At 70.3% G+C, this 41,969-nt stretch carries 42 protein-coding genes (1 of these 42 cut by a window edge); 21 read left to right on the forward strand and 21 right to left on the reverse strand.

Translation table 11 applies throughout. The annotated features are described in order from the left end of the window. On the reverse strand, positions 1-233 hold the start of the coding sequence (locus INE98_RS07930) for an alpha/beta hydrolase (RefSeq protein WP_293537996.1). It extends 583 nt beyond the left edge of the window; the window shows 233 of its 816 coding nt (coding positions 1-233); its start codon is at positions 231-233; its stop codon lies beyond the left edge, outside the window. Between the two features lie 313 nt (positions 234-546). On the opposite strand from INE98_RS07930, the gene INE98_RS07935 reads away from it, so the two are divergent. The 4 genes from INE98_RS07935 (at position 547) to INE98_RS07950 (ending at position 3,794) form a co-directional block, all read left to right on the forward strand. After that, complete coding sequence (locus tag INE98_RS07935; RefSeq protein WP_293537998.1) at positions 547-1,107, forward strand: TetR/AcrR family transcriptional regulator; 561 nt, start codon at positions 547-549, stop codon at positions 1,105-1,107. A 43-nt stretch (positions 1,108-1,150) separates the two neighbouring features. Beyond that, entirely contained in the window at positions 1,151-2,290 is a 1,140-nt protein-coding gene (locus tag INE98_RS07940) for a DNA cytosine methyltransferase (protein WP_293537999.1), read from the forward strand. A gap of 87 nt (positions 2,291-2,377) precedes the next feature. Beyond that, positions 2,378-3,358: a cysteine synthase A gene (cysK, locus tag INE98_RS07945; RefSeq protein ID WP_293538000.1), complete on the forward strand. Its 981-nt coding sequence runs from the start codon at positions 2,378-2,380 to the stop codon at positions 3,356-3,358. Positions 3,359-3,362: 4 nt separating this feature from the next. Further along, the gene (locus tag INE98_RS07950; protein ID WP_293538002.1) at positions 3,363-3,794 is read left to right on the forward strand and encodes a very short patch repair endonuclease; all 432 of its coding nucleotides are present in this window, start codon (positions 3,363-3,365) and stop codon (positions 3,792-3,794) included. On the opposite strand, the gene INE98_RS07955 is transcribed toward INE98_RS07950, so the two are convergent. From INE98_RS07955 to INE98_RS07985, 7 genes are all read right to left on the reverse strand, one after another. Next, entirely contained in the window at positions 3,757-4,233 is a 477-nt protein-coding gene (locus tag INE98_RS07955) for an OsmC family protein (RefSeq protein ID WP_293538003.1), read from the reverse strand. The two genes, INE98_RS07950 and INE98_RS07955, sit on opposite strands and share 38 nt — an antisense overlap. A gap of 16 nt (positions 4,234-4,249) precedes the next feature. Continuing rightward, positions 4,250-6,037 carry an acyl-CoA dehydrogenase C-terminal domain-containing protein gene (locus INE98_RS07960; RefSeq protein WP_293538005.1) on the reverse strand — a complete coding sequence of 596 codons (1,788 nt, stop codon included), beginning with the start codon at positions 6,035-6,037 and terminating at the stop codon, positions 4,250-4,252. A gap of 40 nt (positions 6,038-6,077) precedes the next feature. Beyond that, positions 6,078-6,551 carry a MerR family DNA-binding transcriptional regulator gene (locus INE98_RS07965; protein ID WP_293538007.1) on the reverse strand — a complete coding sequence of 158 codons (474 nt, stop codon included), beginning with the start codon at positions 6,549-6,551 and terminating at the stop codon, positions 6,078-6,080. A 62-nt stretch (positions 6,552-6,613) separates the two neighbouring features. Continuing rightward, entirely contained in the window at positions 6,614-8,134 is a 1,521-nt protein-coding gene (locus tag INE98_RS07970) for a HAMP domain-containing sensor histidine kinase (RefSeq protein ID WP_293538009.1), read from the reverse strand. Positions 8,135-8,184: 50 nt separating this feature from the next. Continuing rightward, complete coding sequence (locus tag INE98_RS07975; protein WP_293538011.1) at positions 8,185-9,231, reverse strand: quinone-dependent dihydroorotate dehydrogenase; 1,047 nt, start codon at positions 9,229-9,231, stop codon at positions 8,185-8,187. Further along, the gene (locus tag INE98_RS07980; protein WP_293538013.1) at positions 9,228-9,569 is read right to left on the reverse strand and encodes a DUF952 domain-containing protein; all 342 of its coding nucleotides are present in this window, start codon (positions 9,567-9,569) and stop codon (positions 9,228-9,230) included. The genes INE98_RS07975 and INE98_RS07980 overlap by 4 nt, the downstream gene beginning before the upstream one ends. After that, the gene (locus tag INE98_RS07985; RefSeq protein WP_293538014.1) at positions 9,566-10,060 is read right to left on the reverse strand and encodes a histidine phosphatase family protein; all 495 of its coding nucleotides are present in this window, start codon (positions 10,058-10,060) and stop codon (positions 9,566-9,568) included. The genes INE98_RS07980 and INE98_RS07985 overlap by 4 nt, the downstream gene beginning before the upstream one ends. A 107-nt stretch (positions 10,061-10,167) precedes the next feature. Between INE98_RS07985 and INE98_RS07990 the strand changes: the two genes are divergently transcribed. The 5 genes from INE98_RS07990 to mutS all read left to right on the forward strand — a co-directional run bounded on the left by INE98_RS07990 (position 10,168) and on the right by mutS (position 16,031). Continuing rightward, positions 10,168-11,313 (forward strand): homoserine O-acetyltransferase, encoded by a 1,146-nt coding sequence (locus INE98_RS07990; RefSeq protein WP_293538016.1) that lies wholly within the window; start codon positions 10,168-10,170, stop codon positions 11,311-11,313. Between the two features lie 8 nt (positions 11,314-11,321). Continuing rightward, on the forward strand, positions 11,322-11,921 hold the full coding sequence (metW, locus tag INE98_RS07995) for a methionine biosynthesis protein MetW (RefSeq protein WP_293538017.1): 600 nt from the start codon (positions 11,322-11,324) through the stop codon (positions 11,919-11,921). 122 nt (positions 11,922-12,043) lie between these two features. Further along, positions 12,044-12,619, forward strand: a complete 576-nt coding sequence (locus INE98_RS08000) for a hypothetical protein (protein ID WP_293538018.1) — start codon at positions 12,044-12,046, stop codon at positions 12,617-12,619. Next, on the forward strand, positions 12,616-13,302 hold the full coding sequence (locus INE98_RS08005; RefSeq protein ID WP_293538020.1) for a nucleotidyltransferase domain-containing protein: 687 nt from the start codon (positions 12,616-12,618) through the stop codon (positions 13,300-13,302). Before INE98_RS08000 ends, INE98_RS08005 begins: the two co-directional genes overlap by 4 nt. A gap of 35 nt (positions 13,303-13,337) precedes the next feature. Further along, positions 13,338-16,031, forward strand: a complete 2,694-nt coding sequence (gene mutS / locus INE98_RS08010; RefSeq protein ID WP_293538021.1) for a DNA mismatch repair protein MutS — start codon at positions 13,338-13,340, stop codon at positions 16,029-16,031. On the opposite strand, the gene INE98_RS08015 is transcribed toward mutS, so the two are convergent. Together INE98_RS08015 and INE98_RS08020 are read right to left on the reverse strand one after the other, a co-directional pair. After that, positions 16,028-16,996 (reverse strand): magnesium transporter CorA family protein, encoded by a 969-nt coding sequence (locus INE98_RS08015; RefSeq protein ID WP_293538023.1) that lies wholly within the window; start codon positions 16,994-16,996, stop codon positions 16,028-16,030. The two genes, mutS and INE98_RS08015, sit on opposite strands and share 4 nt — an antisense overlap. 37 nt (positions 16,997-17,033) lie before the next feature. Further along, positions 17,034-17,705, reverse strand: coding sequence for a CHAP domain-containing protein (locus INE98_RS08020; RefSeq protein WP_293538025.1), 672 nt, complete (start codon positions 17,703-17,705; stop codon positions 17,034-17,036). Between the two features lie 520 nt (positions 17,706-18,225). Here INE98_RS08020 and INE98_RS08025 point away from each other — a divergent pair. After that, the gene (locus INE98_RS08025) at positions 18,226-18,996 is read left to right on the forward strand and encodes a TerC family protein (protein ID WP_293538027.1); all 771 of its coding nucleotides are present in this window, start codon (positions 18,226-18,228) and stop codon (positions 18,994-18,996) included. Between the two features lie 19 nt (positions 18,997-19,015). Here the strand turns inward: INE98_RS08025 and INE98_RS08030 are convergent, their stop codons facing one another. Further along, positions 19,016-21,178, reverse strand: coding sequence for a primosomal protein N' (locus INE98_RS08030; protein ID WP_293538029.1), 2,163 nt, complete (start codon positions 21,176-21,178; stop codon positions 19,016-19,018). A 123-nt stretch (positions 21,179-21,301) separates the two neighbouring features. On the opposite strand from INE98_RS08030, the gene fsa reads away from it, so the two are divergent. The 4 genes from fsa (at position 21,302) to INE98_RS08050 (ending at position 24,395) form a co-directional block, all read left to right on the forward strand. Next, the gene (gene fsa, locus INE98_RS08035) at positions 21,302-21,955 is read left to right on the forward strand and encodes a fructose-6-phosphate aldolase (RefSeq protein ID WP_293538030.1); all 654 of its coding nucleotides are present in this window, start codon (positions 21,302-21,304) and stop codon (positions 21,953-21,955) included. Between the two features lie 18 nt (positions 21,956-21,973). After that, positions 21,974-22,648, forward strand: coding sequence for a DUF484 family protein (locus INE98_RS08040; RefSeq protein ID WP_293538032.1), 675 nt, complete (start codon positions 21,974-21,976; stop codon positions 22,646-22,648). After that, positions 22,648-23,562: a tyrosine recombinase XerC gene (locus tag INE98_RS08045; RefSeq protein WP_293538034.1), complete on the forward strand. Its 915-nt coding sequence runs from the start codon at positions 22,648-22,650 to the stop codon at positions 23,560-23,562. Before INE98_RS08040 ends, INE98_RS08045 begins: the two co-directional genes overlap by 1 nt. Before the next feature lie 68 nt (positions 23,563-23,630). Then, positions 23,631-24,395, forward strand: a complete 765-nt coding sequence (locus tag INE98_RS08050; RefSeq protein ID WP_293538036.1) for a hypothetical protein — start codon at positions 23,631-23,633, stop codon at positions 24,393-24,395. 21 nt (positions 24,396-24,416) lie between these two features. Here the strand turns inward: INE98_RS08050 and lpdA are convergent, their stop codons facing one another. The 6 genes from lpdA to INE98_RS08080 form a co-directional block, all read right to left on the reverse strand. After that, positions 24,417-25,814: a dihydrolipoyl dehydrogenase gene (lpdA, locus tag INE98_RS08055; RefSeq protein WP_293538037.1), complete on the reverse strand. Its 1,398-nt coding sequence runs from the start codon at positions 25,812-25,814 to the stop codon at positions 24,417-24,419. A 32-nt stretch (positions 25,815-25,846) separates the two neighbouring features. After that, positions 25,847-27,055, reverse strand: coding sequence for a 2-oxoglutarate dehydrogenase complex dihydrolipoyllysine-residue succinyltransferase (gene odhB, locus INE98_RS08060; RefSeq protein ID WP_293538039.1), 1,209 nt, complete (start codon positions 27,053-27,055; stop codon positions 25,847-25,849). 16 nt (positions 27,056-27,071) lie between these two features. Next, positions 27,072-30,020 carry a 2-oxoglutarate dehydrogenase E1 component gene (locus INE98_RS08065; protein ID WP_293538041.1) on the reverse strand — a complete coding sequence of 983 codons (2,949 nt, stop codon included), beginning with the start codon at positions 30,018-30,020 and terminating at the stop codon, positions 27,072-27,074. Between the two features lie 83 nt (positions 30,021-30,103). Then, entirely contained in the window at positions 30,104-30,982 is an 879-nt protein-coding gene (sucD, locus tag INE98_RS08070; RefSeq protein WP_293538043.1) for a succinate--CoA ligase subunit alpha, read from the reverse strand. Further along, the gene (gene sucC / locus INE98_RS08075; protein WP_293538044.1) at positions 30,982-32,181 is read right to left on the reverse strand and encodes an ADP-forming succinate--CoA ligase subunit beta; all 1,200 of its coding nucleotides are present in this window, start codon (positions 32,179-32,181) and stop codon (positions 30,982-30,984) included. The genes sucD and sucC overlap by 1 nt, the downstream gene beginning before the upstream one ends. Before the next feature lie 134 nt (positions 32,182-32,315). Further along, positions 32,316-32,864, reverse strand: coding sequence for a DUF2306 domain-containing protein (locus tag INE98_RS08080; RefSeq protein WP_293538046.1), 549 nt, complete (start codon positions 32,862-32,864; stop codon positions 32,316-32,318). 91 nt (positions 32,865-32,955) lie between these two features. Here INE98_RS08080 and INE98_RS08085 point away from each other — a divergent pair, with 91 nt between their 5' ends. After that, a complete protein-coding gene (locus INE98_RS08085; protein ID WP_293538048.1) occupies positions 32,956-33,750 on the forward strand; it encodes a LytTR family DNA-binding domain-containing protein in 795 nt (264 codons plus the stop codon). Positions 33,751-33,753: 3 nt separating this feature from the next. On the opposite strand, the gene INE98_RS08090 is transcribed toward INE98_RS08085, so the two are convergent. After that, a complete protein-coding gene (locus INE98_RS08090; protein ID WP_293538050.1) occupies positions 33,754-34,737 on the reverse strand; it encodes a malate dehydrogenase in 984 nt (327 codons plus the stop codon). A 121-nt stretch (positions 34,738-34,858) separates the two neighbouring features. On the opposite strand from INE98_RS08090, the gene INE98_RS08095 reads away from it, so the two are divergent. Further along, the gene (locus INE98_RS08095; protein ID WP_293538052.1) at positions 34,859-35,320 is read left to right on the forward strand and encodes an HIT domain-containing protein; all 462 of its coding nucleotides are present in this window, start codon (positions 34,859-34,861) and stop codon (positions 35,318-35,320) included. Between the two features lie 12 nt (positions 35,321-35,332). Here the strand turns inward: INE98_RS08095 and INE98_RS08100 are convergent, their stop codons facing one another. Together INE98_RS08100 and INE98_RS08105 are read right to left on the reverse strand one after the other, a co-directional pair. Continuing rightward, on the reverse strand, positions 35,333-35,962 hold the full coding sequence (locus tag INE98_RS08100; RefSeq protein WP_293538054.1) for a hypothetical protein: 630 nt from the start codon (positions 35,960-35,962) through the stop codon (positions 35,333-35,335). After that, positions 35,959-36,816, reverse strand: a complete 858-nt coding sequence (locus tag INE98_RS08105; RefSeq protein ID WP_293538056.1) for a CoA ester lyase — start codon at positions 36,814-36,816, stop codon at positions 35,959-35,961. Before INE98_RS08105 ends, INE98_RS08100 begins: the two co-directional genes overlap by 4 nt. 65 nt (positions 36,817-36,881) lie before the next feature. Here INE98_RS08105 and INE98_RS08110 point away from each other — a divergent pair, with 65 nt between their 5' ends. Beyond that, positions 36,882-37,265: a DUF2237 domain-containing protein gene (locus INE98_RS08110; protein ID WP_293538058.1), complete on the forward strand. Its 384-nt coding sequence runs from the start codon at positions 36,882-36,884 to the stop codon at positions 37,263-37,265. Here INE98_RS08110 and INE98_RS08115 read toward each other — a convergent pair. Then, positions 37,247-38,413 (reverse strand): citrate synthase, encoded by a 1,167-nt coding sequence (locus INE98_RS08115; RefSeq protein ID WP_293538060.1) that lies wholly within the window; start codon positions 38,411-38,413, stop codon positions 37,247-37,249. The genes INE98_RS08110 and INE98_RS08115 overlap by 19 nt on opposite strands. 102 nt (positions 38,414-38,515) lie before the next feature. Between INE98_RS08115 and INE98_RS08120 the strand changes: the two genes are divergently transcribed. The 4 genes from INE98_RS08120 to queG all read left to right on the forward strand — a co-directional run. Then, on the forward strand, positions 38,516-39,610 hold the full coding sequence (locus INE98_RS08120) for a citrate synthase/methylcitrate synthase (protein ID WP_293538062.1): 1,095 nt from the start codon (positions 38,516-38,518) through the stop codon (positions 39,608-39,610). Between the two features lie 36 nt (positions 39,611-39,646). Continuing rightward, a complete protein-coding gene (locus INE98_RS08125) occupies positions 39,647-40,585 on the forward strand; it encodes a cation diffusion facilitator family transporter (protein WP_293538064.1) in 939 nt (312 codons plus the stop codon). A 62-nt stretch (positions 40,586-40,647) separates the two neighbouring features. Next, the gene (locus tag INE98_RS08130; protein WP_293538065.1) at positions 40,648-41,319 is read left to right on the forward strand and encodes a glutathione S-transferase family protein; all 672 of its coding nucleotides are present in this window, start codon (positions 40,648-40,650) and stop codon (positions 41,317-41,319) included. After that, positions 41,300-41,969 (forward strand): tRNA epoxyqueuosine(34) reductase QueG (queG, locus tag INE98_RS08135; protein ID WP_293538067.1); only part of this gene is annotated, 670 nt, incomplete at its 3' end. The genes INE98_RS08130 and queG, both read left to right, overlap by 20 nt.

The raw sequence follows: 41,969 nt of genomic DNA on the forward strand, positions 1-41,969 counted from the left end.
ACCTGGTTCACCCCCAGGTACGCCACCAATTCGGCGACCAGATCGGCCTGTCGGCTGATGGTGTAGCTGGCGTCCTTGGGCTTTGCGGAGAAGCCGAAGCCCAGAAGGTCGGGGGCCACGAGCCGCGACTCACGCGTGAGGGGGCCAAGCAGCCTCCGGAAGTCCCAGGATGACGTCGGATAACCATGGATGGCGAGCGTCACAGGCCCCTCGCCCTGATCGACGTAGAACACCTCCTGGCCCTCAAATGAAAAGGACTTACCCAAACTCTTCCATTGTGTGGCGGAGGGGCTGCCTTGCGAGGGCGACGGTGCAGGCGCTTGGGCTTCGACCCCGGGGGTCGCCTCTGTCTGACCTCGGGCTTCCCGAGCGCTTACGAAGGCCATGCCGAGGGCTGCAATCACCCCCACGGTCCCGGCGAAGGCGGAGGGTCTCCCGGTGGTTCGACGCATCGAAGACACTCCTGAGGGACAAGAGCCGATCCAAGTTGTGATGCAGTTATCACTTTGGATTTGACGCCGTCAATCGAGTGCGCCACGATGAAGGATGTCTGCTGCCAACGCGCCTAGGCGCCGTCCGGAAGTCACTCGCGCCGCCCTCCTCGAAGCGGCTTGGCTTGAGTTTGAGAGTCCCGGCTACGACGCCACCAACACCAACCGGATCGCAGCGCGCGCCGGGTTTACGCCGCAGACCTTCTACCGCCACTTCCGGGACAAGCCGGCCATCTTCCTCGGGGTCTACCTGCGCTGGGCCGAATCCGAGCTCGACCTACTGGCGGGGGTGCAGGATCCCACAGAGGCTGCGAAGATGCTGATCGCCAGCCACCGCGCGTCGCTGAACTTCCGCCGCGCCCTGAGGGTCCTGTCCCTGACGGACCCGGCCATGCGCGCCGCCCGGGCGGAGAGCCGGCGTCTCCAGATCGCCCGGCTTGCCGAGCGGCTTCCGAACAACTCCGACCGCAGCCTCGATCGCCTCGCCGCCGAGCTTCTGACCCTGGAGCGTCTCGCCGACGCAAGCGCCGAGGGCGAGTTCGAAGACCTGGGGATTTCCGAAGAAGTCGCCACGGCCCGTCTGGCTGGCACGATCCTCCGGATCATCCAATCCTGACCGACCCGTCGCCACCGTCCCGCCGGGCGCCTATGCTGGGCTGATGAGTCGGGTTCAGGCGAGATCGGGGTTCCTGGAGTTTTTCGCGGGCGGCGGCATGGCGCGGCTGGGGCTTGGGCCGGGATGGTCCTGCCTGTTCGCCAATGACTTCGACCCGGTGAAGGGGGCCGCCTACCGCGCCAACTTCCCCGACGCCAAGGAGCACTTTTCCGACGCCGATGTCTGGAGCCTGACGGCGGCGGACCTGCCGGGGCCGGCGGCCCTGGCCTGGGCTTCCTCGCCCTGCCAGGACTTCAGCCTGGCCGGGGGGCGGGCGGGGCTGTCGGGGGGGCGTTCCTCGGCCTTCTTCGGTTTCTGGCGGCTGATGGAGGCCCTGGACGAGGCCGGGTGCGCCCCGCCCCTGATCGTAGTGGAGAATGTGGTGGGCCTGCTGACCTCCCGGGGCGGGGCGGACTTCGCGGCCCTCTGCGCGGCCCTGGCCGGGCGCGGATATCGGGTCGGGGCCATAGAGGCCGACGCCGCCTGCTTCACGCCCCAGTCGCGGCCGCGTCTCTTCGTCGTCGCATTCCGAGGCCAGGCGCCGGCGGCCCTTTCCACTGGCGGGCCCCTGGTCACCCCGGCTGTGGCCCGGGCCCGGGACCGGCTGGACGGCGCGGCGCGGGCGGCCTGGACCGACTGGTCGCCCCGGGCGCCGGCCGGGTGCAACATGCGGCTGGCGGACCTGCTGGAGCCGGACGATGCGGTCGCCTGGAATCCGCCGGACCTGACCCGCCGCCTGCTCGCCATGATGTCGCCGGTGCAGGCGGCCCGGCTGGCCGCCCTAAGGGCGACCGGTGGCCGTCATGTCGGCGCCTTCTTCCGTCGCACCCGGCGCGAGGCCGGGCAAAGCGTCCAGAGGGCCGAGGCCCGGTTCGACGGCCTGGCGGGATGCCTGCGCACCCCGAGGGGCGGGTCTTCCCGCCAGTCGGTCATCGTCGTCGAGGACGGCGCCGTGCGCACCCGCCTGCTGACGCCCCGCGAAGCCGCCCGGCTGATGGGCCTGCCCGAGGCCTACGCCCTGCCGAAGGGCGTCTCTGCGGCCCTGCACGTGGCCGGCGACGGGGTCTGCGTCCCGGCGGTGCGCTGGCTGGCCGACGCCCTCCTGGAGCCCCTGCTGGACGTCCTGCCGCCCGGCCGGGTTTAGAAATCCTGCTCGCCCTGCGCGAAAACCCGCCTTCCCAAAGCTGCGCGGGCGCCTAAGGTCGTCCGCTCATGTCCCGGAGACTTCGCCATGGCTGAATCCGCCTACGACGCCGCCCGCTACCGCCGCGCCGGCCGCGGGAAGGTCTATGAGTCCATCGTCGATACCATCGGCGACACCCCCCTCGTGGCCCTGCCCAACCTGACCCGGGCGCTGAAGCCCAAGGGGCGGGTGCTGGCCAAGCTGGAGTTCTTCAACCCCATCGCCTCGGTGAAGGACCGGATCGGGGTCTCGATGATCGAGAGCCTGGAGGCCCAGGGGCTGCTGAAGCCCGGCGCCACCCTGGTGGAGCCCACCAGCGGCAACACCGGCATCGCCCTCGCCTTCGTGGCCGCCGCCAAGGGCTACAAGCTCATCCTCTGCATGCCGGAGAGCATGTCCATCGAGCGCCGCAAGATGCTGGTCCTGCTGGGCGCCCAGCTGGAGCTGACCCCGGCCGAGCGCGGCATGGCCGGCGCCGTGGCCCGGGCCAAGGAGCTGGTCGAGGCGACCCCGGGCGCGGTGATGCCCCAGCAGTTCGACACCCCCGCCAACCCCCTGATCCACCGGGTCTCCACCGCAGAGGAGATCTGGAACGACACGGACGGGGCGGTGGACGCGGTGGTCTCCGGCGTCGGTACGGGCGGCACCATCACCGGCGTGGGCCAGGTGCTGAAGGCCCGCAAGCCCGGCCTGAAGATGGTGGCGGTGGAGCCGGCGGCCTCGCCGGTCCTGTCCGGCGGCGCCCCGGCCCCGCACAAGATCCAGGGCATTGGCGCGGGCTTCGTGCCCTCCATCCTGGACCGGGGCGTCATCGACGAGATCGTCCAGGTCTCCAACGAGGACAGCTTCGCCATGGCCCGGCGCGTGGCGCGGGAAGAGGGGATCCCGGTGGGCATCTCCTCCGGCGCGGCCCTGACGGCGGCCTTCAACCTGGCCGAGCGGGACGACTACGCCGGCAAGACGATCGTCGCCATCATCCCCTCCTTTGCCGAACGCTATCTTTCCACGGCCCTGTTCGACGGCCTCTGAGGCTGTGTCCGACGTCTTCGACCCGCCGGTCCGCTCTGCGGTCATGCGGCGGGTCAAGGGGCGCGACACCGGGCCCGAGATGAAGGTGCGCCGCCTCCTGACCCGGCTGGGGGCGCGCTACCGCCTGCACCGGGCCGACCTGCCGGGCCGCCCCGACATCGTCCTGCCCGGGCGGCGGCTGGCCATCCTTGTCCACGGCTGCTTCTGGCACGGCCATGACTGCCCGCGGGGAGGCCGGGTCCCGCAGGCGCGGCGGGACTACTGGACGGCCAAGGTCGCCGGCAACCGGGCGCGGGACGCGCGCAACTTCTCCGCCCTCGCTGGAGACGGCTGGCGGGTCGAGACGGTCTGGGAATGCGAGCTCAAGGCCCGGGCCCTGCCGGCCCTGGAGGCGAGGCTCACGGCGCTCCTGGCGGAGACGGCGCCTCGACCCTGACCTGGCACCGGACGGAATTGGCGATGAAGCAGGCGGCGTGGCTGGCCTCGTGCAGGGCCTCCAGAGCGTCGTCGTCGGGTGCGGCGCCGACCCAGGCGATGTCCGGCCGCAGGACCACCTCGACCAGGCCCTTGCGGCCCGGGGCGACCTCGCCCATGCGGCCGCGGGCGGCGTCGACATAGCGGTCGATGACGAAGCCGGCCCGCCGCGCCACGTCCAGGAAGGTGAGCATATGACAGCTGGAGAGGGCCGCCACCAGCATCTCCTCGGGATCGATCCCGGCGGGATCGGCCCAGCGGCCCACCACGGAGGGGGCGGCGGAGGCGAGGATTTCCGCGCCGCCGTCGAAGGCGATCCGGTGGGCGCGGCTGTAGCGGCCCTTCGGGAAGTCGGCGTCCGCGGCCAGGGTCCAGCTGACGAAGGCGTCGTGGTCGGCCATGGCGGGCCTCCTGTCCTCAGAAGGCCTCGGCCGGCAGGGCCATGACCGTCTCGGCGCCGGACTTCAGCCGCGCCAGGTGGACACCGGCCTCCGGCAGGACCCGGGCCAGGAAGAAGCGGCCGACGGCCAGCTTGGAGGTCCAGAAGGGATCGGTGTCGCCGGCGGCGATCCTGGCCTGGGCGGCCAGGGCCATCCGGGCCCACATCCAGGCCAGGGCGGTGAGGCCCACAAGGTGCAGGAAGTCATGGGAGCCGGCGGCGGCGTTGTCGGGATTGGACAGGCCGTTCTGCATGAGCCAGCCCACGCCGTCCTGGAGCTGGGCGCGGGCGCCGTCCAGGCCGTCGAGGAAGGGATCGGTGGCGGCGTCGCCCCGGGCGCCGGCGGAGAAGGCCTCCAGCTCGGCCAGCCAGGTCAGCATGGCGCGGCCGCCATTGGCCGGCAGCTTGCGGCCGACCAGGTCCAGGGCCTGAACCCCGTTGGTCCCCTCGTAGATCAGGGCGATGCGGACATCGCGCATGTACTGGCTGGCGGGGAAGTGCTCGGTGAAGCCCGAGCCGCCATGCACCTGCAGGGCGTCGGAGCAGACCTTCAGGCCCCGGTCGGTGAGGTAGGCCTTGACCACCGGGGTCATCAGGGCGGCGTAGTCCGAGGCCTTCTGGCGAACCGCCTCGTCGGGGTGGCCGTGGGCCAGGTCGCCCTGAAGGGCGGACCAGAAGAGGAAGGCGCGGCCGCCCTCGACAAGGGCCTTGCCCTCCATCAGCTGGCGGCGGACGTCGGGGTGGACGATGATCGGGTCGGCGGGGCCGGCGGGGTTCTGAGGCCCGGTCAGGGCCCGGCCCTGGAGCCGGTCGCGGGCGAAGTCGGTCGCCGCCTGGAGGGCCGCCTCGGCCTGGGCGATCCCCTGCAGGCCGACGCCGATCCGCGCCTCGTTCATCATCACGAACATGAGGGCGAGGCCGCGGTTCTCCTCGCCCACCAGCCAGCCCACCGCCTCCTCGTGCCGCATGACGCAGGTGGCCGAGCCGTGGATGCCCATCTTTTCCTCGAGGCCGTCGCACCAGACGCTGTTGCGCGCCCCGGGCTTGCCGTCGGCGTCCGGGATGAACTTGGGCACGATGAAGAGGGAGATGCCGCGCACGCCCTCGGGCGCGCCCTCGATCCGGGCGAGGACCAGGTGGACGATGTTGTCCGCCATGTCGTGCTCGCCGCCGGAAATCCAGATCTTGGTCCCGGAGATGCGGTAGGACCCGTCGGCCTGGGGGACGGCGCGGGTGCGCAGGAGTCCCAGGTCCGTGCCGCAGTGCGGCTCGGTCAGGTTCATGGTTCCGCACCATTCGCCCGAGGCCATCTTCGGCAGGTAGAGGGTCTTCTGGGCGTCGGAGCCGCCGTTCAGGATGGCCGAATAGGCCCCGTGGGTCAGGCCCGGATACATGGCGAAGGCCATGTTCGCCGAGGAGCTCATCTCGGAGAAGGACAGGTTGATGACGTGCGGCAGGCCCTGCCCGCCGAAGGCCGGGTCGGCGCCGATGGCCGGCCATCCGCCCTCGACCATCTGGCGGTAGGCGGCGGCGAAGCCCGTCGGAGTCCGCACGGAGTGATCCTGAGACCAGGCGCAGCCTTCCTTGTCACCGACCGGGTTGAGGGGCGCCAGCACCTCCGAGGTGAAACGTCCCGCCTCCTGGAGAATCTGGGCGACGACTTCCGGCCCGGCCTCCGAGAAGCCGGGCAGGTCGGAATAGGCGCCGATGTCGAGGACGTCATTCAGCAGGAAGGCGTGCTCGCGCACGGGCGGCCGGTAGGGCATAGGCGGATCTCCGGGTCTCGGGCGTGTCGATTTTGGGGGATCAGCCGGCCCGGCGCAATTCGCCGGGGCGGGCGCGGCGGGGACGGATGGCCTCCACCGGCTGTTCCAGAAGCTCGGGCCGGGTGCTGCGCAGGTGGTCCTCAAGGCGGGCGCAGGCCTCCTGGAGGACGTCCACGGCCATGTCGATGTCGCGACGCTGGGCCTCCAGGGCGCGGATTCTCTCGCGGAACTTCGCGAGGGAGATGGCGTTCTGCGTCGCTCCGCCGTCGCCGAGCTCGTAAAGGTCGAGGATCTCGCCGATCTCGGACAGGGCCAGGCCCACGCGCTTGCCGCGGAGGATGAGCTGGAGGCGCGCGCGGTCCTTGTAGGAATACACGCGGTTCATGCCGTCGCGCTCGGGGGAGAGGAGCCCCTTGTCCTCATAGAAGCGAAGGGCGCGGGGCGTGCAGCCGAACTCCTGGCAGAGCTGGCGGATGGTGAAGGATCGGGCGGGGCGGCGCAGTTCCGTGGGCATGTGAAGACACTCCCTTTCAGAGACAATGGCTGACGCGGAGGTAAGTAGAGCTTACGTGCGCGTCAAGTGCCCGACGGCGATTCCGGGCGCAACCTGCGCGGCGCCCTGGCGCCCGGCGCGGGCAGCTGGATCTCGAAGACGGCGCCGGCCGGCCCCGAGCCGGCGAGGATGAGTTCCCCGCCGTGCCCCTGGACGAGCTCCCGGGCGATGGCCAGGCCAAGGCCCGCGCCGTCGGCCCGGCCGGAGCCGGCGAAGGGCTGGAAGAGGCGTTCCCGGGCGCGCTCGGAGAGGCCGGGGCCATTGTCCGCCACGGTGATCACGTCCGTCTCGCCGTCGCGCCGCCAGCTGGCCCGGACCACGCCGGACCGAGACGGGACGGTGGCCTCTATCGCCTCGCGGGCGTTGCGCATGAGGTTCACCAGGATGCGGTGCAGCTGGTCCGGGTCGGCCAGAACCTGGACCCCGGGTTCGACCTCGCAGACGAACCGGACGCGTCGGTGATCGCTCTCCGGCCCGTCCGAGAGCCGGCCTTCCTCCGCGGCGGCCAGCAGGGCCTCGGCAAGCTCCACCGACGCCAGGGCGGGCGGGGCCTCCTGGGTCTTGCCATAGGCGAGCACCTCGGTGGCGAGCCGGACCGCGCGGTCCAGCGCCCGCTCCAGTCGGGGCAGGGCCTGGGCGACGCGGGGGTCTGGCACGGAGGCGAGACGCTCGGAGGCCATCTGGGCGCTGGTCAGCATGTTGCGCAGGTCGTGATTGATCTTGGCCACCGCCTCGCCCAGGGCCGCCAGCCTCGCGCGGGAGGCCAGGGCGGTCCGCAGGTCGGCCTGCATCCGGTCGAGCTCGATCTCGGCCCTGCCGATCTCATCCCGCCGGCCGGAGGGGACCAGGTGGGCGGTGGGATCGTCCGGATCGGCCCGGAACCGCTCCATCGCCCGCGTGATCCGCTGCATGGGCCGGACGAGGAAGAAGTTCAGGGACAGGAAGACCAGGGCCCCGGCCAGACCCGCCACGAACAGGGTGGTGAAGACCAGCTGCCAGAGATAGGCCTTGAGCTCGCCCTTCAGGGGCGCGTGGGGGGCCACCACCTCGATGAACTCGGCCTCCTCGCGGAAGCGCGGCTCGGCGATCACCCGGACCGCGCGGTCGTCGCCCGCGCTCAGAGTCTGGAACGGCGCCAGGAGCCAGGAACTGACCGCCTGCTCCCGCAGGTCGACCAGATAGGGCGCCTCGTCCCGGCGCGGTCCCTGCAGGACCAGTCGCCGGAGGCCCCGGGACTGGATGGCGACGGTCTCGACGCCGGCGCCGGCCAGAAGCTGGGCGGAAAGCTTCTCGGACACCACCCGGTCGGGCGCCACCTCCGTGGCCAGGGAGGCCAGCTCTGCGGCGCGGACGCGGTCGAGAAGCCAGTTGCGCTCGAAGGCCGCAAGGGACGGGGGCAGGATGAACACCCCCGCCAGGGCGATGAAGAGGGTGGTGAGCACGAGCAGGCGCGCAGACAGGCCGCCCGGCCAGAAGAGCCTGCGGCCGGTTCTACCCCATCCGGCCTTACCGGCGGCGGGTTCTGGCGCCTGCACCTCGGCCATGGCTCTTCCAGTAGGGGAAAGCCGCCCGCCCGGCAACGCGCAGGGCCGGATCAGCGGGCGCCGACCGCCTCGGCGAGGGTTCGGAATCCGTCGGCGCGCAACCTGGAGGCGAGTTCCCTGCCGATGCGCACGGCGAGGCCCGGCCCTTCATAGACCAGGGCCGAGTAAAGCTGGACGGCCGAGGCGCCCGCCCGGATCCGGGCATAGGCGTCAGCCCCCGAGGCGATTCCGCCCGCGCCGATCAGGGGCAGGCGACCGGCGGAAGCGGCGCTGAACCGGCCCAGGACCGACTGGGCGAGGTCGCGCAGGGGCGCACCCGACAGGCCCCCCGTCTCACCGGCCTGGGGCGAGCGCAGGTCCGGGCGGCTGATCGTGGTGTTGGCGACGATGATCCCGGAGATCCCGAAGGCCAGCACGGTCTCGACGACAGCCTCGATCTCGGCGTCGTCCAGGTCGGGGGCGACCTTCAGGAAAAGGGGAACGGCGCCGGCGGCCGGCAGGGTGTCGCGGGCCTCGGCCGCCCTGCCCAGAAGCTCCTCGAGGGCCGCGCGGGTCTGCAGGGCGCGCAGGCCGGGCGTATTGGGCGAGGAGATGTTGAGCGTGAACCAGTCGGCCAGGCCCCACAGGCGCTTCAGCCCCGTGACATAGTCGCCCATGCGGTCGGCCGAGTCCTTGTTGGCCCCGATATTGGCGCCGACCGGACCGGGGCGTCCCGGTCGGGAGAGGCGGGCGGCGAAGGCGTCGAGCCCCTCATTGTTGAAGCCCATGCGGTTGATGACAGCCCGGTCCTCCGTCAGGCGGAACAGTCGCGGCCTCGGGTTCCCGGCCTGGGGCAGGGGGGTGACCGTACCGCACTCCACGAAGCCGAAGCCCGCCGCCAGCATGGGGCCGAAGACTTCCGCGTTCTTGTCGAAGCCGGCGGCGAGACCCACGGCGCTCTGCAGGGAGAGCCCTGCGACAGTGGTGGCCAGAATGGGATCCGGCCGGGGTGCGCGGGGCCCGAGCCCGAGGGCCAGGGCGCGGATGGTGAGGCGGTGGGCGTCTTCGGGGTCGAGGGTGCGAAGCGCAGAAGCGGCCAGGTCGTGAAGACCGCTCATGACGAAAGCTCCAGCACGGGAACCCCGTCCCCGCCCAGGGGGGCGGACATCACCCGGCGCACGACCGCGGCGCGCAGGTCGCCGTAGAGGTGCGGAAAGAGGTCGCCGCCCCGGGAGGGTTCCCAGCGGAGGTCCTCGCCGAGGTCGTCGCCCTCCACCTCGAGGACCACCAGGTCCGGCTGGCCCTTGAAGTGACGGGCGGCGGTCTCACCCGCCTGGGCGGCCGTGGAGAAATGGATGAACCCGTCCGCCAGATCCACCTCCGAGCCGGTGAACCGCCCGGCCGAGAGGGCGGACTCCCACGCCGACCTGGGCAGGATCTTGTAGATCAGGGTCATCCAAGCGGATCCGGCTGGAAGAAGCCGTCGAAGGCCGGGCGGCCCTGGGCGTCGAAGGCGAAGGCGACAGCCGCTGACGTCGGAAAGCCGGCCCGGATCCTCGTCAGGGTGGAGGCGGGGCCGGCCGCCCCCGCCATCAGGGTCTCGGCGTACTCCTGCAGGCCCGGATTGTGCCCGATGAGGAGAACGACCCCCGGGCCGCCCGCCTCCCGGACGATGCGCTGCATCTCGGACTCCTCGGCCAGGTAGAGCCGATCCTCGAAGCGGACCTCGCAGCCGGGCAGGAGGCCGCTCATGGCGGCCCAGGTTTCGCGCGTGCGGACGGCGGCGGAGACCAGGGCGAGGTCCGGGATCAGGCCGACGTCGACGAGGGCCGAGGCGACGGCGGCGCTGGCCTCGCGGCCCCTGGCGGTGAGCCTGCGCCCGAAGTCGCCCCCCGTCTCCGAGCCCGCCTCGGCCTCCCCGTGCCGGAGGAGAATCAGCCTGTCCATGCCCGCTCCAAATCCCTTGCGGCCTGTTCATAGCCGCACCGTCGCCCCGTGCGAAGCGGTTGACAGCGAAACGGACAGACGGTCCAAGCGGGCCGATGAAGGCTCTCTTGTCGGCACATGACGGAATCGAGTCCGGCGGCGGCGTCTGGCGGTTCTCCGCCGACCAGCCGCTCCGGCTGGATTCGGGCGCGGCCCTGTCGCCCCTCGAGGTGGCCTACCGCACCTATGGCCGGCTCAACGCCGACCGCTCCAACGCGGTCCTGGTGATGCACGCCCTGACCGGCGACCAGTACCTGGCCTCGACGCACCCGGTGACGGGCAAGCCGGGCTGGTGGACCCGGATGGTCGGACGCGGCCTGCCCCTCGACCCCGACCGGTTTTTCATCATCTGCGCCAATGTCCTGGGCGGCTGCATGGGCACGACGGGCCCCGGCTCCAGCGATCCTGCGACCGGTGCGCCCTGGGGCCTGTCCTTCCCGGTCATCACCATCGCCGACATGGTCCGGGCCCAGGCCATGCTGGTGGAGGCCCTGGGGATCGAGACCCTGTTCGCCGTGGTGGGCGCCTCCATGGGCGGCATGCAGGCCCTGCAGTGGGCGGCGGACTATCCCGAGCGAATCTTCTCGGCGGTCTGCATCGCCGGCGCGGCCCGGCACTCGGCCCAGAACATCGCCTTCCACGAGGTGGGCCGGGCGGCGATCATGGCCGACCCCGACTGGCGCGGCGGGGCGTACGAGGCGGCGGGTGTGCGGCCGGAGAAGGGTCTGGCCGTGGCGCGCATGGCCGCCCACATCACCTACCTGTCCGAGGCGGCCCTGCAGCGGAAGTTCGGCCGCGAGCTGCAGCGCGACGGCCTGTCCTGGGGCTTCGAGACCGACTTCCAGGTGGAGAGCTACCTGCGTCATCAGGGGGCCAGCTTCGTCGACCGGTTCGACGCCAACTCCTATCTCTACATCACCCGGGCCCTGGACTATTTCGACCTCGCCGCGGCCTATGACGGCCAGCTGGCGGGGGCCTTCGCCCGGGCGCGGGACGTCAGGTTCTGCGTCCTGTCCTTCTCGTCGGACTGGCTCTACTCCACCGCCGAGAGCCGGCACGTGGTGCGGGCCCTCAACGCCGCCGGTTGCCGGGCCAGCTTCGTCGAGATCGAGACCGACAAGGGCCATGACGCCATCTTCCTGGATGAACCCGCCCTGGACTCGGCCCTGCGCGGCTTCCTGGCCTCCGCCGCCGAGAAGCGGGGCCTGTCGTGAGCGGCGGGATGCGCGAGGACTTCCGCGAGATCCTGCGCCTGACCCCCGCCGGCGCGCGGGTGCTGGACGTCGGCTGCGGCGAGGGCGACCTTCTGGACCTCCTGACCCGGGAGCGGGGGGTCGACGGCCAGGGTCTGGAGATTTCCGCCGACGGCGTATCGGCCTGCCTGGCCAGGGGCCTGGCCGTGGTTCAGGGCGACGCCGACCGCGATCTCGACAGTTTTCCCACCCGGGCCTTCGACATGGCCATCCTGTCCAAGACCCTTCAGCAGATGCGCGACCCCCGGCACGTGGTGTCGGAACTGCTGCGCATCGCCGACCGGGCGGTCGTCAGCTTTCCCAACTTTGGCCACTGGCGGGTGCGCTGGGCCCTGCTGGCCCGCGGCCGTATGCCCGAGACCCGCGCCCTGCCCAACCCCTGGTGGTCGACGCCGAACATCCACCTGTGCACCCTGCATGACTTCCTGGCCCTCACCGATGACCTGGGGCTGAGGATCGAGTCCTGCGCCGCCCTGTCCGGCGGCCGTCCCGCCCGGCCCATTGATCCGCGCTCGATGCTGGAGAACTGGCGCGCCGAGGCGGCTCTGTTCGTCCTGCGGCGGGGTTAGGGCGCCTGGCCCGCTGCGGCGGCCCGGCCGGCGGGCGCGACGTCCGGCCGGGATGCGCTGGGCCTTGATCTGGCCTAGAGTCTCCCTGACCCGGGTCGGTCCGGGGCTGGGAGGAACCCGTCATGTCCGCCGTTTCCCGGATTGCAGCCGCCTGCCTGGCTGTCGCCGCCTTCATCGCCGCGGGCCCTCCGGCCAGCGCGCTTCCGTCAGGTGACGCCGGAAGCCAGGTCCCGGGCTATCCGGACGTGATCGCCGAGTACATCCAGGTCCCCGGCGGCAAGGCCCCCGGCACGCCCGCCGCCCTCAGGACCGGAAAGGACCGGGTCGATACCGACGCCAGCGGCCTGATCGGGGCCATCGCCGCCGTGCCCGTCTATGTGGTGCGCCAGGGCTTCATCCAGGGGGTGTCCGGCAACCCCTTCCCGGGGGTGAAGGACTATGCCGAGGTCAACAAGACCGGGACCTCGCAGACGCCGGAGGCGAAAACCATCAGCCCCCTCGACCCCGCCATCAGTGCGGCGATCTGCTTCCACACTGATTTCGTGGGCGCCGATGATTCCCGGGCGGGACAGGGGCGGCCCGGCGAGCCCGGCGTCTCCGCCGTCTCGGGGACCCTCGTGGACTGGGTCCTGAAGCGGGCGAGGGGCCTCGCAGACACGCCGTCGTCGGCCAGCCTCGGGGTGAGGGCGCGGTATTGAGCGGAGCGCCGCGGCGGGCCATCGACAGGGCGGAGGCTGCGCTCGCGCGTGTGGACGCCCTGGGCCGGGGCCACGTCAGCGCCGCCATCCTGGTGGGGTCGGCTGTGCTCGGCGACTGGCGCGAGGACCGGAGCGACATCGACCTGCTTCTGGTGTCGGACTCGCCGCTCGCGCCGGCGATCCGGGGACTCTGGCGGCGGGCCGCCCGGGCGGACGTGATCATCGCCGAGACTGGCCGCCCCGCCTGGGGCGACCTTGGACTCGCCGTCGCGCTGAAGACCGCCGCCCAGACCGGCCATGTGCTGCGCGGCGCGGCCCCGCCTGCGCCGGACGACGGGGAACTCGCCACCCTGCTCGAGGCCAATCTCGGGGCGTACTGGAAACCCTGGCTGGATAGGGCGAGGGGCCGCGGGCTTGGCGGGCCGACCGCCGCCATGTTTACGCCCTTCGGCGCCGTCTGGGTCCTGGGCGGGATCGGGCGCTTCCGCTCGACGCTTGCCGACGGTCGCATCATTTCCAAGCGCGAGGCCCTCAACAGGGCCCTCGCCCGCCTTCCGGAACACCGGGCGGTACTGGACGAGGCCGTCCGGCTCCGGGACGGAGCGGCCCCCCGGATGGGGCGCCTCGAACGCCGACGGCGGGCCCTGGCCTGTGCAGACGCCCTCCTCGCCCGGCGCTGGTGACGGGGACCCGGCCGGCGGCTAGTTTACCCACCGAAATGAACGCTCCCGTCCCGCCCCAGGTCGATTCGGCCGGCGCCACGCCGGTCATGGCCCAGTTCTTCGAGGTCAAGGCGCGGCAGCCCGACGCCCTGGTCTTCTTCCGCATGGGCGATTTCTACGAACTCTTCTTCGAGGACGCCCGCCAGGCGGCGGCGGCCCTCGGCATCGCCCTCACCGCCCGGGGCCAGCACGCCGGCGAGCCCATCCCCATGTGCGGCGTGCCGGTCCACGCCGCCGAGGCCTATCTGTCCAAGCTGATCCGCGCCGGATTCAAGGTGGCCGTCTGCGAGCAGATGGAGGACCCTGCCGAGGCCAAGCGGCGGGGCTCCAAGGCCATCGTCCGGCGCGACATCGTCCGCGTCGTCACCCCCGGCACCCTGACCGAGGACGGCCTCCTGGACGCCCGGGGCGCCAACCGGCTGGCGGCTGTGGCGGTGCGGGCGGGGGCCGCGGCCATCGCCAGCGTCGAGCTGTCCACCGGCGAGGTGGAGGTCTGGGCGCCGGGCAAGGCGGCCCTGGCCTCGGCCCTCGCGGCCCTCGGTCCCTCCGAGATCCTGGTCCCGGACCGCCTGTTCGCGGACGAGGCGGTCAGCGTCGCCCTCAAGGCCGCCGGGGGCCTGGTCCAGCCCCTGCCCTCCGCCCTCGCCGAGCCGGGGGCCGCAGAGGCGCGGCTGAAGCGCCTCTACGGGGTGGAGACCCTGGACGGTTTCGGGCCCCTGTCGGGCGCGGAGGTCTCGGCCCTGGGACTGATCGCCGCCCACCTGGAGACGACCCAGGCCGGCCGCACCCCGTCCCTCGCCCCGCCCCGGCGGGCCGGCGAGGCGGACGTCATGGCCATCGACCCCGCCACCCGGGCCAGCCTTGAGATCGAGCGCAGCCTGTCGGGCGGGCGTGAAGGCTCCCTGCTGGCGGCCATCGACCGGACGGTCACGGCGCCCGGCGCCCGGCTCCTGGCGTCACGCCTCGCCCGCCCCCTGCTGGACCCGGACCGGATCAATGCGCGGCTCGACGCCATCGACTGGCTGAGGGAGCGACGGGACCTTCGCCGGCGCTTGCGCGAGGTCCTCAAGGGACAGGGCGACATGGCCCGCGCCCTGTCGCGCCTGGCCCTCGGGCGGGGCGGCCCCCGGGACCTCGGAACCCTGCGGGACGGGCTCGCAGGCGGCGCGGGCCTGATGGACCTCTTCGGCGCCGGGGCGGGGCCCCTCGAGGCGCCGCCGCCGCCGGAGCTGTCCGGGAGCCTCGCCGCCCTCGACCTGTCGCGGAATCCCGGGCTGGCCGACCTGCAGGCCAGCCTGTCGGCGGGCCTCGGGCCGGACCTGCCCCTGCAGGCCCGCGACGGGGGCTTCGTCGCCCCCGGGATCCGGCCGGAGCTGGACGAGGCGCGCCGGCTTCGCGATGACAGCCGGCGGGTCATCCTGTCCCTGGAGGCGGAGCTGGCCGCCGAGAGCGGCGTGGCCCTGAAGATCCGGCACAACGGGGTCCTGGGCTATTTCATCGAGGCGACGGCCAAGGCCGCCGAGCCCCTTCTTCGGGCGCCCCTGAACGCCACCTTCATCCACCGCCAGACCCTCGCCAGCCAGATGCGGTTCACCACCGTCGCCCTGGCCGAGCTGGACGCCCGGATCGCCCAGGCCGGCGAGCGGGCCCTGGCGATCGAGATCGCGGCCTTCGAAGCCTGGCGCGACCTGGTCTGCGCCGCCGGCGACAGCCTCCGCGAGGCCGCCGCGGCCTGCGCCCGGCTTGACGTCGCCGCCGCCCTAGCGGAATGGGCGGAGGAGGCCGACGCCGTCCGGCCGGAGCTGGACCGCGGCGTGACCCTCGAGGCGGAGGGCGCACGGCATCCGGTGGTCGAGGCGGCGGTGCGCCGGGCGGGCGGGGCCTTCACGCCCAATGATTGCCGGTTGGACGGCCAGGCGGTCTCGGCCCCCCGGCTGGCCATCGTCACGGGCCCGAACATGGCCGGCAAGTCGACCTTCCTGCGTCAGAACGCCCTGCTGGCCGTCCTCGCCCAGGCCGGTTGCCCCGTTCCCGCCCGGCGCCTGAGGCTGGGCGTCGTCGACCGGCTGTTCAGCCGGGTCGGGGCGGGGGACGATCTCGCCCGCGGCCGCTCGACCTTCATGGCCGAGATGGTCGAGACCGCCGCCATCCTGACCCAGGCGACGCCCCGTTCCCTGGTGATCCTCGACGAGATCGGCCGCGGCACGGCGACCTGGGATGGCCTGGCCATCGCGTGGGCCTGCGCCGAGGCTCTGCACGGGACCAATCGCTGCCGGGGCCTGTTCGCCACCCACTACCATGAGCTGGCCGAGCTCGAGCGCCGGCTGCCGGGCGTCGCCAACCTCTCGCTGCGCGCCCGGGAATGGAACGGCGAGCTGGTCTTCCTGCACGAGGCCGCCCCCGGCCCGGCGGACCGGTCCTACGGGGTCCAGGTGGCGCGCCTCGCCGGCGTGCCGGCCGCGGTGGTGGCGCGCGCTCATGAGGTCCTGACCCGACTGGAGCGGGAGGCGGGCGTCCCCGCGCAACTGGGGGACCTGCCCCTGTTCTCGGGGGCGTCGGCTGGAATGGGGGAGACCCTTGCGGCCTCGCCCCTGCAGGACGCGCTCTCCGACATGGACCCGGACAGCATGAGCCCGCGCGAGGCCCTTGAGGCCCTTTACCGGCTGAAGGGCCTTTCGAAGGGCGGCTAGAACCAGCCCTTGCGGCGGAACCAGAGCAGGGGCGCCACCCCGCTCACCACCATCAGGCCCAGGGCCAGGGGATAGCCCCAGGGCCAGGTCAGCTCGGGCATGATCTCGAAGTTCATGCCGTAGATGGCGCCGATGAGGGTGGGCGGCATCAGGAGGACGGTGAAGACCGAGAAGGTCTTGATGCCGATGTTCTGCTCGATGTTGATCAGGCCGAGGGCGGCGTCGAGCAGGAAGGAGATGTGGGCCGACTGGGCGGACGCGTGCTCCGTCAGGGACTGGATGTCCTGCTGGACCGAGACGAGGTGCGCCTGGGCCGAGGGCTTTCCGGCGATCTCCGGGGCGAGGGCGGCGAAGCTGGCCAGGCGGGCGAGGCTGGCCAGGCTGGTGCGGGCCAGGGCCGCCAGGGACTGCGTTCGGGCGAGGTTGGTAAGCAGGGGCTCGAAGGCCGCCCCCCGCGGCCGGTCGAAGATGGCGTTTGAGGCGGCCTGGACCCGCGCCGATCCGCGCTCAAGGACCTCGGCCAGCCGCTCGATCACCGCGTCGAGCAGGTCGAGAAAGAGGTCGGCGCCCGCCGCCTCTGCATAATCGGGCGCGCCCAGCCGCTGGGCGAACGCCGTGAAGGCCCGCAGAGGTTCATAGCGAAGGGTCAGCAGCCGGCCGTTGGCGAGGATGAAGGTGACGGGGGTGAGGACAGGATGTTCTTCCTCGCTGCGGCTCAGCAGGCTGGCGGTCATGAAGGTCGCCCCGCCTTCGATGTAGAGCCGGCTGGAGGGCTCGATCTGCGCCATTTCGCGGGAGGTGGGGAGGTTGAGGCGCAGGGCGCTCTCGACCACCGCCTCCTCATGGCGCTCAGGGCTTATCAGTTCGATCCAGACCACGTCCTCCGGCGCCTTCCAGTCGGCCGGAAGATCGAAGGCGTGCGCGGTGCGAAAGGTTCGCGCCCCGCGCGTCAGGAGATTGAGCATGCGAGGGTCCGAACGCTTTCCAGCGCCAGTCCCGGCGCTATCGCGGAGGCGGGGCGGTCACAGCCTGGATCAGGGCCGCAATCCGGTCGCCCGAATCCGCAGCCTGACCCAGGATGGACAGGGGCGAGGCGCCGGGGCGGATCGTCGACGCGACCTGGCTGGCGGCGCTCTGGGCGACGGTCAGGGCCGCGTTCTGGGCGGCGTTGAACTGGCTGGAAGCCATCTGGACGGCCTGGGCGTCCTGATGAATGAACCCATAGGTCGGATAGGACCTCGAGCCGATGTCGCGCACGGGATCGTACCAGACCTTCACCCGCGACCAGTCCCCCTGCGGAGAGACGTCAATCACGGTCACGTCGCGCTCGATCTGACCCCTTGCGCCGCCGATCCGGGACCAGTTCGCGTGGGTGATCTGGATCACACGGTCCGTCAGGACGCGGCTGACCACGGCGACATGCCCCAGGGACATGGAACCGCTGGGCTTGAAGCACAGAACGGAGCCGGCCCGCGGCGCGGTCCCGGTTTCATACCGACCGGTCGCCTGACGCCACCAGGTGTGGGCGTCGCCGAAAATCTGAATGCCGGAGATCAGGCGGGCGAAGGGCGCGCACTGCCAGTAGCGTTCCGCCAGGGCGCTGGACACGGGCGCAAGGGCCATGGCCCCCGCGACGACGAGACCCAGAACCAGGTGAGCGACGCGCCTGAACATCCCGCTGATTGCCCCTTCACGTTTCGAAACGTCACCTAACTCCTGCAGCCCGAATTGGCAAGTCCGCAGGAGAGTGCGGAGCGACGCCACAGTGCGAGCGCCAATCAAGACCGGGCGGTCTTGAAGGAATGAACCAAATACAAATCTCCGTTATCGGCAAGTTAAAGGCTGGAAAATCTGATATAATCACAACGTCATTTGGATGTATTGGGGTTCGAATTTTATATATTCATCTGTGGTATCAAATCATTATCTCGATCGGCAATTTTATTGATGGACCCAGGTAGAGTTTTCACGCTCCAATCGCCCGTTGACTGGGCAGGGTAAAGACTTCCGGGCCCGTGGCGCAGCTGACGGGTGGCATGATGAGAAAACCCGGGCCTTCCCCGCTGTCGCCCCGGGAAGAGGCGCCGGGCGCCTGGGAATCGAGCGTATGGCGCCGGTCCGGCAGGGAATTCCCGGCGTCATTTTTTGGCCCCCGGCTCTGGCGCCCTGCGAATTCAGGCCCTAGAAATGCCACATGGACGCCATAATTCCTCTCCTTACCGATCCCGCCGCCTGGGCGGCCCTGATCACCCTCATCGCGATGGAGGTGGTCCTCGGGATCGACAATCTGATCTTCATCTCCATCCTTTCGAACAAGCTGCCGGAGGCGCAGCGCCAGTTCGCCCGGCGGCTCGGCATCAGCCTGGCCCTGATCATGCGCCTGGCCCTTCTCTCGACCCTGGCCTGGCTTGTTCATCTGACGACACCGATCTTCTCTGTCGGCGGATCCGTGGCGGGGCTGGATCTCACCTTCTCCTGGCGTGACCTGATCCTGATCGCCGGCGGCCTGTTCCTGCTCTGGAAGGCCACCAAGGAAATCCACGGCACGATGGATCCCAAGCCCGCAGACTTCCTCGACAAGACCGGCGTCGTGGTCACCAATTTCGGGGCGGTGATCGTCCAGATCATCCTGATCGACATGGTGTTCTCGATCGACTCGATCCTCACCGCCGTCGGAATGACCGATCACCTTCCGATCATGATCGTCGCGGTCATCATCACCGTCATGATCATGCTCGTGGCCGCCGACCCTCTGGCCGACTTCATCAACAACAATCCCAGCGTGGTCATGCTGGCCCTGGGCTTCCTGCTGATGATCGGGATGATCCTGGTGGCCGACGGCTTCGGGGTCCACATCCCCAAGGGCTACATCTACGCCGCCATGGCCTTCTCGGTGGGGGTTGAGGCGCTCAACATCTTCGCCCGAAACGCCAAGTCCAAACGCGAGGGCGAGGCGAGCCAGTGACCGGGCCGTCGCCCGGGTCTCAGAAGAAGCTGTAGGGGTCGATATCGATGGTCACGCGGATGGAGCCCCGAGGCTTCATCCGCGCCCTCCAGGCGGCCATGTAGGCTGACAGATCAACCTGGCGGCTGGCCCGCACGAGGAAGCGGATCCGACGGCGTCCCCGCACCAGGGCGAGCGGGGCGTCCGCCGGGCCGTAGACCTCGACGCCCTCGGCGTTGGGGGCCAGGGCCGCCGCCTCCCGGACAAAGGCCCCGAGTGCAAGGGGGTCCCGGCCGGAGACCACTACGGCCGCCAGCCGGCCGAAGGGCGGCAGTCCCGCCAGCTCCCGCTCCTCAAGTTCGGTCCGCACGAAGGCGTCGCGGTCCTGGTCCCGGAGCGCCTGCATGACGGGATGGTCCGGCGCCCAGGTCTGGATCAGGGCGCGACCTGGACGGTCCCGCCGCCCGGCCCGGCCAGTCGCCTGGGCCAGAAGCTGAAAGGTGCGCTCGGCCGCCCTCAGGTCGCCGCCCCTCAGCCCGAGGTCCGCATCGACCACGCCCACCAGGGTGAGATTCGGGAAGTTATGCCCCTTCGCAGCCGCCTGGGTGGCCACCAGGATGTCGATGTCGCCGGACTCCATCGTCGCGACCAGGTCCCTGGCTTCCGCCGCGCTGCGCACCGTGTCCGACGAGAACACCGCGATCCGGGCCTCCGGAAGGAGCGCGCGCGCCTCCTCCTCCAGCCGCTCGACGCCCGGCCCGATCGACACCAGCGAGTCCGCCGCGCCGCAGTGGGGACAGGCCGCGGGCCGGGGCATGGAAAAGCCGGTGAGGTGGCAGACGAGGCGGTTGGTGTAGCGGTGCTCCACCAGCCAGGAATCCGTGTCCGGAGCGGTGAGTTTCTGGCCGCAGGCCCGGCACAGGACGAGGGGGGCGTAGCCGCGGCGGTTCAGGAAGAGAAGGGTCTGTTCGCCGGCTGCGAGGGTCTCGGCCATGGCGGCTGCGAGGGGGGGAGAGATCCACCGGCCTGTATCCGGCGGCGTCTCCCTCAGGTCCACCAGCGCGATGTCGGGAAGGCGGGCGGCGCCATGGCGGTCGGCGAGGCGCAGCCAGATGTAACGTCCCGCCTCTGCGTTGCGCAGGCTCTCCAGGGATGGGGTCGCGGAGGCCAGGATGACGGCGGCCCCCTCCAGCTTGGCGCGGACGACGGCGAGGTCCCGGGCCTGGTAGATGAAGCCGTCCTCCTGCTTGAAGGACGTGTCATGCTCCTCGTCGACCACCACCAGCCGTAGCCGGCGGAAGGGCAGGAAGAGGGCCGACCTGGCCCCGACCACAATCCGGCAGCGGCCCTCCGCCACGGCGTCCCAGACCTGCCGGCGGGCCGGCGGGGCGACCCCGGAATGCCACTCTCCCGGCGGGGCGCCGAAGCGCTCGGTCACCCGGGCGATGAGGGCCTGGGTCAGGGCGATCTCCGGCAGGAGGATCAGGACCTGGCCCTCCGGGTCGGCGGCCAGGGCGGCGCGCACCGCCTCCAGGTAGACCTCGGTCTTTCCCGAGCCGGTGACGCCGTCGAGCAGGGCCGCCCCGAAGCCGCCCCGTCCGATCATGGCCCTCAGGCTGTCCGCCGCCGCCGCCTGACTGGGGTTGAGAGGCGGCGCCGGCCGATCGAGGTCCGGCGGCCCGAAGCCATCCGGCCGGGGGGCAAGGCGCAGCTCGAGAGCGCCCTCGTCGACGAGGCCCTTGACCACGGCGGCCGAGACCCCGGCCCGCCGGGCGAGCTCGGCGGCGGCGGCGGGACCGGCGGCGGTGGCCTCCAGCGCCCGGGTCCGGGCGGGGGTGGACCGTGAGGGCTCGCGCCCTGTCGCGACCACCAGACGCTCGGGCCGGGGCAGGGGCGCCCGCGCGCCGCGCAGGGCGATGGCGAGGGGAAGGCCCGGCAGGTCGGCGGCGTAGCGGGCCGCCCACTGGACGAAGTCCACCGTGGCCGGGCTGAGCGGGGGCCCTTCGAGCCGGCCTGCGACAGGCTTCAGCGGCCGGTTGCCCCCGGCCCCTTCCCGGACGGCGCAGACCACGCCCTCGGCGAGGCGGGCGCCCAGGGGGACCCCGACACGCTCCCCGACGGACAGGCCAAGGCCCTCCGGCTCCTCGTAGTCGAAGGCCTCGGGCAGGGGCAGGGGCAGAAGGACGGAGACGATGCGGTTCATGCCTCTCCTCAATAGCCCGCCCGGGCCGCCGACGCCTCAGCTTCCTGAAGCGCGCCCGTCAGGGCTTCCGGGCGGACGCGGGGAGTCCTACAAGACTGCTTCAACAAAAGCGGACGCAGCCCGATGCAACTCTTCCTCGACACCACCGACGTCGTGGTCCTGAAGGACCTCGCCGCCACAGGCCTGGTCGACGGCGTGACCACCAACCCGACGCTGATCGCCAAGTCGGGCCGGCCCATGTTCGACGTCATCGCCGAGATCTGCGAACTGGTGGAAGGCCCGGTCAGCGCCGAGGTCGCCGCCACCGACGTGGCCGGCATGCTGGCGGAGGGCGCCAAGCTCGCCGCCCTCGCGCCGAACGTGGTGGTCAAGGTCCCGCTCACCCGCGAGGGCCTCGTCGCCACCTCGGAGTTCGCCGTCCAGGGCATCCAGACCAACGTCACCCTCTGCTTCTCCGCCGCCCAGGCCCTGCTCGCGGCGAAGGCCGGCGCCAGCTACATCTCGCCCTTCATCGGCCGCCTCGACGACCACGGGGCCGAGGGCATGGACCTCATCACCGAGATCCGGGCCATCTACGACAACTATGACTTCGACACCGAGATCCTCGCCGCCTCCATCCGCAGCCCGGCCCACGTCACGGCCGCGGCCCTCTGCGGCGCGGACTGCGCGACGATTCCGCCAGACGTCTTCACCGCCCTCTTCAAGCACCCGTTAACCGAAAAGGGGCTTTCTCAGTTCCTGAGCGACTGGGCCGCAACGGGACAGTCGATTCTCTGAACCGAGGGGCGGGAACTCATGGCCGGTGCGGGTGAAGCCGAACTTCAGGAGGGGCCCGGGCCGGAGACGGTGCGCGCCGCCCTTCTGCGCCGCCCTGACATCCTCACCGGTGACCCCGAGACCCTCCAGGCCCTCGGCCTGGCCCTTCGGCCCGACGCCCGTGTGGTGGAGTTCGGACCCGCAGCCCTGGCCCGGGTCAGCGAGGCCGCCCGCGCCGAGAGCGAGGCAAGGGCCCGCCTTGAGGCGGTCGCGCGCGCCAACTTCGTCGCCCAGGCCCAGACCCGGGAGGCCGTGATCGACCTGCTCGACGCGCGCACCCCGGCGGACCTCGCCCTGCGCCTCGACGAGATCGCCCGGGTCCGGTTCGGCCTGCAGGCGGGCGCCCTGGGGCTGGAGGGATCCCAGCCGCCGGAGGGGTGGCGACAGCTGCCCGACGGCGCCCTCGCCCGGCTTCTGGAGGATGACGCCGACCTCCTGCTCGGCTTTCGCCCCACGGCCCTTGGCCTGTTCGGCGACCAGGCGCCGTTCATCCGGTCCATGGCCCTGGCCCGGCTCAACCTTCCCGGCGGGCCCGGCCTGATGGGCTTTGGCTCAGGCGATCCCGAAGGGTTCACGCCCGACATGGGCCCCGAGCTGGTGGCCTTCATGGCGCGCGTGACCGAACGCCTGGCCCGGCGGCTGATGGGGGACTGATGGACGCCCGGGCGGCCCTCGGCCTCTGGCTGGAGCACCTGGAGCAGGAGCGTCGGCTCTCCCCTCGCACCCTCGCGGCCTACGGCTTCATCGGCCGGCGTTACCTGGCCTTCCTGGAGGGACATCGGGGGGGGGCCCTGTCGGCCGACGACCTGGGAAAGATCAGCGCTGCGGAGATTCGCGCCTGGCTGGCCGTGCTGCGGCAGGGGGAGACGCCGCTCTCGCCCCGCTCGCTCTCCCAGTCCCTCTCGGCGATCCGGACCTTCCACGGCTTCCTCGACCGGCGTCTTGCGATCGCCAACGCCGCCCTGGCCCTGGTCCGCGGGCCTCGCGTCAAGCCGACGGCGCCGCGACCTGTCACCGAGTCCCAGGCGGTGGAGCTCCTGGCCGAACCGGGGCTCGACGCCGGGCTCGATCCCTGGGAGGCGGCCCGGGACGAGGCCGTCCTGACCCTGCTCTACGGCTGCGGACTTCGGATCTCCGAGGCCCTGTCCCTGCGCCGGTGCGACGCCCCCCTCGGCGAGGCCCTTAGGATCACGGGCAAGGGGTCGAAGACGCGGATGGTCCCGGTCCTGCCCCGGGTGGCGCAGGCGGTGGAGACCTATCTCCGGACCCTGCCTTTTCCGCTCGCGCCGGATGAACCCCTGTTCCGGGCCCGCCGGGGCGGGCCTCTGTCCCCCCGCCATGTCCAGGCGACGGTCCAGGGGATGCGGGGGCGGCTGGGCCTCCCGGACAGCGCCACGCCCCACGCCCTGCGGCATGCCTTCGCGACCCACCTTCTGGGCGCGGGCGCCGACCTCAGATCCATCCAGGAACTGCTGGGCCACGCCTCGCTCTCCACCACCCAGCGCTACACCCAGGTCGATTCCGCCGCCTTGCTCAGGGCCTATACAGCCGCTCACCCGAGAAGCTAAGAATCGACGACCCTGATGATCGGCTCTTGCCGGCGTTCAGAAGAGTTTCACCACCATGAGGTTTCCGCATGCGACCCGTGAACGTTTTCGCCTCCGGCGCAGCCCTTCTTCTCTTGGCGGCGTCTGGCGCCCATGGTGAGAACGCCCCCGACAACGGCACGGACCCGACAAAGCTGAACAGACAGGTCCAGACGACCTGGGAGCGCCTGGACCTGGAGGGCGGTTTCAGGAGCGATACCCTGAAGGTGAACTATACGACGCCCCTCGGGGCGAAGCAGGACTGGAGCGTCCGCTACCGGGTTCCTCTCGCTTCGGTCGATGTCCGGGGAGAGGAGGACTATGGCCTGGGCGACGCCTCCGTGCAGGTGGCGCATGTGTTGGCCCTCAACCGCCAGGGCGGCTGGGTCATCCTGGGGGAGATGATCTTCGACACGGCGTCCCGCGACGAGCTCGGCACGGGGAAGAACGTTCTCAAGGGCACCCTGGTCAAGGCCTGGTTCTTCAATGACGGCGCCATCTTCGCTCCGGCCCTCGTCCACTCGGAGTCGCTCTGGGGTGATGACCGAAGGCGGGATGTCCGGACCACCTCCATGGATTTCTACTTTGTCCCCAAGCTGAAGGATCCGCGGAACCTGATCACGGTCGACCCTTCGATCAACAGGGACTGGAAGTCCGAGAAGACCTTCCTTGGTCTCGCCGTGACCTATGGCCGGGTTCTGGGTCCCGCATTTGGCGGCAGGGGCATCATCACGGTGAAACCCACGGTCTTCGCCGGTGGGGACCGCCCGGGGGACTGGGGGCTGGAGGTCGGCTACAAGGTTATCGGCTTCTGAGCCTGACCCGCTGACAGGCCGTCAGGCCTGCATGGTCCAGCCCTCCACCCCCATGGCGGCCTGCCGGCCGGCCTCGGAGCGCGTCGGGTGGGGGTGGCAGATCCGGGCGATGTCCTCGCTGGCCGCCCGGAAGGCCATGGCGACGCAATATTCGCCGATGAGCTCGCCAGCCTGCGGCCCCAGGATGTGCACGCCCAGGATTTCATCGGTGGCGGCGTCGGCCAGGACCTTCACGAAGCCGTCGGTCTCATGGTTGATCTTGGCCCGGCTGTTGGCGGCGAAGGGGAACTTGCCGGCCTTGTAAGCTCGCCCCTCGGCCTTGAGCTGCTCCTCGTTGCGGCCGACCCAGGCGACTTCCGGCGTCGTATAGACCACGCTGGGCACCAGGTTGTAGTCCACGTGCCCGGCCTTTCCGGCGATGAGCTCGATGCAGGCGACCCCATCCTCCTCGGCCTTGTGGGCCAGCATGGGGCCGTGGATCACGTCGCCGACCGCCCAGACGCCCGCCGCAGAGGTCCGGAAATGATCGGTCTCGATGAAGCCGCGGGCGTCGGGGACGATCCCCACGGTCTCCAGGCCGAGGCCGGCGGTGTAGGGCCGGCGGCCGATCGCCAGCAGGACGCGGTCGGCCGACAGGGTCTCGGCGCCGCCGCCGGCGGCGGGCTCCACCGTGAGCTCGACCCTGGACTTGCCAGCCTTGGCCCCGGTCACCTTGGACCCCAGCCGGAAGTTGACGCCCTGCTTGGTCAGGATTCTCTGGAAGGTCTTCGCCACCTCGGCGTCCATGCCGGGACAGATCCGGTCGAGGTACTCGATCACCGTCACCTCGGCCCCCAGCCGGCGCCAGACCGAGCCGAGTTCGAGCCCGATGATGCCGGCGCCGATGACGATCATCGTCTTCGGGACCTCGGCCAGGGACAGGGCCCCCGTGGAGTCGACGATCCGTTCCCCGTCCACCGCCACGCCGGGCAGGCCGGAAGGCTCCGAGCCTGTGGCGATGACGATGTTGCGGGCCTCGAGGGTCACGGTCTTGCCGTCCGCGCCGTCGACCTCGACCCTGCCGGGCCCGGCCAGGCGACCTTTTCCAAGAATCCGCTCGACCTTGTTCTTCTTCATCAGGAAGTCCACGCCCTTGGTCAGGGCTGACACCGACTCGTCCTTCTGCGCCATCATCTGGGTGAGGTTGAGCCGCGGGGAGACCTCGATGCCCAGGTGCTCGAACTCCCGGTTCGCCGCCTCGTAGAGCTCTGAGGCGTGAAGCAGGGCCTTGGACGGCATGCAGCCGACATTGAGGCAGGTGCCGCCGAGGGTTTCTCGCATTTCAATGATGGCGGCCTTCAGGCCAAGCTGGCCGGCGCGGATGGCGGCGTTGTAGCCGCCGGGGCCGCCCCCGATGATGACGACGTCGTACTGGGACATGGCGCTTCCTTACCCGGTCGGGCCTGAGGGGTTCAGATATCGAGCAGCAGGCGTTGCGGGTCCTCGATGGCTTCCTTGACCCGGACCAGGAAGGTCACGGCGCCCTGGCCGTCGACGATGCGGTGGTCGTAGGACAGGGCCAGGTACATCATCGGCCGGATCACCACCTGCCCGTTCACGGCCACGGGGCGCTCCTGGATCTTGTGCATGCCCAGGATGCCCGACTGCGGGGCGTTGAGGATGGGCGTCGACATGAGCGAGCCATAGACCCCGCCGTTCGAAATGGTGAAGGTGCCGCCCTGCAGGTCGTCAAGGGCCAGGGCGCCGTCCCGGGCCTTCTTGCCAAGCTCGCCGATGGCCTTTTCGATCCCCGCCAGGGAAAGCGCGTCGGCGTCGCGCACCACCGGCACGACCAGGCCGCGCTCGGTGCCGACGGCGACCCCGATGTCGTAGTGGTTCTTGTAGATCAGGTCCTGGCCGTCGATCTCGGCGTTGACCTCGGGCACGGACTTCAGGGCGTGGATGCAGGCCCGGACGAAGAAGCCCATGAAGCCCATCTTGACGCCGTGAGTCTTCTCGAAGGCGTCCTTGTAGGTGTTTCGCAGGGCCATGACGGCGCTCATGTCGACCTCGTTGAAGGTCGTCAGCATGGCGGCCGTCTGCTGGGCCTCCTTCAGGCGGCGGGCGATGGTCTGCCGCAGCCGGGTCATGCGGATGCGCTCTTCCCGGGCGTGGAGCTCGCGGGGAGCGGAGGCGGCGGGGGCCGGCGGCGGGGCGGCGGCGCGGGCCTCGAGGGCGGCAAGGGCGTCAGCCTTGGTGACCCGCCCGCCCTTGCCGGAGCCGGGGATGGCGGCCGGGTCCAGTCCGCCCTCGGCGGCGATGCGCTGGGCGGAAGGCGCAAGGACCGCCGCGGCGGGCGCCTTGGCCGGCGCAGGGGCGGGGGCCGGAGCCGCGGCGGGCGCCTTGGCGGGAGCCGGCTTTGCGGCAGGGGCGGCGGCGGCCGCAGCGCCTTCCTTGACGCGGCCAAGGACAGCGCCGGGTTCGACCGTGGCGCCCTCCTCGGCGGAAATCGATTCCAGCACCCCGTCTGCGGGGGCGGCGACCTCAAGACTCACCTTGTCGGTCTCGAGCTCGACCAGGATCTCGTCCTTGCGAACCGCGTCGCCGGGCTTCTTGGTCCAGCGCGCCACAGTGGCCTCGGAGACGGATTCCCCGAGGGCGGGGGTCATGATGTCGGCCATGGTCGTGTCCTTGGGTTCAGGCGAGGGCTTCAGCGAGGAAGGCCTGGAGTTCGCGGTTGTGCCGGCTCATCTGCCCGGCGGCGGTGGAGGCGGAGGCGGGCCGGCCCACATAGCGGGCGCGCTTGGACTTCACCTTCAGGCGCTCGAGGGTCAGCTCCAGCCAGGGATCGACGAAGGTCCAGCCGCCCATATTCTTCGGCTCTTCCTGGCACCAGACCAGTTCGGCGTTGGGGAAGCGGGACAGTTCGGTGGAGAGCGACTTCATCGGCCAGGGATAGAACTGCTCAAGCCGCATCAGGTAGATGTCGGTCAGCCCCTTCTCCTCCCGGGCCTCGAGGAGGTCGTAGTAGACCTTGCCGGAGCACAGGACGACGCGGCGGATCTTCTCCGGCGGCGCAAGGGTCAGGGCCGTATGGCGGCCGCGCTCGGCGTCGTCATGCAGCACGCGGTGGAAGGAAGAACCCTCGGCCATCTCCGACAGGAGGGACACCGCCTTCTTGTGACGCAGCAGAGACTTGGGCGTCATCACCACCAGGGGCTTGCGGAACTCGCGCTTCATCTGACGACGCAGGACATGGAAGTAGTTGGCCGGGGTCGTGCAGTTGACCACCTGCATGTTGTCCTCGGCGCAGAGCTGCAGAAAGCGCTCCAGGCGGGCTGAGGAATGCTCCGGTCCCTGACCTTCGTAGCCGTGCGGCAGGAGAAGGACGAGCCCGCTCATGCGCAGCCACGTGCGTTCTCCGGACGAGATGAACTGGTCGATCACCACCTGGGCGCCGTTGGCGAAGTCGCCGAACTGGCCTTCCCACAGCACCAGGGTCTTGGGATCCGCCAGGGAGAAGCCGTACTCGAAGCCGAGCACCGCCTCTTCGGAGAGGGGCGAGTCGATCACCTCGAAGTGGGCCTGGCCCGGGCCGAGGTTGTTCAGGGGCGTGTAGTGCGCCTCGGTCGTCTGATCGATGATGTCGCTGTGGCGCTGGGTGAAGGTGCCGCGGACGCTGTCCTGACCGGCGAGGCGAACAGGGAAGCCCTCCTGCAGGAGGCTTCCGAAGGCGAGATGTTCCCCGGTGGCCCAGTCGATCCCCTCGCCGGACTCGATCGCAGACTTCCTGGCCTCGATCACCCGACGGACGTTCTTGTGAACGTCGATCCCTTCGGGGACGGCGGTGATGCGTTCTCCGATCGCCTTGAGGCGGGACAAGGGCACCGAAGTGTTCCCGCGCCGGTCCTCGCCCTCGGGCAGGGCCAGACCCGCCCACTTGCCGTCCAGCCAGTCCGCCTTGTCGGCCTTGTAGGACTTCCCGGCCTCCATCTCGCTGTCGAGGAAGGCCTCGAACTCGGCCATCCAGCGGGAGACTTCTTCCTCGGTGACCACCCCTTCGCCGACAAGTTGCCGGGTGTAGATCTCGCGGGTGCTCGGGTGATCCTTGATCTTCGCGTACATCAGCGGCGAGGTCATGGTCGGGTCATCACCCTCATTGTGACCAAACCGCCGGTAGCAGAACATGTCGATCACGACGTCCTTGCCGAACTTCTGGCGGAATTCGGTGGCCACCTTCGCCGCGTAGACGGTCGCCTCGGGGTCGTCGCCGTTGACGTGGAAGATCGGCGCCTCGACCATGAGCGCCACGTCCGAGGGATAGGGCGAGGAGCGGCTGTACTTGGGCGCGGTCGTGAAACCGATCTGGTTGTTCACGATGAAGTGGACGCAGCCTCCGGTCCGGTATCCCCTGGTCCCCGAAATCGCGAAACACTCGGGCACGACGCCCTGGCCCGCAAAGGCGGCGTCGCCGTGCAGCAGGAGGGGCAGGACGTGACTCCGCCCGGTGTCGGGGGTCTCCCGGAGCACGAAGGCCTGCTTGGCCCGGGCCTTGCCCAGCACGACCGGATTGACGATCTCCAGGTGCGACGGGTTGGCGGTCAGCGAAAGGTGGACGTTGTTGCCATCGAAGCTGCGGTCGGACGAGGCGCCCATGTGGTACTTGACGTCGCCCGATCCCTCGACGTCTGAGGGAAGGGTCGAGCCGCCCTGGAATTCGTGGAAAATCACGTGGTAGGGCTTGCCCATGACCGCCGCTAGCACATTGAGGCGGCCGCGGTGCGGCATGCCGACGACGATGTCGCGGACGCCCAGGGCGCCGCCGCGCTTGATGATCTGCTCGAGTGCAGGGACCATGGCCTCGCCGCCGTCCAGGCCGAACCGCTTGGTTCCCGGGAAGCGCCGGTGCAGGAAGCGCTCGAAGCCCTCGGCCTCGATCAGCTTCTTGAGGATGGCGATCTTGCCCTCGCGGGTGAAGACGATCTCCTTGTCGCGGCCTTCGATCCGCTCCTGCAGCCAGGCCTTCTGCGCCGGGTCCGAGATGTGCATGTACTGGACGCCGATATCGGCGCAGTAGGTCCGCTTCAGGATGGCGAGGATCTCGCGAAGGGTCCCGGTTTCCAGGCCCAGAACATAGTCCAGGAAGATCGGCCTGTCGTAGTCGGCCTCGCTGAAGCCGTAGGAGGCGGGATCAAGTTCCGAAGCGTCGCCCTCGGGCGCGGCGATCCCCAGGGGATCGAGGTTGGCGCGCAGGTGACCCCGCATCCTGTAGGCCCGGATCATCATGATCGCCCGGAGCGAGTCCAGGGTCGCAGCGCGGACATCGGCGGAAGCTGTGGGAGGGCCCCGGTCCGCGATCTTCGCCGAGAGCTTTGCTTCGACGGCGGGCCAGAGCCCGTCGATCGCCGACAGCCAGTCTGGCCGAGGCGCCGGCGCCTTCCGGGCCGTCCAGGCAGGAGGACCAGGGGGGCGGGCCGCCCCCGCCTGATCGTGTACGGCGGCGAAGAAGCTGCGCCAGGAGGCCTCGACCGAGTCCGGCGACTTCAGCCACCGGGCGTAGAGATCCTCGATGAAGCTCGCATTGCCGCCGTAAAGAAAGGACGTCTCCGCCAGGAGATCGTTGATCCGTCCGGAATCGTCAGCCATGTCGCCCGCCTGTCGCCGGCGGCCCGCGACGCCTTCTGGAGGAGAGTCGAGCTGGACCGCTCAAGGTTGAATTGTCAGGCCCCTCAGGCGCCTTTCAGCACCTCGAGCAGGGTCTCTCCTAGCTTCGCCGGAGACGGCGCCACGCGGATGCCCGCGGACTCCATCGCCGCAATCTTGTCCTCCGCACCGCCCTTTCCGCCCGAGATGATGGCGCCGGCATGGCCCATCCTGCGTCCGGGCGGGGCGGTGCGGCCCGCGATGAACCCGACCATAGGCTTCCGAATCGCTGAATTCTTTATGAATTCCGCAGCATCTTCTTCAGCCGAACCCCCGATCTCGCCGATCATGATGATCGATTCGGTTTCGGGGTCCTTCAGGAACATGTCGAGCACGTCGATGAACTCCGTGCCCTTCACGGGGTCCCCGCCAATGCCCACGGCCGTGGTCTGGCCAAGGCCGACCTGGCTGGTCTGGAACACCGCCTCGTAGGTAAGGGTACCCGAACGGGAAACAACACCCACCGAGCCCTTGCGGAAGATATTCCCGGGCATGATGCCGATCTTGCAGGCCTCGGGCGTCAGCACACCGGGGCAGTTGGGGCCGATCAGGCGGGACTTCGAGCCCGACAGGGCGCGCTTGACCTTGACCATGTCGGCGACAGGAATGCCTTCAGTGATGCAGATGATCAGCGGAATTTCGGCGTCGATCGCTTCGAGGATCGAGTCCGCGGCGAAGGGCGGCGGCACGTAGATCACGCTGGCGTCTGCGCCGGTCTGCCGTACGGCTTCATCCACCGTGTTGAACACGGGCAGACCCACATGGGTGGTCCCGCCCTTGCCGGGGGTCACGCCACCGACCATCTTGGTCCCGTAGGCGATGGCCTGCTCGGTGTGGAAGGTGCCCTGGGCGCCGGTCACGCCCTGACAGATGACCCGGGTTTCCTTGCCGATCAGAATGGACATTAGGCGAGCCCCCGCACGGCTTTCACAATCTTCTCGGCGCCATCGCTGAGGTCGTTGGCCGCAATGACGTTGAGGCCGCTCTCATTGATGATCTTCTTGCCAAGCTCGGCGTTTGTGCCTTCCAGGCGCACCACGAGGGGTACGGACAGGCCGACCTGCTTGACGGCGTTGACCACGCCGTTGGCCAGGATGTCGCACCGGGCGATCCCGCCGAAGATGTTGACCAGTATGCCCTTCACGTTCGGGTCGGCCATGATGATCTTGAAGGCGGCGGTCACCTTGGCTTCGTCCGCGCCGCCTCCGACGTCCAGGAAGTTGGCGGGCTCGGCGCCGTAGAGCTTGATGATGTCCATGGTCGCCATGGCCAGGCCGGCGCCGTTGACCATGCAGCCGATTTCGCCGTCGAGGGCGATGTAGGACAGGTCGAACTTGGAGGCTTCGATTTCCTTGGGGTCTTCTTCGCTCTCGTCGCGCAGAGCCATCACGTCCGGATGCCGGTAGAGGGCGTTGGAGTCGAAGGACACCTTGGCGTCCAGGACCCGCAGCTGGTCATCGCCGGTCACAATCAGCGGGTTGATCTCGAGCATCGCCATGTCCTTGGCGACGAAGGCCGTGTAGAGCTGACCCAGAAGCTTGGCCGCCTGCTTGGCGAGGTCGCCGCTGAGGCCCAGGGCCTTGGACAGGGCGCGCCCGTGGAAGGGCCAGACGCCTGTCGCCGGGTCGATCCCGAAGGTAATGATCTTTTCCGGCGTATCGTGGGCGACGGTTTCGATGTCCATGCCGCCCTCGGTGGAGGCCACCACGGAAACCCAGCTGGTCTCACGGTCGACCAGAAGGGACAGGTAGAATTCCTTGGCGATGGCCGCGCCTTCCTCGATGTAGAGGCGGTTGACCTGCTTGCCCTTGGGACCCGTCTGGTGCGTCACCAGAACCCGTCCGAGCATTTCCTGGGCGTTGGCCCGCACATCCTCGGCGCTCTTGACCACCCGGACGCCACCCTTGGCGTCGGGGCCGAGGCCCTCGAAGCGGCCCTTGCCGCGCCCGCCGGCGTGGATCTGGGACTTCACCACATAGACCGGGCCGCCCAGCTGTTCGGCGGCCTTGACGGCGTCTTCGACGGAGAAGGCGGGAAACCCGCGCGGGACCGCCACGCCGAACTCGGACAGGACGGCCTTGGCTTGATGTTCGTGGATGTTCATGAGGCCCAGAAGCGCTGTTCTGCAGGCTCGCCCGATTGGCGAGTGGCGGGTTTATAGGCGCCCCCCGGAAATGAGGCAACCGCCGAGGGGGTTGCCCAGGCGACATGTGGGGCCCGGGCGGCGCTCCTGAGGGCTCATCCCAGGAACAGCTCCCAGACCAGCCGGCCGGGAAGCATGACGAAGATCAGGTTCACCGCGAAGCCTCCGTAGAAGAGACCCGACATGTAGCGGCGATGGCGCTCCACGTCGTGGCGGCGGGCGGCGGCTACGGCCAGCGGGAGAGCGATGATGACGTAGCCGCTGAGGATGTGGATGAACGAGAAGCGTCCCGGGTTGACGGTCTGGATGAACAGGGAGCTCGCCGCCACGACGGCGACGGCGACCACCCAGCCCCAGCCCAGGACCCGGTGCATCCGGGCGCCCTTGCGGCCAGCCATCAGGATCGCGCCGACCAGGAGGGCCAGGAGGCCGAAGGCGAGGTGGACAAGGATGACCGGCGACGTGGAGGCCAGCAGCTCGAGGTCCGGTCCGTGGGGCCTGAACGCCGGGAAGGCGAGGTCGGTCCGGCGACCCTCGAGAAGGCTTGGAAGCAGGCTCGCGCCGATGGCGAGCGGGCCCAGGGTCAGTGCGCTGGCCATGACCATCTTGCGCGAAGGGGGGCGAATTTGAGACATGGGGTTCATTCGAGGGCTCCGGCCGCCGGTCGTGGGGATCAGATTGGATGACCGGGACCCTGGAAGCTCCCGCAGCGAGCCACAAACAGGGATGCGCCACATGACGTCGCCGTTTCGCAGGCCGCCGGGTGACGCCGTTGGCGAAGCGTGGACGGCCAGGGATGTACGCCGCATCGGGCTTGCGACCCTGGCGCTCTCAGCGGTTGTCGGCGCCTTCCTGGGCTTCGTCGGCGCCTTCGGTCTGTCGGACTATCCCGTCTACCTGCGCATCGCCTACCTGACGCCGTTGGCCGTGGCGTGCGGTCTTGTCGGCTTCATGAGCTATTGGCTCGCAGGCCTTCTGTCGCCGGCCGCCGGCCGATGGATCCGGGCGGCGCTGGGCAGCCTGCTCTGCTTCCTGCCGATCGGCGTCATCGTCTGGCTGACTACCGGCCTTCTTCCCGGCGTCAGCCTCAACCCGGCCGAACTGCCGAGGTATGTCGGAACCTCGCTGGTGGTTTCCTTCGCCATGACCTTCCTCGCCGTCGCGCTCACTCCGCCCTCCGAGGCCGAACTGCGAAAGCCCGGGGCGGGTGATCCCCCCGAGCGGTTCCTGACGCGGCTGCCGGTGCGCCTGAGGACGGCGGAGATCTGGGCCGTGGAGGCCGAAGACCACTATCTGCGCGTCCACACCAGCGCGGGCCAGGACCTGATCCTGCTGCGCATGGCGGATGCGGTCGCCGAACTCGGGGGACAGGAGGGCATGCAGGTGCACCGCTCCTGGTGGGTGGCGCGCGCCGCGATCGCCGATGCGCGCCGCGCCGACGGTCGGGCGACCCTCACGCTGAAGAACGGCGTCGAGGCCCCGGTCAGCCGGACCTACGCCGCCGAGCTGAGACGGCGTGGCTGGATCTGAGGCTCAGGCCAGGAGGTCCTTGATGGTCTCGCGCTCGCCGACCAGCTCGTCGTTGGTGAGGGCGATCTTGGACTTGGCGAAGTCGTCCATCGCGAAGGACTCGATGACCTCGTAGCCCGAAGTGGTGGTGCGCACCGGCATGCCCGCCCAGACGCCGGGGGCGAAGCCGTAGCGTCCCTCGCTGCTGACCGCCACCGAGTGGACCTTGCCGGGGGTGACCAGGTCGCGGACGTGGTCGACCAGGGCGTTGGCGGCCGAGGCGGCGGAGGACAGGCCGCGGGCCTCGATGATGGCGGCGCCGCGCTTGCCGACGGCGGGCAGGAAGTCGGTCTTCAGCCAGGCCTCGTCGCCGATCACCGAGGCGGCGTCCTTGCCGCCGATCTTCGCGTGGGTGAAGTCGGCGAACATGGTCGGCGAGTGGTTGCCGTAGATGTAGAGGTCGGTGACCTCGTCGATGGCCACGCCGGCCTTCTGGGCCAGCTGGGCCCGGGCGCGGTTCTCGTCCAGGCGGACCATGGCGGTGAAGCGGTCGGCCGGCAGGCGGCGGGCCTGGGCGGCGGCGATCATCACGTTGGTGTTGCAGGGGTTGCCGACCACGGCCACCCGGGCGTCGTCGGCGGCGACGGCGTCGATGGCCTTGCCCTGGGCGATGAAGATCCTGCCATTGTCCTTCAGGAGGTCGGCGCGCTCCATGCCGGGGCCGCGGGGCTTGGAGCCCACCAGCAGGCACCAGTTGGCGTCCTTGAAGGCGACCTCGGCCTCGCCGGTCAGGACCATGCCCGCCAGCAGGGGGAAGGCGCAGTCCTCAAGCTCCATGGCCACGCCCTTGAGCGCCTTCTGGGGCCCTTCCACCGGGATTTCCAGGAGCTGGAGGATCACGGGCTGGTCCGGGCCGAACATGGCGCCCGAGGCGATGCGGAACAGGAGGGCGTAGCCGATGTTGCCGGCCGCGCCGGTGACCGCCACGCGGAGGGGTTTCTTGGCCATGGTTCGTCTCCCGAGTGTGCTCCCGCGGTCGCCCCGCGTCGCAGGCTCCCTAGCCGGAAGCGCCCCGGCCTGCAACGCTGCAGGCGCTTGTGCCGCCGGGTGAGGGCGGCCACTGTGACTCATGCCCGAGATCGATCCCGCCTTTCTCCCCGGCTCCCACGCCCTGGACGAACTGCCCCTCTGCCACGTCCGCCTGCAGGACGACGCCCGTTGGCCCTGGCTGATCCTGATCCCCCAGGTCGCCGGCGCGCGGGAAATCGAGGACCTCACGGTCGCCGAGCGGCGACTGCTGGTGGAGGAGGTGGTGGCGGCGGGCAACGCCGTGCGGGCCCTGGGCGCAGCCTTGGGCCTGGTCGTCGAGAAGCTGAACGTCGGGGCTCTGGGCAACATCACGCCCCAGCTGCATGTCCACGTGGTGGGCCGGCGTTCGGACGATCCCGCCTGGCCGGGTCCGGTCTGGGGTTTCGGCGAGGCCGAACGCCTGACGCCGGACGCCCTCCAGCGAGCGCTCATCGCGGCCCGGCCGGCCCTGGCTCCGGGCGCCCAGCCCTATCCGCCCTTCCCGGGACGGGGACCAGCCTGAACGCGGCGGCGGTCAGTCCCGCTGCATCCGGACGGCGACTTCGACGCCATCCTCGGTCAGGGTCCCGACCCACTGGCCCGGCCCCTCCGGTCGCAACTGAAGGCGGACCGGACCGCGGCGCGGCGGCGCCTCCAGGCTGAGTTCCAGTCGACCGCCCTCTCGCCTTGCCGATCTCAGATAGCCCGATCCGGTCAGGGCGCCGGGGCGGCGGGGGTCGCTCCAGGCGCCGTCCAGGGCGCCCGAGCCGGAATCGATGAACTGGAAGGCGTAGACCGGGCCGACCTGGCTCCGGACGAGCCAGCGCCCTTCAAGCTCCCCGAGACGTCCCTGGGCGGCGGTGAAGCCCGCCCTGAGCCGCGCTTCATAGGTCCTCTCGGCGGCGCCGAGGGGCCCTTCCGGCGTCCGGCTGTGATCATCGACCGCCACCGTCCGCCCCGGAACGGAAACCGGTCCCTGGCGGGTTTCCGGCACGCTCGTCACCTCGGGCAGATCCAGGTCGCCGCCATCGGCCTCCTCCTCCTCTTCGGCGGCCGGCGCGGCCTTCAGGAGATCTCCGATCAGGTCGGGGTCCTGCGCCCGGGCGACCGGCGCGGCGAGGAGGAGCGCGACGACGGACAGAGCGGCGTACCGTTTCCGGGTCATGTCTCCTCGAGGGCTGCGGCGATCTCCAGCAGACGGAGAGCCTGTTCGAGATGCAGGCGCTCGACCATCCGGCCCTCTACCCGCAGGACGCCCTTGCGGCGATTTTCAGGCGAATCAAAGGCGCCGACGACCGTGCGGGCCCAGGCGATCTCGTCGGCTTCAGGGGCGAAGGCCCGGTTGGCGGCGGCGATCTGGTCAGGATGGATCAGGGTCTTGCCGTCAAAACCGAACTCCAGGCCCTGCCGGCACTGGCGCTCCAGACCGGTGAGGTCCGCAATGTCGTTCCAGACCCCGTCCAGCGCCGTCAGGCCGTTGGCGCGGGCGGCGGCGACGGTGAGGGACAAGGCCGCCTGGAGGGGGCGTCGTTCGGCATCGACCTGGCAGCGCATCTCCTTCACCAGGTCATTGGAGCCGACCACGAGGGCCGCCAGCGGCCCCCCGGAGGCGGCGAGACGCCCCAGCGAGAACAGGGACGCACAGGTCTCCACCATGATCCACAGGTCGATCCCGACCGGAAGCCGGGCGGCGTAGGCGGCGACGTCCTCGGGGGTCGAGACCTTGGGCGCCAGCACGGCGGCGGGCCGGACGGCGGCTCCGGCGATCGCCGTGAGGTCCGCCTCGCCCCACGGGGTGTCCAGGCCGTTGACCCGGATCACCAGCTCGCGGCGCCCGAAGCCACCCCTTTCCGTCTCGGTCAGGGCGAGATCGCGGGCCGCCGGCTTGGCGTCCGGGGCGACCGAGTCCTCCAGGTCCAGGATCACCACGTCGCAGGCGAGGCTTCGCGCCTTTTCCATGGCGCGCGGGTTGCCGGCGGGCATGTAGAGAGCGCTGCGCCGGGGACGGGCGGGCGACATTTCGGAACTCCGCTAGGCGGCGGCGGGGGGCGCCGCAGACCGCTCACATAGACTATGATGCCGTCATGAGCATCCGTTACGAACCCGACGCCCGCAATGTGCTGGGTGGTCCACTTGAACCCTGCGGCCTTGACCCTGTGACCGGTTTCTACCGGAACGGCTGTTGCGAGACCGGCGCCGAGGATGTCGGCATGCATACGGTCTGCGCCGTCATGACAGCCGAGTTCCTGGCCTTCTCGAAGTCGGTGGGCAATGATCTCTCCACCCCCGTCCCCGCCTACGGCTTCGTCGGCCTGAAGCCCGGCGATCGCTGGTGCCTGTGCGCGCCTCGCTGGAAGGAAGCGCTGGACGCCGGAGCGGCGCCTCGGATCGTGCTGTCGGCGACCCATGAAGAGGCCCTGGCCGTGGCGCCCCTGGAGGTGCTTCGCGCCTACTCCGCCGGGTCCTGATCCAGGATTGGGCCGGTGTAGCGGGCCCGGGGCCGGATCAAGCCGCCGTCCTGAACCTGTTCCAGGGCGTGGGCGATCCAGCCGGCGCAACGGGCGGCGGCGAACAGCGACAGGGCGGCCCCCTCCGGCGCCCGCAGGTGCTCGCAGAGGGCGACGAGGGCGAAGTCGATGTTCGGCGCCAGGGCCGCAGCGCCACTGACCTGTTCGGCGAGACGCACCATGTCCGCCGGTGGCTTGAAACGGGCCAGGAGGGCGACCGCCCTCGGATCGCCCTGGGGGTAAAGCGGGTGCCCGAACCCCGGAAAGCCGCGGTCCTCCGCGAGGCGGGCGGCGACCGCCTCGGCGGCCCCGTGGACTCGCACCTCCTCCCGGAATCTTCCCAGAGCGGCGGGCGCGCCGCCATGTCGCGGGCCCGAAAGGGCGGAGAGCCCCGCCAGAGCTGCTGCGGCAAGGGAGGCGCCCGTGGAGGCGGTGACCCGGGCCGCGAAGGCCGACGGGTTGAGCTCGTGGTCAGCCAGCAGAACCAGGGCGCGACGGATGAGGTCGGCGCTTTCGCCACCCCGACCCAGCCGCCAGGCGCGGGCGAGTCGCTGGTGAATCGGGCCGGAGTCGGTCTCCGCCACGAGGGCGTCCGCGAGGATGTCGAGCAGCAGGGCGGCTTCCGCCGATCGGGCGATCGGCGTCTGTCCGAGCAGGGAGGGAGCCTCTGCAGCGCGGGCCGCCAGGGCGAGGAAGGCGCGGGACAAGGGAGGTCCGCCGCCGGGCGGGACCGGCCGGTCTGATCGTTTCAGTGTGACCCCGTCTCCGCCCCGAAGCAGGCGGGCCACGGACTCAAGGGTTTCGGACTCCGACAGGACGAGGGCGTCCCGGCCCCGGTACCAGTGGCGTCCGGCATGGACGGTGGTGATGGCCGACGTCAGGACCGGCTCTCCCCAGGTCATTGCGCCGGTCGCGACGTCCGAGGGGCGCCGGCTCCGACGGCGGCGCTCTGCGAGCGCCTCGACGTCCAGGGCCCGATAGACGCTGCGTCGCGAGTCCGCCGGGTCCGGCCTCGCCGCGATCAGGCCCCGGCTGACGTAGGCGTAGAGGGTCTGCGGCTTGATGGCGAGGCGTTCAAGCACCCCCGATGCTGTCAGCCACTCCGCCATTCGCGAGCCTCCGCTTTTATATTGATCATATTGATCAAGATTGACGGTTTCATAGCCATGTTCCCAAGTCCAGCCGTGAACCGCCTTGCAAGGAAGACTGTCATGGAAGCTGGACTTGAATCCGTCGTCGCCGCGGAAACGGTGCTGTCAGACGTGGATGGAGACGCCGGACGCCTCATCCTGAGGGGCGCCGACCTGGAGGAACTGGTGGGCGTCTCGGACTTCGAGGCCGTGGTCGGCCGGCTATGGGCCGGCTTGATCCCCGCCTCCCCGGACGGGTCGAGCGTGGACCTCAAGTCCGCGCTGGGCGAGGCCCGCATGGAGGTCTGGTCCGAGGTCGAGCGGATCGATGACGGACTTCTGCATCTCTCGCCTGTGGAAGGGCTCCGAGCCCTGATGGCGCGACTCGGTGACGGCGAGGGCCTTGCCGAGGCGCTGCGGGTGACTGCAGCTCCCGCGGTCTTCACCGGGGCGCTCTTGCGCCGGAAGGCGGGCCTGGCCCCATTGGCGCCGGACCCATCCGCCGGACATGCCGCGGATCTCCTGAGAATGATCGGGGGGCAGGCGCCCGGCGCAGGCCAGGCGGCTGCCCTGGACGCCTACCTGGTGGCGGTGATCGACCACGGGCTCAACGCCTCGACCTTCGCCGCCAGGGTGACCGCCTCCACCCGCGCCGGTCTGGTCTCGGCGGCCCTTGCGGGACTCAGCGCCCTGAAGGGGCCCCTTCATGGCGGCGCGCCGGGGCCGGTGATCGACATGCTCGACGCCATCGGGGTCGCCAGCCATGCGCGCGTCTGGCTTGAAGCCGCCCTGGAACGGGGTGACCGGCTGATGGGCTTCGGGCATCGGGTCTACAGGGTCAGGGACCCGCGGGCGGACGCCCTCAAGGCGGCCATCCGGAGACTAGGCGTCGACGAGGGACGGCTGGCCCTCGGAGAGGCGGTCGAGGCCGCAGCCCTGGAGGTCCTGCGCACCCGAAAGCCTGACCGCCCCCTGGAGACAAACGTCGAGTTCTACACCGCCCTCCTGCTGGAGGCCCTGGCGATCCCTCCGTCGGCCTTCACCTGCATCTTCGCCGCCGGGCGGGTGGCTGGATGGACCGCGCACGCCTTGGAACAGATTGCGACCGGCCGGCTGATCCGGCCGAGGTCTGTCTATGTCGGTCCCCAGCCGGGCGCGCGTCAGGCTGCGGAATGATTTGGCCGGCTTAGGGGGGGGCGATAGAAGATCTGCATGGCCTCCGCCCCCCGACTTCCGCCAGACCGCGCCGCCGCCCTGACCCGCGGGGTGACCCTGTTGTCGGTCGGCGTGGCGTCTCTGCTGGTGACCGCCAAGGCCGGGGCCTGGCTGGCCTCCGGTTCGGTGGCCCTCCTCGCCTCCCTCGCCGACTCCGCCCTCGATCTCCTGGCCTCCACCGTCACCTTCTTTGCGGTTCGCTATGCGGCCGCGCCCCCGGACGAGGAACATCGCTTCGGCCATGGCAAGGCCGAGGCCTTCGCCAGCCTGATGCAGGCGGGACTGGTCTTCGCCTCAGCCGCCCTGGTCGGCCAGGAAGCGATTCGCAACCTCCTCGATCCCCAGCCCCTGGAGGCCGGAGGATGGGCGATCGGCGTGATGGCCCTGTCGACAGCCCTGACCTTCGGGCTGATCTCAGCCCAGTCCTGGGTGCTCCGGCGAACGTCCTCGGTCGCGGTCAGCGGAGACCGGGCGCATTACGCTTCGGACCTTGCCTCCAACCTCGCGGCCCTTGCGGGAATCGGCGCCTCAGCCTGGCTGGGCGTCGCGGGTCTGGACGGCGCAGCCGCACTCCTGATCGCCGCCCTCCTCCTCTGGGGGGCCATCGGCGTCTTCCGGGAGGCCGCAGTGCAGTTGATGGACCAGGAGCTGCCCGCACCCGAGCGGGCCCGGATCGTCGAGCTCGTCACCCAGGACGGGCGTCTCACCGATGTCCACCAGCTACGGACCCGGGCGTCGGGGCCCTATGTCCACATGCAGATGCATGTGGATCTCGACCCCCGGCTGAGCCTCGAGGACGCCCACAGGATCATCGTCGAGGCGGAGCGCCGGCTACTGGCGGCCTACCCCATGGCCGACATCCTGATCCACCCCGATCCACGCGGATTGGCCGAGCCCCATGGAGGGGCCTTCTCCGAAGCCAGATCTGCAGAGTAAACCGCCCCTTAAGGTCTGGTCTGCATCAGTGTCGATGACACAGAATGTCTCGCCGGCCGGGCATGACCGAACGCATCCTGCACCACTTCCCGCTGGACCCCGCCTCAAGACAGGTGCGCCTTGCCCTGGGCGAGAAGCGGCTGGCCTTCACCGAGCAGACCGTCCGCTACTGGGACCAGCCCGAGGCCTTTCTCGACCTGAATCCCTCCGGGGTCACCCCGGTGATGGTGGAGGACGGCCTGGTCCTCTGCGAGTCCCGGACCATTCTCGATCATCTGGAAGAAAACTGGCCCGAACCGCCCCTGCTGGGCCGCTCGGCGGAGGAGCGGGCGGAAGCCAGGCGCCTGATGCTCTGGTTCGATCGAAAGTTCGACCTGGAGGTCGCCGGGTTCCTCCTTCACGAGAAGATGGAAAAGCGACTCCTCGGCCTGGGTGCGCCGGATCTGGCGGCCCTTCGGCAAGGGCGGGACTCCCTCCGGGCTCACATGGCCTACCTGGAGGCCCTGCTGGGCGCCCGGGACTGGCTGGCCGGCCGGCGCATGTCCTTGGCGGACTTCGCCGGCGCCGCCTATCTCTCGGTGATCGACTATCTGGGGGACGTGCCCTGGGACGCCTATCCCTCCGTCAAGACCTGGTACATGAAGCTCAAGTCCAGGCCCGCCTTCCGACCCCTCCTCGCCGACCGCTGGCCCGGGCTGGTCCCGGCGGCGCACTATGACGACCTCGACTTCTGACCCCGGTCCAGACCTCCGGGAGGCGATCCGCCGTCGGGCCGCCGAGCTGGGCTTCGACGCCTGTCGCTTCACCGGAGTCATGGCGCCCTGGCCCGCCGCGGCGCGCCTCGAGGAGTTCCTTGCTGAAGGCCGGCAGGGCGACATGGACTGGATGGCGTCGACCGCCGGGCGGCGGAGCCACCCCAGGGCCCTCTGGGCGGAGGCCCGGAGCGCGGTCGTCCTGGGGCTCAACTACGGTCCCGACGCCGACCCCCTGGCCGGCCTTTCCCGGCGCGACCGGGGACTCATCTCGGTCTATGCCCGGAGCGACGACTACCACGAGGTCATCAAGGGGCGGCTGAAGCAGCTAGGCGGCTTCATGGCCGCCCGCCTGGGCGCCGAACTCAAGGTCTTCGTCGACACCGCGCCGCTGATGGAAAAACCCCTCGCCCACCAGGCGGGACTGGGCTGGCAGGGCAAGCACACGAACCTGGTCAGCCGGGACTTCGGCTCCTGGCTCTTCCTCGGGGTGATCCTGACCACGGCGGACCTGCCGGCGGACCCTTCGGGCGAGGATCACTGCGGCCAGTGCCGGGCCTGCCTCGACGCCTGCCCGACCGGCGCCTTTCCCGCCCCTTATCAGCTCGACGCCCGCCGCTGCGTCTCCTACC

It is taken from the genome of Phenylobacterium sp. (genome assembly GCF_020253645.1).
In the GTDB taxonomy this organism is placed as follows: domain Bacteria; phylum Pseudomonadota; class Alphaproteobacteria; order Caulobacterales; family Caulobacteraceae; genus Phenylobacterium.

Coding starts and splice junctions, on each gene's coding strand:
- INE98_RS07935 (WP_293537998.1), top strand. CDS start 547: ATGTCTGCTGCCAACGCGCCTAGGCGCCGTCCGGAAGTCACTCGCGCC.
- INE98_RS07940 (WP_293537999.1), top strand. CDS start 1,151: ATGAGTCGGGTTCAGGCGAGATCGGGGTTCCTGGAGTTTTTCGCGGGC.
- cysK (WP_293538000.1), top strand. CDS start 2,378: ATGGCTGAATCCGCCTACGACGCCGCCCGCTACCGCCGCGCCGGCCGC.
- INE98_RS07955 (WP_293538003.1), bottom strand. CDS start 4,233: ATGGCCGACCACGACGCCTTCGTCAGCTGGACCCTGGCCGCGGACGCC.
- INE98_RS07960 (WP_293538005.1), bottom strand. CDS start 6,037: ATGCCCTACCGGCCGCCCGTGCGCGAGCACGCCTTCCTGCTGAATGAC.
- INE98_RS07965 (WP_293538007.1), bottom strand. CDS start 6,551: ATGCCCACGGAACTGCGCCGCCCCGCCCGATCCTTCACCATCCGCCAG.
- INE98_RS07970 (WP_293538009.1), bottom strand. CDS start 8,134: ATGGCCGAGGTGCAGGCGCCAGAACCCGCCGCCGGTAAGGCCGGATGG.
- INE98_RS07975 (WP_293538011.1), bottom strand. CDS start 9,231: ATGAGCGGTCTTCACGACCTGGCCGCTTCTGCGCTTCGCACCCTCGAC.
- INE98_RS07980 (WP_293538013.1), bottom strand. CDS start 9,569: ATGACCCTGATCTACAAGATCCTGCCCAGGTCGGCGTGGGAGTCCGCC.
- INE98_RS07985 (WP_293538014.1), bottom strand. CDS start 10,060: ATGGACAGGCTGATTCTCCTCCGGCACGGGGAGGCCGAGGCGGGCTCG.
- metW (WP_293538017.1), top strand. CDS start 11,322: ATGCGCGAGGACTTCCGCGAGATCCTGCGCCTGACCCCCGCCGGCGCG.
- INE98_RS08000 (WP_293538018.1), top strand. CDS start 12,044: ATGTCCGCCGTTTCCCGGATTGCAGCCGCCTGCCTGGCTGTCGCCGCC.
- mutS (WP_293538021.1), top strand. CDS start 13,338: ATGAACGCTCCCGTCCCGCCCCAGGTCGATTCGGCCGGCGCCACGCCG.
- INE98_RS08015 (WP_293538023.1), bottom strand. CDS start 16,996: ATGCTCAATCTCCTGACGCGCGGGGCGCGAACCTTTCGCACCGCGCAC.
- INE98_RS08020 (WP_293538025.1), bottom strand. CDS start 17,705: ATGTTCAGGCGCGTCGCTCACCTGGTTCTGGGTCTCGTCGTCGCGGGG.
- INE98_RS08025 (WP_293538027.1), top strand. CDS start 18,226: ATGGACGCCATAATTCCTCTCCTTACCGATCCCGCCGCCTGGGCGGCC.
- INE98_RS08030 (WP_293538029.1), bottom strand. CDS start 21,178: ATGAACCGCATCGTCTCCGTCCTTCTGCCCCTGCCCCTGCCCGAGGCC.
- fsa (WP_293538030.1), top strand. CDS start 21,302: ATGCAACTCTTCCTCGACACCACCGACGTCGTGGTCCTGAAGGACCTC.
- INE98_RS08040 (WP_293538032.1), top strand. CDS start 21,974: ATGGCCGGTGCGGGTGAAGCCGAACTTCAGGAGGGGCCCGGGCCGGAG.
- INE98_RS08045 (WP_293538034.1), top strand. CDS start 22,648: ATGGACGCCCGGGCGGCCCTCGGCCTCTGGCTGGAGCACCTGGAGCAG.
- INE98_RS08050 (WP_293538036.1), top strand. CDS start 23,631: ATGCGACCCGTGAACGTTTTCGCCTCCGGCGCAGCCCTTCTTCTCTTG.
- lpdA (WP_293538037.1), bottom strand. CDS start 25,814: ATGTCCCAGTACGACGTCGTCATCATCGGGGGCGGCCCCGGCGGCTAC.
- odhB (WP_293538039.1), bottom strand. CDS start 27,055: ATGGCCGACATCATGACCCCCGCCCTCGGGGAATCCGTCTCCGAGGCC.
- INE98_RS08065 (WP_293538041.1), bottom strand. CDS start 30,020: ATGGCTGACGATTCCGGACGGATCAACGATCTCCTGGCGGAGACGTCC.
- sucD (WP_293538043.1), bottom strand. CDS start 30,982: ATGTCCATTCTGATCGGCAAGGAAACCCGGGTCATCTGTCAGGGCGTG.
- sucC (WP_293538044.1), bottom strand. CDS start 32,181: ATGAACATCCACGAACATCAAGCCAAGGCCGTCCTGTCCGAGTTCGGC.
- INE98_RS08080 (WP_293538046.1), bottom strand. CDS start 32,864: ATGAACCCCATGTCTCAAATTCGCCCCCCTTCGCGCAAGATGGTCATG.
- INE98_RS08085 (WP_293538048.1), top strand. CDS start 32,956: ATGACGTCGCCGTTTCGCAGGCCGCCGGGTGACGCCGTTGGCGAAGCG.
- INE98_RS08090 (WP_293538050.1), bottom strand. CDS start 34,737: ATGGCCAAGAAACCCCTCCGCGTGGCGGTCACCGGCGCGGCCGGCAAC.
- INE98_RS08095 (WP_293538052.1), top strand. CDS start 34,859: ATGCCCGAGATCGATCCCGCCTTTCTCCCCGGCTCCCACGCCCTGGAC.
- INE98_RS08100 (WP_293538054.1), bottom strand. CDS start 35,962: ATGACCCGGAAACGGTACGCCGCTCTGTCCGTCGTCGCGCTCCTCCTC.
- INE98_RS08105 (WP_293538056.1), bottom strand. CDS start 36,816: ATGTCGCCCGCCCGTCCCCGGCGCAGCGCTCTCTACATGCCCGCCGGC.
- INE98_RS08110 (WP_293538058.1), top strand. CDS start 36,882: ATGAGCATCCGTTACGAACCCGACGCCCGCAATGTGCTGGGTGGTCCA.
- INE98_RS08115 (WP_293538060.1), bottom strand. CDS start 38,413: ATGGCGGAGTGGCTGACAGCATCGGGGGTGCTTGAACGCCTCGCCATC.
- INE98_RS08120 (WP_293538062.1), top strand. CDS start 38,516: ATGGAAGCTGGACTTGAATCCGTCGTCGCCGCGGAAACGGTGCTGTCA.
- INE98_RS08125 (WP_293538064.1), top strand. CDS start 39,647: ATGGCCTCCGCCCCCCGACTTCCGCCAGACCGCGCCGCCGCCCTGACC.
- INE98_RS08130 (WP_293538065.1), top strand. CDS start 40,648: ATGACCGAACGCATCCTGCACCACTTCCCGCTGGACCCCGCCTCAAGA.